Here is a 57,671-nt window from a genome sequence, read left to right on the forward strand (position 1 = left end):
GCGACGGACCTGCTAGGCGGATCCGTTGACTATGTGGTGCGCTACCAGGGCGGCAACAACGCCGGCCACACGGTAGTCGTGGGCGATCAGAAGTACGCCCTCCACCTGCTCCCTTCCGGAATCCTGTCCCCGGGGTGCACCCCGGTCATCGGCAACGGTGTCGTCGTCGACCCGTCGGTCCTGTTCTCCGAGCTGAACGGGCTGAACGAGCGTGGCGTCGACACGTCCAAGCTCCTGATCAGCGGTAACGCTCACATCATCACGCCCTACAACGTGACGGTGGACAAGGTGACGGAACGCTTCCTCGGGAAGCGGAAGATCGGGACCACCGGCCGCGGAATCGGCCCGACCTACGCGGACAAGATCAACCGCGTCGGCATCCGGGTCCAGGACCTCTACGACGAGTCGATCCTCACCCAGAAGGTCGAGGCGGCCCTCGACATCAAGAACCAGGTCCTCACCAAGCTCTACAACCGGCGCGCGATCGCGATCGAGCAGGTGGTCGAGGAGCTGCTGACCTACGCCGACCGGCTCGCGCCGTACGTCGCCGACACGGTCCTGGTCCTCAACCAGGCCCTGGAGGACGACAAGGTGGTGCTGTTCGAGGGCGGCCAGGGCACGCTCCTGGACATCGACCACGGCACGTATCCGTTCGTGACGTCGTCGAACCCCACCGCGGGCGGCGCCTGCACGGGCGCAGGTGTCGGCCCGACGAAGATCAGCCGGGTCATCGGCATCCTCAAGGCCTACACGACCCGGGTCGGCTCGGGGCCCTTCCCGACCGAGCTGTTCGACGCGGACGGCGACGCGCTGCGCCGTATCGGCGGCGAGCGGGGTGTGACGACGGGCCGGGACCGGCGCTGCGGCTGGTTCGACGCCGTGATCGCCCGGTACGCGACCCGGGTCAACGGCCTGACGGACTTCTTCCTCACCAAGCTCGACGTCCTCACCGGCTGGGAGCAGATCCCGGTCTGCGTGGCGTACGAGATCGACGGCAGGCGCGTCGAGGAGCTCCCGTACTCGCAGTCGGACTTCCACCACGCGAAGCCGGTCTACGAGAACCTGCCGGGCTGGTCCGAGGACATCACCGGGGCGAAGTCCTTCTCCGACCTGCCGAAGAACGCCCAGAACTACGTGAAGGCGCTGGAGGAGATGTCGGGCGCCCCGATCTCCGCGATCGGCGTGGGCCCGGGCCGGGACGAGACGATCGAGATCAACTCGTTCCTGTAAATCCCATTCGTTCTGCGGGTGTTGGGCCGGTCATGGACTTCCTTGACCGGCCCATGGCTTGCTCCTGGTTCCGTGCGGAAGTGGTGGGGCGCAACTATCTACGCGGGTAGCCGCCGTCCCGCGTCCTTCTTCACTCTTCTCCAGCACCAGGAGTCCCGTATGCCCGTCAGTCCGATGAACCGCCGGGAGTTCGTGCAGAAGTCGGCCGTCACCGGTGCCGCAGTCGCCGCCGCGGGAGCGGTCGGCACCGGCAGCGCCGAGGCCGCCGACCGCAGCATGCCCGGCAAGCCCGGGAAGAAGGCGCCCAAGACCTGGTCGTTCTCCATCCTGGGCACCACCGACCTGCACAGCCACGTCTTCGACTGGGACTACTACCTGGACAAGGCCTACAGCGACAAGGCCGGCAACTCCGTCGGCGTCGCGCGCGTCGCCACCCTCATCAAGCAGCAGCGCGCGGCCAAGGGCGAGGAGCACGTCCTGCTCGTCGACGCCGGCGACATCATCCAGGGCACCTCGCTCGCCTACTACTTCGCCCGCGTCGACCCGATCACGGGCAAGGACGGCAAGAAGGGGCCGCGGCACCCCATGGCCGTCGCCATGAACCACATGCGCTACGACGCCGCCGCGCTCGGCAACCACGAGTTCAACTACGGCATCGAGGTGCTGCGGAAGTTCGAGCAGCAGTGTCACTTCCCGCTGCTGGGCGCGAACGCGCTGGACGCAAAGACCCTGCGCCCCGCCTTCGCCCCGTACACCGTGAAGCGGATCTGCGTGCCGGGCGCGCCCGACATCAAGGTCGGCATCCTCGGGCTCACCAACCCCGGCATCGCGCTGTGGGACAAGGACAACGTCGCCGGCAAGATGGTGTTCCCCGGCCTGGTCGAGCAGGCGAAGAAGTACGTGCCGAGGCTGCGCGCGCTCGGCTGTGACGTCGTCTTCCTGACGGACCACTCCGGGCTCGACGGATCGACCTCGTACGGTGACGCGCTCCCGTACGTGGAGAACGCCTCCAACCTCGTCGCCGAGCAGGTGCCCGGCATCGACGCGATCCTGGTCGGCCACACGCACGTCGAGGTGCCCTCGTACACCGTGAAGAACGAGGAGACCGGCGCGGACGTCCTGCTCTCCGAGCCGTACTGCTGGGGCTACCGGCTCAGCGTCTTCGACTTCGAGCTCGAACTGCACCACGGGCAGTGGAAGGTGACGAAGAAGACGGCCCAGACCCTCAACCCGAACACCGTGGACGAGGACCCGGAGGTCAAGAAGCTCCTCCAGGCCGACCACGAGCTGGTCGTGAAGTACGTCAACACGGCCGTCGGCACCTGCACCCAGGACCTCTCGGGGGCGGAGGCCTGCTGGAAGGACGTGCCGATCATGGACTTCATCCACCAGGTCCAGATGGACACGGTGAAGGCGGGCCTGTCGACGAGCGATGCCGCGCTGCCGCTGATCTCCGTCGCCGCGCCCTTCAGCCGGACCGCCGACATCCCGGCGGGCAGCGTCACGATCAAGGACATCGCCGGCCTCTACATCTACGACAACACCCTGTACGGCAAGAAGCTCACCGGCGCCCAGCTCAAGGACTACCTGGAGTTCGCGGCGAAGTACTACCACCAGGTGCCGGTCGGCACGAAGGTCGACACCGCCACGGTGACGAACGCCAACAGCTTCTGGGACTACATGTACGACACGGCCGCCGGCGTCTCGTACGACATCGACATCGCGCAGGCGGAGGGTTCGCGGATCAAGAACCTGACGTACAAGGGCGCGGCCGTCGCCGACGACCAGGTCTTCGTCGTGGCGGTCAACAACTACCGGGCGAACGGCGGATCCGGCTACCCGCACATCGCGACGGCCGACATCGCGTACAGCTCGACCAACGAGATCCGCCAGCTGATGATCGACTACGTCACCGCCAAGGGCGCCCTGGACCCGGCGGACTTCGCGTCCACCAACTGGAAGCTGACGCAGGACGGGACGGCGGTGTTCTAGGGCGAAAACCTCGGCGGCGGTGCGGCAGTTGGCGAGCCGGGCCCGCCGCCGGGGCATGGTGTCCCGGCGGCTGCGCAGTCGGAGCAGGCGGGCGGCAGGCCGAGGCAGGCGTGCACGACCTGGCTCAACCTCCGGTCGATGGCCGCTCGTTCAACGGCGGGATCCGGCGAACTCTGCGACGGGATGAGCGCATACGGCATCGCTGCCGTCAGCACGGAGAGCGTGACCGTGTCCTGCTCGCTGCCCCGCGGCAGATGGCCGGTCACATGCTCACCCAGCCAGTGCCAGGCTTTTTGGTGCCACACGGTGGTCAGACAAAGGATGGCGGCGTACGTCAGCGCCGGCTCGGTCCGCGCCATGGCTCCTACGACCGGGTGCTCCCGCAGCAGCCGGGCCGCTCGCACCACGACGCGAACCGCGCAACACCGTGGTGGCGGCAGCGGGCCCGGCACCTCCCGGGCCGTGTCCAGCAGGCGTGTCAGCTCGTGCAGCGTGGCATCCCGAAGCAGAACCCGGGGACTGGCCCAGTTCCGGTAGAGGAACGGGCGGTTGGTGCCGGCCAGCCGGGCGATGTGCGTCACGCCGACGCGCCGGGGGCCGTACACGGCCAGCGCGTCCAGAGTCGCGCGGTACACGGTGGCCATCCCGGGCGGCGCCTGGAGGTGTGGGGATCCGCTCATACCGGTCAGCGTGGCGCGGAGGAGGGATGCGTGTCCCGAGGAAAGTGTGTCGGTTTCCCCGAAAGTGTCACGATTTCTTGGCGGAGGGGGCAGCTGGAGCCGCGGGGAAGGTGGACATGGGTTGCTCTACGCTCGATGCACGATGTCCGTCGAGCGAATCGCGGAGGGTGTCCGTGGAACCGATAGCACCTGAACTGCTCATGGCGCTCGCGGGAGGCACCGCGGGCGCGGCGGGACAACAGATCTGGACATCCCTGCGTGATCTGGTCCGGCGTAGACCAGCTGCTGGAGAGCCGCATGGGGAGAGCGAGTTGGCGGCCCTCGCCGAAGCGGCGGACAGCGCGGAACGCGCCAGGCTGCTGGCCGCGGCGTTGGTCCTGCGCGCCGAGCAGGACACCGCCTTCGCCCAGGCCCTGGCGGAATGGCGGCGGAAGGCCGAGCCCCTGGTCGGCCCGTGGACCGGCGCCGGCGACGTGCACAACGAGATATCGGGGGGAACGCAGGAGACCGTCATCATGACGCGGGACATCCACGGTTCCATCAACCTTGGCGGCTAAGCGTTCCGTGGCGGAACACGGGGAAGCCGAGGAGCGACCGGGGACGCACAATGAGGTCTCCGGCGGAACGCACAGGAACGTCATCCAGGCGCGCGACATCTACGGCGGCGTGCGCATCGTGGCGATGGGCCTGCGAGGCCTGGTCGCGGTACTCGGCCTCGTACTCCTCGCCGCACACCCCGAGTTGCCGCTGCCGCGGCGTTACGACGTCGGTCCGGTGTGGGCGGGCTGGGCGCTGCTGGGCATGGCCCTCGGGTCCGAGCTCTGCGTACGTCTGCTCGCCTGGGTGGAACGGCGACGCAGGCGGGCCTGGCAGGCGGAGCGGAACGTCCGGCGCGTCGCCGACACGCTCGCGGAGGCTCTGTATCAACGGTATGCCCGGGATGAGCGGCTGGCGAAGATCGAGCCCCATCCCATCGAGGTGACGTGGCTTCCCCTCGGTGAGGACGCGCGGGAGGGCCGACTCCCCTCCATATCCGAGTACTTCGAAAGGACGGAGGGGCAGCGGCTCGTCGTCCTGGGCGGTGCGGGCGCGGGCAAGACCGTGCTGGCCCTGCGCCTTGCGCATGAGCTGCTGCAAAGGCGTGTGCGCGGATCCAACGAGCCTCTGCCCCTGGTCGTCTCGCTGGCCTCATGGGATCCGGATCAGGGGCTGTACCAGTGGCTGGCACGGCAGTTGGCGGCCGAGTACCGCGAACAGTGCACCCCCGCCGCGGGCGTGTTCGCCTACGACGTCGCCCTTCACCTCCTGTGGTACACCGGGTGGGTCCTGCCCGTGCTCGACGGTTTCGACGAACTGGCCCCGAACGTCCGGAAGAAGGCCTTCGAAGAGCTCGCCAAGAGTACGAGGGCGAGGGACCGCAAGTTCGTGTTCACCAGCCGCAAGGACGAGTACGACGAGCACGTGCCTGACCCCAGCGTCTTCCAGCGGACCGAGATCGTCCTGCAGGACCTGACGGACAGCGCCGTGGAGGCGTATCTCAGTCCGGAGGGGGCGCCCAGTCCCCGCTGGGGACCCGTCCTCGCGGCGCTGCGCAAGCGCCGCAAGCCGTCGGCGGAGGTCGCGCAGTTGCGCCGGGTGCTGCGGGTGCCCTTGATGGTGGGCCTCGCACGTGTCGCGTACGGCTGGGGGGACAAGGATCCGCGGGAACTGCTGAGCCCCGGCGCATTCCGGGATGACCACGCCCTGGAACGGCACTTGTACGACGCCTTCCTGGACGTCGCGTACGGAGACTCCCCGGACGTACGGGCGGAACACGGAGGATGGGACCCGGGGGAGGCCCGAGACTGGGCGGGCTACCTGGCCGGGCGGATGAGGGACGCGGACCAGCAGGACTTCGCCTGGTGGCGGCTGGAGCAGGAGGTGCCGTGGCCGGTCAGGGTGGCCGGCCTGCTACCGGCGTACGGGGTGGCCGGTCTGCTGGTTGTCCGGGTGGGGTTCGGGGAGATGTGGTGGGGAGGGTGGCTGCCGCTCTGGGGCGCGTTCGTGGCGCTCGGTCTGTTGATGCTGCTGGCATTCCCGATATGGCGGGACGACGAGACGTGGTCCGTCCCGTGGCGATTGACCCCGCCGTCACGGCGGCAGTTGGGGCGGGTGCTGCGGCGCTGGAAGGTCCTTTTGAGTGTCGGTGTCTCCGTACTCGGCCTCGGGGCTGCCCTGGTGGCCGGGCTGGGCCACTGGTCAGGTCACTGGAGGTGGTATCTGGTGGTGGGCGGCGCCGCCACCCTCCTGACCTGGGTCCCTGACACGGTACGAGCCGTGTGGCGGCCGGCGGATCCGGCGTTCGCCCGGACACCGGCGGCACTTCTGGCAGCCGACCGGCGCGCTGCGCTGGTCGTTGGCTGGGTGGTCCCGCTCAGACAGCGGGAGGAGTGGCCGCTGTTCCCTCTCCTGATGCCTCCGGCACTGCTCGGCGCCTGGCAGCTCTGGGGCGGCGGCAGGTACGTCGTCGGCGTCGGAGACTGGTTGATCACCGGGGTCGGCACGCTGCTCGTCTGCGCGCTGTACTCGGTTGGATTCTCCGCCTGGGGCCGGTACACCGTGGCACGTGTCTGGCTGGCCGCCGCCGGTCGGCTGCCCTGGAGACTCACGGCGTTCCTGGAGGACGCGCACGCCCGCGGAGTGCTTCGCCAGTCCGGAGGTGAGTACCGGTTCCGGCACATCGAGTTGAGGAACCGCCTCGCCGACGCCGCAGTCACCGATGACGGAGCCCGGACACGCAAAGGTGGTGCGCGAGCCGGGGGCCTTGCGGACGGCTGGGCGTTGCTGGCCGGGGCGGCGGCGCTGGTGCTGATGGTCATGATGGGTCTCGGTTCGCTCGGCGCCCGGCCGCCTGCGGACCCCGTCCGTTCCCTACCCCCGGCTTGCTCGCTGCTGGACGCCCGGGACATCTCGCAGCTCATGTCCGACGGTGCGAAGCTGCATGACGACTTCGCGCCGGGCGTCCTGCTCCTGGGTACGAAGGCCGACGAGTGCACCGTTTCCGAACAGTCGCCCTTCGCCCGTGAAGCGCGGATCGGGATCGGCGCATTCGTGCAGCAGGCGGATGACAGGTCGAGTGGTACCCGGAACGCCGCGCAAAAGTTCCGCACGGACAGGTCGAGCACCTTTGCCCGGGGACACGTGATGGTGGACGCGCTCGGTGACGAGGCCTATGTGAACGTGGGACGTTACCTGTGGGCCTCCGACTCCTCGGAGCCGGGTTCCTATCCGTGGGGCGCGCGTGTGCAGGTGAGGGCCGGCAATGTGCTGCTCAACGTGACCTACGCCGAGGAGTTCGCCGGCCGCGAGCGGACCGTGGAGGTCGCCGAGATCCTGACGCGGCACGTGCTGCGGAGTGTGGGCCTGGGCTCCTCCGGCGGACGGGAACTCGCCGACGTGCCGCGTCCCCGCGTCCCGGTCAAGGACAACCGGCTTGCGGACTACTCCCGAGGTCGCGCGCAGTCCGTGCACGGGGCGACCTGGCAGGGTGACGAGCCCTCACACCTGTGGAAGTCCGCGCGACTGCCCTTCGCCTTCCGCGCGCCGAACCACCTCTCCTGCGAGACCGGCGACGAGAGGGACCTCTTGGACTTCTCGTGCGAGGACGAGGGAGTGGCACAGCTTGAGGGCCTCGTCCCGGACATGAAGGTGCGGATCGCATTCCACCTCGGTTGCGGCACGTCATGCCACGAGGGTGAGCTCAGCGCCTTCGAACGCGGGCTTCTCAAGTACGGGAAGCCGCGGTGGAAGAAGGCCGACACCGATCCCCGGGACCAGGGCCTGACCTATTACGCCGAACAGCCCGGAAAGGGGAAGCGCTACGAGATGTTCCTGCGTCGGCAGCTCGGTTGGAACGACAAGGGCAAGCCGCTGACCTGGCGGATCTGGGTGCAGGTCGATGTCCCGGAGAGCGACAGGGCACTGGCTCAGAAGATCGTGAACGACATCTTCACGCAGACCGCCGGGTTGGGGCGCGTCAAACGGTGATGCCGCCGACGGCATGCGCAAGGGGCTTGCCTCGCCCGCGTCAATCCGCGAACGCCCCCGCGTGCTCCCGCGCCCACTGCGCGAACGTCCGTGGCCGGCGGCCCAGTGCCTTCTCCACCGTCGGAAGCACTTCTGCGCCCCGGTCGCTCTCCAACGTGCGCTGCATGATCGCGTCCACGACCTCCGGAGGGAAGCCGTAGTGGGCCATGCCCGTGCGGGCCGCGTCGTCCGGGACCGGGCGCAGGCGCGGGTCGCGGCCCAACGCCTCGCCCAGGATGGCCAGTTCGTCCGCCGGAGTCAGGGACTGCGGGCCGCTCAGTTCGTACGTCGCGCCCGCGTGGTCGTCGGTCGTCAGGGCCAGTGCCGCCACCTCCGCCAGGTCCGCCGGGTCGATGCTCGCCGCCGGGCGGTCCGCGAAGGGCGTGGAGACCTCGTCGCCCGCGCGGAGTTGGCCCGCCCACTGGAGTGCGTTCGACATGAAGCGGCCGGGGCGCAGCAGCGTCCAGGCGAAGCCCGGGGACGGGTCCGTCACCGCCGCGTCCGCCTGTGCGTGCCAGCGGGCGATCACGTCGGCTCCCGCGCCGCCGTCCAGCACCGACAGCTTCACCAGGCGCCGTAGGCCTGCCCGGGCCGCCGCCTCGGCGAGGGCGAGGTCGTGCGTCGGGCCGGGGGCCGTGCCGACGCCCTGGGCCGACATCAGGAAGGCGCCCTCGGTGCACGCGAACGCCGCGTCGAGGCTCGCCGGGTCGTCCGCGTCGCCGTACACCGCCTCCACACCCTCGGGCAGCCGTGCCTCGGCCGGGCGGCGGGTCATCGCCCGTACCGGCTCGCCCGCGGCCACCAGCCGCCGTACCAGCTCGCCGCCCACATGGCCCGTCGCCCCGGTCACCAGGATCATCGCCGTCTCCTCTCGTCGATGCCTCCAGGCTGCGCGTCCCCACCTCCCCTGTGCATCGCGCGTGCGGAGGTACCGGCCCTGCTCCCGGGGGAGTACCCGCCGCCACAGAACAAGGCGCCCATTTCGGGCATACGCTGAGGGTGTACCTGTGGATGCGACAAGCGCGGGATGCAGAGGAAGGTGAGTGCCATGCGCATGCTGCTCAAGGCGTCCTTCGACACGGAGAAGGCGAACGAGGCCATCAGGAACGGCACGCTGTCGAAGCTGGTCGAGGAGGCGGTGGAGCACATCAAGCCCGAGGCGGCCTACTTCACCGCCGACGAGGGCCGGCGCACCGCCTTCATGGTCTTCGACATGCAGGAAAGCTCCCAGATGCCGGCATTCAGCGAGCCGTTCTTCCTGAACCTCGACGCCAAGATCTCCTACACGCCGGTGATGAACCTGGAGGACGTACAGAAGGGCCTGTCGCAGCTCGGGCGCTGACCCTCAGCTGAAGACGATCATCGACCCCTGCGCCAGACTCCGCGTCGCCGCCGCGTGCAGTCCGAGCCAGACGTGGCGTTCGCGGGCGAAGGGGCTCGGGTCGTACGGTGCCGGGACGGCCGGCTCCTCCAATTCCGTGGGAGCGCGCGGCGGTTCCGGCGCGGCCGGCGGGTTGGCCGGGTCGATGCCGATCGCCGGGGCCACGTATTCGAGTTCGCGCAGGAGGGCCTGCGCGGAGCCCAGCGGACCGCCGCCCGCGAGGAGTTCGTCGTTGGACAGGGGCTGGGGGAAGTCGACCGGGACGTACGCACCCGCGTGGTCGTAGTGCCAGACGAGATGCGACTGCTGGGCCGTCGACTCGAACATCTCCAGCAGCTGCTCGTAGTCGCCGCCCAGTTCGTCGACCGGAGTCACCGGCAGACCGCACACCTGCAGCAGATACACGCGGCGCAGGAAGTGCAGCGCGTCGTAGTCGAAGCCGGCCACCGGGGCGACCTCGCCGGACAGACCCGGCATGTACTGGTACACGGGCACCGGCGGAAGGCCGGCCGCGTTCAGCACGCTGTTGTACTGCGCGAGTTCCTCGGCGAACGGATTGTCGGGGGTGTGGCACAACACGTCGACGAGCGGTACCAGCCACAGGTCACAGGCCAAAGAGGGCTCCTCAGACAGGGTGGTCAAGGCCGGGCAGAAGGCAGGGTAGTCGGTACGGCTTCGGGTGACCTCCTCCAGGACAGGTCAGCTGCCCTTGTGCAGATCCCATACCCACACGCCGTGCACCCACTTCCCGTCACGGCCCACCAGTTCGGTCACCGCCTTGCGCAGGGCGTCGTCGTGCGGCTGCGGCGCCACCACCAGCGCTCCTGCCTTCCAGTACGCGAAATCCCGCTTCGCCTGCGCCTGCCAGTTCTTGCCGATCCTGGGAATCACGCCGGTGTAGCGGACATCACGCAGCATCTGCGAGGTGTAGCGGGGGGAGGCGCCGTAGATGCCGATGCGGTCCTCGCCGTAGGGGCCGTTGAAGTAGCCGCCGGGGACGCTGAAGCCGAGGCCGGCCTCCTGCTGCCAGTGCAGGGCCTCCGCGTCGCCGGGATCGGGCAGCGGCACGGGGACGAGGGACTCGCCCTCGCGGACGTACGGCTTCCACGCCCCGTCGGTGAAGAAGGCCGGCGTCGGCGGGCGGTGGACCGTCTTCAGCGGGGCCGGGATCAGCGGGAGCAGCGCGAGACAGAGCCCGAGCAGGCCGATGTACTGCGTGCCCAGGTTGCGGTTCGCCGGCAGCCGCTCCAGCGACAGGGCGAGCAGCATGCCCAGCGCCGGGGCGCAGACCATCGCGATCCGGCCCTCGATGACCGACTCGAACAGCGGCAGCTTCGCGGCGAGCGCCCAGGGGCCCGGGTAGACGTCGTCCGTCATCGGGATACGGAACTTCGGGCCCAGGGACAGCAGCGCGGCGCCGACCGCGGTGAACGCCAGCGCCTTCACCAGGGCCTGCTCCCACAGCCGTACGACGATCGCGAAGGCGACGAGGACCAGCGGCCAGCCGTAGAAGGCGTTCTGCTCGGTCGGGTTGAGGGAGAGCGAGTTGGCCCGCTCCGCGTTGCCCGCCAGCAGCGAGCGCTCCGCGAAGGAGAGCAGGGCGAGCGGGCTGTTGCCCGCGTTGTCGCCGTGCAGCACGCTCTTGTAGCTCTGCGGCCCGGCGAACTGCCAGGCCAGTGCCCACACCACGAGCGGCAGGCAGACGGCGGCGGCGATCGCCAGGCCGTTGAGCAGCGGCCGCCAGGACTGCCGGGCCACATCCCTGCGTACGACGGAGTAGGCGCCCGCGAACAGCGCCATGCCGATCGTCGCGAGCAGCAGCGGCTCCTCGCCGAGGAAGACCTGGTAGGCCGCCATCAGCCCGAGCACGATCCCGTTCCGCACGACCCGGGCGCCCGCGCACAGGCGCAGCGCGCGGTCGATGATCAGCGGGATCATGAACAGGATCACGAAATTGGGGTGCGCGTTGGCGTGGCTGACCATGGGTGGTGCGAAGGCGGCCAGCGAGGCGCCGACGAAGGCCGCGGAACGCCGCCGTACGACGTGCTTCACGATCAGCCAGTACCAGGCGCCCGCGGTGGCGGCGATGCCCAGCGTCATCACCACGCTGAGGGAGACGGCCGGTCCCGCGAGCAGGGTCAGGGGCGCGAAGGGGACGGAGAGGCCGAGCATGACCGTGTTGGCCATGAGGTTCACGCCGTCGGGAAAGCCCTGCAGACCGGAGAAGAGCGGGTTGCGCAGGTGGGCGACGTTGTCGGCCGTGACCGCGAAGAACCACTCCCACTGGTTCTGGTCCTGGAGGGAGTCCGGGAGGTAGCGGTGGTCCGGGTCGGCCAGCCGGCCCGAGTAGAGGGCCACCGCCATCAGCAGGAAGAGGGCGACGGCGAAGACGTCGGCCGGGCGCAGGGAGCGGGCGCGCAGGCGGGTGAGGTCGGCGAGGACCCGGACGTAGTCGAGGGACCGTATCTTCGAGCCGGGCCGGTGGGACCAGCGGACCGGCACCTCGGTCATCTGCCACTCGGCTCGGTGGAAGTGCCACAGCACCTCGACGTCGATGCCGTAGCCGTCGAGCCTGGAGGCGGCGAAGGCCTCGCGGCCCCGGTCGCCGTCGAAGAGCTTGAAGCCGCACTGGGTGTCCCGTATGCCGGGTACGGCCATGCGCCTGATCAGTAAGTTTCCAGCGCGGCCCAGCAGTTCGCGCAGCGGGTGCTGACGGTCCTCGATGGTCGCGCCGGGTATGGCCCGGGAGCCGATCGCCGCCGTGTTCCCCTCGCTCAGCGCCTTGTCGAGCTGCTCCAGATCCTCGATCGGGGACGCCAGATCGGCGTCCGTGACCAGTACGCGCCGGCCGCCGCAGGCGGCGACGCCGATCCGCAGGGCGTTGCCCTTGCCGCGGTTGCGGGGGCTGGTGACGAGCTGGACGCGGGGATCCTCGCGGGCCGTGACCAGCTCACGGGTGCCGTCCGTCGACCCGTCGTCGGCGACCACGACCTCCCACTCGCCCCAGCGGCCCTCGTTGTCGCGCAGATAGCCGGTGACCGCGTCCAGGGTGGGCCCCAGACGCTGCTCCTCGTTGAACGCGGGGATGACGACGGAGAGGTCCACGACCCTGGCCAGGGTGCTCATTCGTCCGCAGGCCCCTCGATGAGGCTCAGCGAGTGCGCGTTGTACTCGGCGACGAGCGCACGCGCCGTCGTGGTGTCGCGATGCGCCAGGGCATCGACCAGATCGGTGTGGGCGCACCACAGGGCGCCGCGCAGCTCGGTCAGCCGCCGCAGATGCTGCACCGCGCACACCCAGGACTGCACGCCCAGCCGGTGCAGGAAGTCGGCGAGGTACGGGTTGCCGTAGAGGGCGCCCAGCTCGCGCCAGAAACGCAGGTCGTAGCCGATCAGCACGGTGAGGTCGCCGGCGGCCGCGGCGCGCTGCGCCTCCTCGCCGCGGCGGCGCACCCCGGCGAGGGCGGCGACCGCGCGGGGCTCGTCGAACCGCCGGTTCCGCTCGGGCCTGATGTCGAGCTCGTGGAACATGCCGTCGGTGACCAGGGTGCGGGCCTCGACGATGCCGCGGTAGTCGCCGGCCGAGTACTCGTGGACATGGAAGCCACGGTGCTGGTCGGCGTCGAGGAGCCCCTGCGCGGACAGGTCGACGAGCGCCTCGCGCACGGGCGTCGCGGAGACCCCGTACTGCTCGGCGATCTCCTTGACCGTGAACTCCTGGCCCGGCTGCAGCCGCCCCGCCAGCACCTCGTCGCGCAGCGCGTCCGCGATCTGCTGGCGCAGGGTGCTGCGGGTGACGGGGCCGTTTCCGCTGCTGCTGGGCATGGGTCGGGCGTCTCCTCGTCGCGATCGGCTGGCGTGCACGTCCATATGTACGAGCACGCCACCTTACGCGTTCGGGTTCCGCGTGTTGACCCGCGTAGCTACCGGCGGGTGGTAGGGCGGCCGGGCGGCCGCGGACGGCTAGCGCGTGTACTCGTCCGCCACCGAGAGCGCCGCGTCCAGCGCCGCGAGCCCCTCCTTCAGCTCGGCCTCACTCACGTTGCACGGGGGCACGACATGGGTGCGGTTCATGTTGATGAAGGGCCAGATGCCGTGCTTCTTCGCGGCGGCACCGAAGGCGGCCATCGGGGCGTTCGCCTCACCGGCCGCGTTGTACGGCACCAGCGGCTCGCGCGTCTCCTTGTCCTTCACCAGGTCCAGCGCCCAGAACATGCCGACACCGCGCACCTCGCCGACGCTCGGGTGCCGCTCGGCGAGCTCGCGCAGGGCCGGCCCGACGACCGTGGCGCCGAGCTGCCCCGCGTTGTCGACGACGCCCTCCTCCGCCATGACGTTGATCGTCGCGACGGCGGCGGCACAGGCCAGCGGGTGCCCGGAGTAGGTGAGACCACCGGGGTAGGGCCGCTTGCCGAAGGTCTCGGCGATCGCACCCGAGATCGCGACCCCGCCCAGCGGCACATAACCGCTGTTCACGCCCTTGGCGAAGGTCATGAGGTCGGGTACGACGTCGAAGAGATCGGCCGCGAACCACTCACCGGTCCGCCCGAACCCGGCCATCACCTCGTCCAGGACGAAGACGATTCCGTACTTGTCGCATATCTCACGTATGCCGGCGAGGTAACCGGGCGGCGGCACCATGATCCCGGCGGTTCCCGGGATGGTCTCCAGGATGATCGCGGCGACGGTGGCCGGCCCCTCGAAGGCGATCGTCGTCTCAAGGTGCTCCAGCGCCCGCGCGCACTCCTGCTCCTCGGTCTCGGCGTAGAAGCGGGAGCGGTAGAGGTACGGCGCCCAGAAGTGCACGACACCGGCCGCGGCGCCGTCGGAGGCCCAGCGGCGCGGGTCGCCGGTGATGTTGATCGCCTGCTGGGTGCCGCCGTGGTACGAGCGGTACGCCGACAGCACCTTCGGGCGCCCGGTGTGCAGCCGCGCCATCCGCACGGCGTGCTCCACGGCGTCGGCCCCGCCGTTGGTGAAGAAGATCTTGTCCAGGTCGCCGGGTGTCCGCTCGGCGATCAGCCGGGCCGCCTCGGAACGGGCCTCGATCGCGAAGGCGGGCGCGAACGTCGTCAGGTGTGCGGCCTGCTCCTGTATCGCGGCGACGACCTTCGGGTGCTGGTAGCCGATGTTGGTGTAGACGAGCCCGCTGGTGAAGTCCAGGTACCGCTTGCCGTCGTAGTCCCAGAAGTACGACCCCTCCGCACCGGCGACGGCGAGCGGGTCGATGAGCTCCTGCGCGGACCAGGAGTGGAACACATGAGCACGGTCCATGGCCTTCACGGCGGCGCCGGCCTCGGGGTTTGGCTGAGGGGTCATGGCGCGAGCGTAGATGTCCGAGGTGCCCGCTCGGTATCGGCTTCCTGTCTGTGAAGTGGGGGTTTCCGCGACAGGTTGTCCACGGAGGGGCAGGTGGCCACTATTGACAGCAGGCTGTCGAATTGGCAGCCTGCTGTCATACTGCTTTTCGCCGGAGGAGGAATCATGAGCCGCAAGCCTGTGCACCTCGCCGTCTACGACACCCTCGCCGACTGGGAGACGGGGCACACGACGGCCTATCTCGCCCGCGCCGGGTACGAGATCCGCACCGTGGGGCCGACCCGGGAGCCGGTGCGCTCCATCGGAGGCCTCCGCGTCCAGCCCGACCTGGCCCTGGACGACGTACGGCCCGAGGACAGCTCCTTGCTGATCCTCCCGGGCGCCGACCTCTGGGACGCCGGCGACGAGCTCGCCCCCTTCGCCCGCAGGGCCCGCGCCTTCCTCGATGCGGGCGTCCCGGTCGCCGCCATCTGCGGAGCCACCGCCGGGCTCGCGCGAGAGGGACTGCTCGACGGCCGCGACCACACCAGTGCGATCTCCTTCTACCTCGCCGCGACCGGGTACCAGGGCGGCGAGCGGTACGTCGACGCCGACGCCGTCACCGACGGGAACCTGATCACCGCAGGGCCCACCGAGCCCGTCGCCTTCGCGCGGGAGGTCTTCCGGCTGCTCGGGGTGTACGAGGGCGAGGTGCTGGACGCCTGGTACCGGCTGTTCCACGACTCGGACGCGCAGGCCTACGCCGTCCTGGAGAAGGCCGGCCGGTGACCCGCGAACGCCAGGACCTGCTCAGCCGCAGTGCCCTCGGGGTCTTCCGGCTCAACGGCCAGTTCCTCGCCGTCGCAGAGGAGTTGGCGAAGCCCGCCGGACTCACCGCCGCCTGGTGGCAGGTGCTCGGCGCGATTCTGGGCGAGCCGCTGTCCGTCGCCGGGATCGCCCGCGCCATGGGCATCACGCGGCAGAGCGTCCAGCGGATCGCCGACCTGCTCGTGCAGCGCGGCCTCGCCGAGTACCGGCCCAACCCCGCCCACCGCCGCGCCAAGCTCCTCGCGCCGACGGCCCAGGGGCGCGCGGCGAACGCGCGTATCGGCCCGGGTCACGCGGCCTTCGCCGACCGGCTCGCGCAGGAGTTCGGGGAGGCCGAACTCGCCGAGGCCGTCCGCGTACTGGAACGGCTGTCCAAGGTGCTGGACCAGCTGGGGCCGCCCGTTACGGAACCGTAGACACCGCTCCGTCCACCTCCCCGTACGCCCGCACTATCGTTGGGATGTTGCACAGCGCGTATCGGGGGATTTCGGGGGACCTGCGATGGAGAAGCTCGGGGCTGGGGATCCGCTGGGGGTCCCCCCAGGTTTCAAGCTCAGGGGGCGGATCGGGACGTACCGGCTGCTGGCGCGGCTCGGGGCCGGCGGGATGGGGCATGTGTATCTCGCCCGGTCGGACCGCGGCCGTACCGTCGCCGTGAAGCTGGTGCGGGAGGAGCTGGCCGCGCAGGAGGAGTTCCGGGCGCGGTTCCGGCAGGAGGTGCAGGCCGCGCGGCAGGTCGGCGGGCACTGGACGGCACCCGTGCTCGACGCCGACACCGAGGCCGCCGTGCCCTGGGTCGCCACCGGGTACGTCGCCGGGCCGAGCCTGCAGCAGGTCGTCGGGCGCGACCACGGGGCGCTGCCCGAGCGTTCGGTGCGCATCCTCGCGGCCGGGCTCGCGCACGCGCTGCAGGACATCCATGCCGCCGGGATCATCCACCGCGACCTCAAGCCGTCCAACGTGCTGGTGACCATCGACGGTCCGCGGGTCATCGACTTCGGGATCGCGCGGGCGATGGAGACCGTGACGGACGGCGGGCTGACGCGGACCGGCGCGCTCGTCGGGTCGCCCGGGTTCATGGCGCCCGAGCAGGTGCGCGGCGACCGGATCACGCCCGCCTGCGACGTCTTCTGCCTGGGCTCGGTGCTGGCGTACGCCGCCACCGGCCACCTTCCCTTCGGCGGCGCCAACAGCGGTGTGCACGCCCTGATGTTCCGTATCGCCCAGGAGGAGCCCGACCTGGAGGGGGTGCCGGAGGGCGTCGCCGACCTCGTACGGGACTGTCTGAAGAAGGACCCCGGCGCCCGGCCGGCGCTGGACGACGTGCTGGAGCGGACCGGGGCCGAGGACACCGTGCTCGGCGGTCGCTCGCGGGACCCGTGGCTGCCGAGCGCGCTGGTCGCCCAACTCGGGCGGCACGCCGTGCAGTTGCTGGACTCCGAGGACCCGGAGGAGGCGACCGGGCCCGAGGGTTCGCGGGGCGCGGGAGGGCCCTCGCTGGAGAAGGCGGCACCCGAGGCCTCGCCCGAGCACGCCTCCGCCGCCGACTCCGCACCGGAGCCGGCTGCCCCCGCCGCGCCGCCCCCGCCGGGGCAGCCGGGGACCGGGGCGCCGCTGAACCACCTCCCGACGATGGTCGGGGGACAGGGCACCCAGACACCCCAGCCCGGCCATCCGGCCCACCCGGCCTACGGCTATCCGCAGCAGCACCCCCAGCAGCAGCCCGGCTACGGCTACCCGCAGCAGCCGCCGCCCGGTGCCTACGGCTACCCCCAACAGCCGGGAGCCCACGGAGGCCTGGGCTCCACCCCGCCGTACGGCCCGCCCTACGCCGGCCCGATCCCGCCCGCCCCGCAGGAACCGCCGAGGAGGAGCGGCCGCTCCACCGCGGCGCTGATCGCCGTCGCCCTGGTCGTCGCGCTGGGCGCCGGCGGCTCGGTGTACGCCCTCATGAGCGGCGGCGGCGACAAGTCTGACGACAAGTCCGGCCCGGCCCCGACCACCGGCGCACCCCGGACGTCCGGCCCGACGACGTCCCGGCCGGACCCGACGAGCCCGCACCCCGCCACCTCCGCCCCGGCCGACGGCGTGATCCCGACCGGCTACCTGGGCGCCTGGACGACCACCATCACCAACGCCGACGGTGAGAACACTCGTGAACTCACCATCCAGCAGGGCGAGGTGGGCGACACCGTCCTCTCCCTCGTCGCCGACGGACCCACGAGCAACGGCACCTACCACTGTGTCTTCCAGGCCGACCTGACCTCGGCGCCGGGCAGCGGCGGCATGCTCCAGATCGGCCCGTCCACCGTGACGTCCGGCGACTCGGGCTACTGCAAGCCGGGCGACGCCACCGTGATCAGCCTGCTGCCGGACGGCAGTCTGAGCCGCGAGAACAGCAGCAACGGCGAGAAGCTGACGTACACCAAGGAGTAACCGCAAGTCCCTTTCTCCGCAAGACCGTTGAGATCACCCAGCCGCACGTGGCCCCGGTGGAGTGGCTGAGCGCAGAGAACGTCGTGGCCGTCGGCACCGCGGCGCCGGGGGCACCTCCCACGCCCTTGAGGCAGTGGGGGAGGATCGGCTACCGGGTCCAGATGGACAACCCGACAGGCGATGACGTCCGGATGGGCAGAGCCAACGTACGGCTGGGGCTGTTCGACGAGGCCCCCGAGATGTCCGACGCCGCCCTCGTCCTGCTCCGCTTCGAGAACGACGGCCCGCGCGGACTGGAACCGCTGTCGCTGCGGCAGCCGCGCTCACCTCGGCTCGGGCGGCCGCTGGCGTGGCATGTTGGGGCGTGCGCCCGCCCCCGGCGGCAGCGGGAAACGGCCCTGCGCGCTGCCGATCTCCTGGCGCCCGGCGCCGGTCCCGGCGGACTGGATACTCATCGGCGCGGTCCCCGTCCGGAACTCCACCATCCAGTCGGCTGTCTCCGTGCGCACCAGCTCGGTCACGTCCTCCGAGAACCGCCGCAGCACCCCGAGACACCGCTCCGCGGCCTCGCTCGCCGTCCCCTCCGCGGGTCCCAGCACCTCCCGCACACTCTCCGAGGCCCAGTCGAACTGCAGCACCTGCAGCCGCCGTTGCACGGCCTGCGCGGTCGCGACGTCCCTTATCCATCCCGACGTCACACCGAAGAACCGGTCCACGGCCACGCACGCCACCGCGAGCAGCAGCGCCAGGTACCCCCACGCGGCCAGCCCCGCGACCATCCCGGTCAGATCCAGCAGGGGCAGCGCGGCCCCGGTGACGGCCCCCGCCGCGGCCCCCGTGCGCAGCGCCCGCGCGCCCCGCCGTTTCCACGCCCGGTCCGCGAGATACCAGGCCGCCGTCTCAAGCGCCCCCTGCTCCACCCACCGGTACAGCTCGTGCAGGCGCTCGGCCGGCTCGCCCCAGTCCCCCAGGGGGAACGCGCGCCCGGTCAGATCGCCCGGCCGCAGTCCGGCCGCACCCTCTCCCCACCCGTCCTGGGGCGGACCCTCGGGCTGCATCTCCGGCTGACCCACCCGCACTCCCTACTGATCACGAGACTGATCACGAACGAACACGTTGCGTGACACCCGATGCTGATGTGCCGGACCCTTCCTACCGCCCAATGGGTGGCGAAGCCCCGGGATTCACCTCTTTTCCGCTCGGAAGTGGGTCTTGATCAGGTATAGGACTCGGCAAAGGCTCACTCGAAAGAGTGCTGGGGCGATGGCTGCCGGGACCACGTAGGCTCGTGCCAGGCGGGAAAAACTCGCCCAGACAGCCGTACGAAACCAGGAGCTGATCGTGATTCCCGGTGGTGGCCAGCCCAATATGCAGCAGCTGCTCCAGCAGGCCCAGAAGATGCAGGAGGACCTGCAGCGTGCGCAGGAGGAACTGGCGCAGACCGAGGTCGACGGGCAGGCGGGCGGCGGCCTGGTGAAGGCCACCGTCACCGGCTCCGGCGAGCTGCGTGCGCTGAAGATCGACCCGAAGGCGGTGGACCCCGAGGACACTGAGACCCTCGCGGACCTCGTCGTCGCGGCGGTCCAGGCGGCCAACGAGAACGCCCAGAACCTCCAGCAGCAGAAGCTCGGCCCGCTCGCGCAGGGCCTGGGCGGCGGCAGCGGTATTCCCGGCCTGCCTTTCTAAGACGGGTGTCCGCCAACTACCGTACGTACTGAAGGAACCCCAGGAAGGACGGCAGTCCGTTGTACGAAGGCGTGGTGCAGGACCTGATCGACGAACTGGGGCGGCTGCCCGGCGTCGGTCCCAAGAGCGCCCAGCGGATCGCCTTCCACATCCTGCAGGCGGAACCGACGGACGTACGGCGCCTCGCGCAGGCCCTCATGGAGGTCAAGGCGAAGGTCCGCTTCTGTGCGACCTGCGGCAACATCGCGCAGGAAGAGCTGTGCAACATCTGCCGCGACACGCGCCGCGACGCCTCCGTCATCTGCGTGGTGGAGGAGCCGAAGGACGTGGTCGCCATCGAGCGCACACGTGAGTTCCGGGGCCGCTACCACGTCCTGGGCGGAGCGATCAGCCCCATCGAGGGTGTGGGTCCCGACGACCTGCGTATACGAGAACTTCTCGCGCGGTTGGCCGACGGGACGGTCACGGAACTGATCCTGGCCACGGACCCGAACCTGGAGGGCGAGGCCACAGCCACCTACCTCGCCCGCATGATCAAGCCCATGGGCCTCAAGGTCACCCGCCTGGCCAGCGGCCTCCCGGTGGGTGGCGACCTGGAATACGCGGACGAGGTGACCCTCGGCCGCGCCTTCGAGGGGAGACGACTCCTAGATGTCTGACGCCACGCTGCATGCCACGACGCATGACCCGGACGACTTCGCGGTCCAGATCGCGGACCAGGTGGAGAGCTTCCTGGTGGCCGTCACCGAGGTGGCCAAGGGCGACGAGCCGGACTCGGCGGTCCCCTTCCTCCTCCTGGAGGTCTCCCAGCTGATGCTGGCCGGCGGCCGCCTCGGCGCGCACGAGGACATCGTCCCCGACGAGCGCTACGAACCCGACACGGGCCCGGACGCCGACGTGGACGAACTCCGCGAGAACCTGGCCCGGTTGCTGGAGCCGATCGACGTCTACTCCGAGGTCTTCGACCCGTACGAGCCCCGTACCGCACCGGTCCCGGCCCGTATCTCCGACGACCTGACCGACGTCATCACCGACCTCCGCCACGGCATGGCCCACTACCGCGCGGGCCGCACCTCGGAGGCCCTGTGGTGGTGGCAGTTCTCCTACTTCTCCAACTGGGGCTCCACGGCGTCGGCCACGCTGCGCGCCCTCCAGTCGATCGTCGCCCACGTGCGCCTGAACCAGCCCCTGGAGGAGCTGGACGGCCTGGACACGGACCAGAGCATGGGCGACGAGACGCTGGAGTTCGAGGCCGGCAAGGTGATGCAGGAGGAGATCGCGGCGCCGTTGGGGATGCGAGAGGTCAAGTAGCCGTCGGGTCAGGACGTGGCCGCGCGAAGCAGTGCTTCCGGGGCCACGTACGGCACGGCCGACATCACAGCCCCCACAATCCCTTTCCCAACGCCGTGACCCCGCCCGCCAGGGCCAGCACCAGCACGAGCAGGCGGGCCCGCTGCTCGGGTATGTGTGAGGCGAGCCCTCTGCCGATCAGCCCGCCCACGAGCATGGCCGTGACCGCCGAGGTCCACCTCGTCCCGCTCAGCTGCGGCACCCCGTTCGCCGCCACCGAGAACGCGTTGACCACCACCCCGTAGAACTGCGCGTTCGGCACGAACTCCCGTACCGTCCAACCCGCGTTGAGTGCGTACAACGACACCGGTGGCCCGCCCACCCCCGCCGCCGAGTTCATGAACCCGCCCACCGCGCCCGCGGCGACCGCGCCCTTTGTGCCGCGCAGTGCGGGCACCCGGGCGCCGCGCATGACCAGCAGCACGGCTGCCGTCACCAGGCCGCCCATCACCAACAGCAGGACGGGCTCGGGGAGTTGACGGGTCATCCACGCTCCAGCCGGCACCGTGCACGCCGCCGCCACGCACAGCGGCACCATCGCGCCGGGGCGCACCCGCCGCCAGCCGCCGGCCAGCCCCACGATGCTGATGGCCCCGGCCGCGCAGTTGGCGAGGACGACCCCGTCCACCGGCCCCAGCAACAGCACCAGCGCGGGCACGGCGACCAGCGCGAACCCCATGCCGGTGAGCCATTGGACCGAGGAGCCGAGCAGCACGATGCCCGCCAGAAGTACGTCGCCCGGCCAGCCGTTCGTCGTCATGACTCGGCATCCTGCGGTCCGTGGGGTGTAGTCCGCTACACCCCCGGTTCGGGAGGGCACTCCCTCGTTGCAGTCCCCGGGAGACGGGATCGTTGATCTCACCAGGTCAACAGCACCGTTCCGAAGGAATACGCCATGAAGTCGCTGCTCGCCTCCAAGCCCGCCCTCTGGTTCCTGTTCCTCTTCAACGCCGTCGTCGCCGTGGTCGCCCCATTCGTGGTCGACGGCGCGCAGGGCGTCATGACCGCGGTGGGAATGGGCGTTGTCACGGCCGGAGCGGGCGTCGGTCTCATACGCGGCCGAACGTGAGTGAGTAGTCACTCCGCGTGAGTTGGGTGCGTCTTGGATGTGCGCTGCACGACGCCTGCACGGGCCCTAACCAGTGAAGAGCGAGTCTGGAGTCACTTCCTCAGCAGGAACCGCAGACACAGATACCGCGGAGAACGTGAAGGGAGCCCACCGCCCAGATCCGTACCGCACTGGAGACAGCGATGACCCGTCGTTCCATAAGCAAGCGCGCAGCCATCGTCACCGCCACCGCCACCGCCGTCGTCGCCCTCGGCGCCGTGGGTACCGTCGTCGCCACCGCCGGCCCCTCGGCCGAGGCCATGCCCGCCAAGTCGCAGATCGCCGGCCTGTTCGACACCTGGAACAAGGCCCTGCAGACCGGTGACTCGGACAAGGTGGCGGACCTGTACGCGAACAACGCGGTCCTGCTGCCCACCGTCTCCAACAAGGTCCGCACCGACCGTGCCGCGATCGTCGACTACTTCGACCACTTCCTGCAGAACAAGCCGGTCGGCACGAAGGTCAAGACGATCGTCAACGTCCTCGACAGCAACTCCGCGATCGACACGGGCGTCTACAAGTTCACGCTCACCGACCACGACACCGGCAAGAAGAAGGTCGTCGAGGCCCGCTACACGTACACGTACGAGAAGATCGACGGCAAGTGGCTGATCGTCAACCACCACTCCTCGGCGATGCCCGAGAAGTGACCGTCAGCCGCCGGTGCGCTGTGCGGCCGCCCGCAGGCGGATCTCCACGCACAGCCCGCCGCCGGGAGCGTCCCGCAGCGCCACGGTTCCGCCGTCGTCCGTCACCAGCTGTTTGACGACGGCGAGGCCGAGGCCCGAGCCGGAGCGCCCGGTCAGGCCCTGGCCGCGCCAGAAGCGGTCGAAGGCGCGGGACTTCTCCGCGTCGGACATGCCGGGGCCCTCGTCCAGGACGGAGAGGATCACCTCGTCGCCCGCGGTCTCGAACCGGGCGGTGATCGTGCCGCCGTCCGGCGAGACCTCCAAAGCATTCGAGAGCACGTTGTCCAGCACCTGGTCCAGATGACCGGGGCTGGCCAGCACAGACGGCCGGCCGTCGGCACTCCCCCAGAGCGTGATGGTGACTCCGCGCTCGTCGGCGGCCGGCCTCCACACCGACAGGCGTTCCTCGACGATGTCCCGCAGGGCGAGCGGCTCCGCGGCCGTGACCTTCGCCTCCGCGCGCGCCAGCACCAGCAGGCCGTTGACCAGGCGGCTCATCCGGACCACCTCGGCCGTCGCCTGCTCGACGTCCTCCCGTACGAACTCGTCGTCCACCCCGTCCGCGATGTTGTCCAGCGACAGCCGCAACGCCGTGAGGGGCGTACGGAGTTGGTGGGAGGCGTCGGCCACGAAGATCCGCTGGGATGCCACCAGGGTGTCCAGGCGTTCCGCGCCCTGGTTGAGGGTGCGCGCCAGCGTCTGCGTCTCCGGCGGACCCGTCACCGGCGAGCGCGCGGTCAGGTCGCCGTCGCTGAACTTGCTCGCCATGGAGTTGAGTTCGCGCAGCGGCGCGGTGATCCGGCGGGCCGCGAACGCGCCGATCAGCGCCGCCACACCGAGCACGGTGACCGCGAGCCCCGCCCTGAAGCCCCAGATCGTCCACAGCCTGTGGGCGAGATGGGACGTCGAGTACACGATCCGGACGGCGCCGACGACCTGTCGTCCGTCGTCTCTGGCGGGGACCGTGATCACCAGGTCGCGGCCCCAGATGAAGTCCGAGCCCCAGTCGGTGGTCGAGTCGCCCTTCTCCAGGGCCCTCGTCAGGGCCGCGTCCCCCTCGGGACGGGGCACGTCCGCCGTGCACCGGTCGGTGGTCGTGACCTGGACCTCGTCGTCGGTCTCCGCGGCGTACGCCTTGGCCATCGTCGTCAGCGCCCGGCACGACGGCTCGTCGCCGGTGCCCAGCAGCAGTGCCATGGTGGTCGCCTCGCGCTTGAGGGACAGCTCGGTGTCGTCCCGCAGCTGCTTGGTGAGCGTGAAGGCCACGGGCACCGTGAAGAGCAGGATGGCGACCGCGACGAGCAGGATGTAGCTGCGGATGAGCTGACGGTTCATCAGGCGCCGCTGCCGCCGGCGTCCCGCGCGATCTCCAGCCGGAAGCCGACGCCCCTGACGGCCTCGATGGTGATTGCCCCGGCGAGCTTGCGCCGCAGCGCCGCCACGTGCACGTCCAGCGTCTTCGTCGGCCCGAACCAGTTCGCGTCCCAGACCGCCTCCATGATCTGCTCGCGCGACATCAGCGCGCCGGGCTCCTCGGTGAGGAAGGCCAGCAGGTCGTACTCCTTGGGGGTCAGCGACACCTCCTCGCCGGCCAGGCGCACGCGGGCCGCCTTGCGGTCGATGGTGAGCCGGGTGCCGTACCGGTCCGGGGCGCTTTCCGGAGCAGAGGCGGTACGGGGCTGCACGCGCCGCATGACCGCTCGTATCCGTGCGATGACCTCCCGCACCCCGAACGGCTTGGACACGTAGTCGTCCGCGCCGAGCTCCAGGCCGACCACCCGGTCCGTCTCGTCGCTGCGCGCGCTGATCACGATGATCGGCACGTCACCGCGCTCGCGCAGTGCCTTGCAGACGTCGAGCCCGTCGGTGTCGGGCAGCCCGAGGTCGAGGAGTACGACGTCGTAGGGGTCCGCGTGGCTCAGCGCAGCGCCGCCCGTGGTGACCCATGCCACCTCGAAGCCGTAACGCAGCAGTCCTCGCCGTAGTGACTCGGCGACCGATTCGTCGTCTTCCACCAGCAGTACGCGCACACGCGAACCATAGTGGTTGAACTTTAAAGACGGCCGGTCGCCGAGCAGCGGCAGCGTCAGCAGGTGACCTGGCCCACTTTGCGGAGTGTTCACGTGCCGGGCGGGCAGGGACCGTGCTGGAGCGCCGGATCTCACCATGTGGTTTCACGAAGGTCTATTTCGGGCGCTCGATAGAATGAGCCGACCGCAGTGCATGCGTATCTGCGGTAAGAGACGGACGAGCGAGGAGCGCACGTGGGCCTTGTCGTGCAGAAGTACGGAGGCTCCTCCGTAGCCGATGCCGAGGGCATCAAGCGCGTCGCCAAGCGAATCGTGGAAGCGAAGAAGAACGGCCACCAGGTGGTCGTCGTCGTTTCCGCGATGGGCGACACGACGGACGAGCTGATCGATCTCGCCGAGCAGGTATCCCCGATGCCGGCCGGGCGTGAGTTCGACATGCTGCTGACCGCCGGAGAGCGTATCTCCATGGCACTGCTGGCCATGGCGATCAAAAACCTGGGCCACGAGGCCCAGAGCTTCACCGGCAGCCAGGCAGGCGTCATCACCGACTCGGTCCACAACAAAGCCCGGATCATCGACGTCACGCCCGGCCGGATCCGTGATTCGGTGGACGAGGGCAACATCGCCATCGTCGCCGGCTTCCAGGGCGTCAGCCAGGACAAGAAGGACATCACGACCCTCGGTCGCGGTGGTTCCGACACGACCGCCGTCGCGCTGGCCGCGGCCCTCGACGCCGAGGTGTGCGAGATCTACACCGACGTCGACGGCGTGTTCACCGCCGACCCGCGTGTGGTGAAGAAGGCGCAGAAGATCGACTGGATCGCCTTCGAGGACATGCTGGAGCTGGCCGCGTCCGGCTCCAAGGTGCTGCTCCACCGCTGTGTGGAGTACGCCCGCCGCTACAACATCCCGATCCACGTCCGCTCGTCCTTCAGTGGACTGCAGGGCACGTGGGTCAGCAGTGAGCCGATCGAGCAAGGGGACAAGAAGGTGGAGCAGGCCATCATCTCGGGTGTCGCGCACGACACCTCCGAGGCCAAGGTCACGGTCGTCGGGGTCCCGGACAAGCCGGGCGAGGCGGCGTCGATCTTCCGCGCCATCGCCGACGCCCAGATCAACCTCGACATGGTCGTACAGAACGTGTCCGCCGCCTCCACCGGGCTGACGGACATCTCCTTCACGCTCCCCAAGACCGAGGGCCGCAAGGCCATCGACGCGCTGGAGCGGGCGAAGACGGCCATCGGGTTCGACTCGCTGCGCTACGACGACCAGATCGGCAAGATCTCGCTCGTCGGCGCCGGCATGAAGACCAACCCGGGTGTCACGGCGACCTTCTTCGAGGCGCTCAGCGACGCCGGGGTCAACATCGAGCTGATCTCGACCTCCGAGATCCGTATCTCGGTCGTCACCCGCGCCGACGACGTGACGGAGGCCGTGCGCGCCGTCCACTCCGCCTTCGGCCTCGACTCCGACACCGCCGAAGCGGTCGTCTACGGGGGCACAGGCCGCTGATGGCCGGGACAGGGTCGGTCCGGCCGACGCTCGCGGTCGTGGGTGCGACCGGAGCCGTCGGCACGGTCATGCTCCAGATCCTGTCCCAGCACGCGGACATCTGGGGCGAGATCCGGCTGATCGCCTCGCCGCGCTCGGCCGGCCGCAAGCTGGCCGTGCGCGGCCAGCAGGTCGAGGTGGTGGCCCTGACGGAGGAGGCCTTCGACGGGGTCGACGTCGCCATGTTCGACGTACCCGACGAGGTGTCCGAGCACTGGGCGCCGATCGCCGCGGCCAAGGGCGCGGTCGTGGTGGACAACTCGGGCGCCTTCCGGATGGATCCCGAGGTGCCCCTCGTGGTGCCCGAGGTCAACCCGCACAAGGCGCGCCTGAGGCCCCGCGGGATCATCGCCAACCCGAACTGCACGACGCTGTCCATGATCGTCGCCCTGGGCGCGCTGCACGCCGAGTTCGGGCTGCGCGAGCTGGTCGTCTCCTCGTACCAGGCCGTGAGCGGGGCGGGACGCGCCGGTGTCGAAACGCTGCGTCAGCAGCTGGCGCTCGTCGCCGGTACGGAACTGGGGACCAGCCCCGGTGACGTGCGGCGGGCCGTGGGCGACAACACCGGCCCGTTCCCGGAGCCGGTCGCCCTGAACGTCGTGCCGTGGGCCGGGTCGCTGCGTGAGGACGGCTGGTCCTCGGAGGAGATGAAGGTGCGGGACGAGACCCGCAAGATCCTCGGCCTTTCCACCCTGCCCGTGGCCGTGACCTGTGTACGGGTGCCGGTGGTCACCACGCACTCCCTCACCGTCCACGCCCGCTTCCAGGGCGAGGTCACCGTCGACGGGGCCCGCGAGATCCTCGCCACCGCCCCCGGCGTCGTCCTCTTCGACGACCCGGGCGCCGGGGAGTTCCCCACACCCGCCGACGTCGTGGGCACCGACCCGACCTGGGTGGGCCGGGTGCGGCGGGCGCTGGACGACCCGACGGCCCTCGAACTCTTTGTCTGCGGCGACAACCTGCGCAAGGGCGCGGCCCTGAACACCGCACAGATCGCGGAGCTGGTGGCGGCGGAATTCCTGGGGTCGTGACGGAGCGTGACGATGTTCGCGCTCCCATGACGTGCCGTGTCGTGCGCAACACATCCACAAGTAAGGGGTTGCCGCCGGAAAAGCCCTGGCTGTAGCCGGTTTGATTTGTAGGATCTGTGGGCTGGGTGTGGTTAGGGCAATGGTCCGTACCACTTGCCCCGGACCCCCTCGGCATCCGAAGATTTTCTCCCCGCCCTCCGCAACCGCGCGGAGGGCGGGGAGCGTCTTTGCGAACGCCCTTCGGGGTGTGGGGATGCGCTGCGAGGCGTGGGGACGCCTCGGACATTCAGGACACAGGGGAAGAGCGGGTAAGCATGAGGGCGTTCGACGCACGGTCGGTTGTGCTGCCTGACACCAGACAGCCGGCTGCGGCACATGACGCAAAAGTGACGCTCGGCACGTACAACCCTGACGGGGGGAAGCGTGTCCAACTGGCGTGGCAGAGGTTCTCGACTTCAGTGCGGCGACCCGCGGTACGGCCCTACGGCCTCCCCGGGCGTCCCTCCGACCCCGCTTGTCCGGCGCGCCCGGCGGCGGCATGCCGGTGATCGCGCCCATGCCTGCAGCGCGGCCCGCCCGCATACCGAATCAGCGCGACGGCGCCGAACTCGCCGATGACTCCGCGGCGGCCGGCACCACCGTCGACCACCTCACCGAGACCTATCGGGCGCACTACCGCTCCCTGCTGGGTCTCGCGGCCCTCCTGCTCGACGACACCGCCTCCTGCGAGGACGTCGTCCAGGAGGCCTTCATCCGCGTGCACTCGGCACGCAAACGAGTCCGCGACCCGGAGAAGACGCTCGCGTACCTGCGTCAGACGGTCGTCAATCTTTCCCGCTCCGCCTTGCGCCGCCGCATCCTGGGCCTCAAGCTCCTCTCCAAGCCGATGCCGGACATGGCGAGCGCCGAGGAGGGTGCGTACGACCTGCTGGAGCGCGACTCCCTGATCAACGCGATGAAGGGACTGCAGCGCCGCCAGCGGGAGGTGCTGGTCCTGCGGTACTTCGCGGACATGACCGAGGCGCAGGTGGCCGAGACGCTCGGGATATCGCTGGGCTCGGTCAAGGCGTACGGCTCCCGCGGCATCGCGGCCCTCCGTCTCGCGATGGAGGCATCGGCATGAACAAGGACGGCGCGGGACGTGACTCCCACGAGCGTCATGAGCCCTTCGCATGGCATGAACCGACGCGAGGGCACGAGCAAGACCACAGGACAACGCACGCTGGGAACGGAACTGTGAACCACGGCCCCGACGACCAGAGCCCCGACGACGGGCTCGACTCGGACGAGCTGGCTCTGCGCAGGATGCTGCACCAGGCGGTGCAGACGGTCGAGCCGCGCGACGGCACGCTCGACCACCTGCGGCGGGCCGTACCCGCACGGCGCGCCCGGAAGCGGCAGGCCGTCGTCGGCATGGCGGCCGCCGCCCTGTTCATCGGCACCGCCGTCCCGGCCCTGCTGCACGTCTCGAACGCCATCGGCTCCGACGTCAACCCGTCCGTCGCCGGCCAGGCCTCACAGGCGCAGGGCGGCGCAGGGCAGGGAAAAGACGCGGACGGCAATGAGAGCACCGCCGGGGGCAACTCCGGCAAGGCCGAGGACCACGGCAAGGGCAGCCCGAAGGGCGACGGCAAGGGCAAGGGCACCGGTACCGGCCCGGGCAGCAGCGCGGGCACCGGCCCCGCTGCCACCAGCGCGGCGGGCGTCCCCGTCTGCACGGCCGAACAGCTCGGCTCGCCCACCCAGTCCGTCGACGCCCCCGATTCCGCGAACACGGTCTACGGCACCTTCCGCGTCGTCAACATCTCCACCACCGTCTGCGCCGTGGGCGGCCCCGGGTCGGTGAGCACCCTGGCGCAGGGCGCCGCGGACGCCACCAAGATCGTCACGCAGCGCCATGTGTCCGGAGACGCCGCGGCAGGTCTGCCCGACCCCTCCACCGAGGTCACGGGACTGCAGCTGCAGCCGGGCGCGGCGTACGAGGTGAAGTTCGCCTGGGTGCCCTCGGCGACCTGTCCCACCACGGGCAGCGGTGACGGCGGCGGCGACGGCGGGCCCACCGCGAGCCCGAGCCCGACCGAGGAGACCGGCACCACGTCCGGCACCACCGGCACCGACAGCGGTGTGACGACTCAGATGCTGGCGGCGGACGGCACGGCGGACGGCAGCGTGACCGTGTCCCACACGAGCGAGGCGGGGTCGCCCACGGTGTCGGCGACGGTGCCCAACGCGTGCTCGGGGACGGTGTACTACACCGGGCTGCTGGCCGGGGCGTGACCTTCCGGCCGTAGGGGCACCGCGCAGGGGCGTGCTGGAGGCCCGATGATGCCGAGCGGCGTCAGAGGTGTCCCGTTCTGATGCCGGCAGGCGTCAGACGGTGACCCGTTCCTCCTCCGTCACGAGCCCCATTTCCGCGTCCCGGGCGAACTCGACCTCGCGGCGCAGCAACCGGAACCACATGAACACCACGAACCCGGCGAAGACGAACCACTCGCCGGTGTAGCCGAGGTTCTGGAAGGCCTTCAGGTCGAGGCCGGAGTCCGCGGGCGCCGTCGCAGGCACGGCCGTCATCCCGGCGTCGGCCTTGTCCAGTGTGACCCACGCGTCGTACACGTCGTACGGCACGAGGTTCACCAGGGACGCCGAGCTGATCGCCGCGGTCTGACCGGCCGGCAGCCCGCCCTGGGCACTCACCCCGTTGTCCCCCGGCGTCTCGGAGGCCTGCAGCGCACCCGTGACGGTGACCTCACCGGTGGGTGCGGCGGGCGCCTTGGCGGTGTCGGCGGAACCCGGCAGCCAACCCCGCACCACCGGCAGCGCCTTGCCGCCGTCGGTGCGCAGCAGTGTCAGGACGTAATAGCCGCGCCTGTCGTCGAGTTCGCGGCCGGGGACGAGCAACTGCTTGCCGTAGCGTCCGGTCGCGGTGATCTGCCTGCCGGACGTCGCCTTGTCCACGGGCAGCAGCTCCCCGAGGGGACGGGCCGTCTCGTGCCGGTCGGTCGTGACCTGCTCGGTCGCGTCACGGTGGTCCTGCACACGGTCCTCGAACCGGCTCAGCTGCCACGACCCCATGAAGATGCAGAAGGGGATGGCGAGCAGCACGAAGACGTTGATCCCCCACCAGCGGCGCGTCAGCAGAAACCGGTACACGCCATCCAAGGTACGGGGCTGCCGCGCAGGGCCTGGCCGCGGGGTCAGAACCGCTCGGTGAGGTGGTCCCGGCCGGCCGGGGGCTCGTAGGGCTCGGGCCAGAAGTCGGTTATGGACGTGATCCGCCCGTCCCCGGAGAAGAACGAGATCCCGTACATCTCCTCCAGTCCGACCGTGAAGTGGACCCAGGTGACCACCTGTCCGGGCTCGGCGACGATGCGCTCGACCCGCAGATGCCAGTCGCCCGGGTACTCCCGGTTGAACTGCACGTACCTCTGCCTGCCGGTGATTTTCTCGCGTGTCTGCGGCAGGGTGTAGACGACGTCCTCGGCCAGGGTGTCGGCGAACGCGGTCCAGTCCCGGGACTCGGCGGCCGCCCAGAACCTCTCGACTGTCTTGCGCAGATCGGTCATGCCGGGAAGTCTGCACCCCGCCACTGACAACCGGCCCCGGGCCGGTACGGGTAAGGGACCGGTAGAAGTTGTCCACAGGCTGAGGATCCCGTCGGCGCATTGTCACCGCGAGCAGGCACTATGGGGCCATGACTGAGAGCAACGGGTCCGCTGCGCCGGAGCGGAACGAGGAGATGCCGGACTGGGAGAAGCGCTTCCGAGCACCACGGGTGTCGCTGCCGGACTGGGCGGAGGACGCGCCCGAGCGTTCCCTGTTCGTGTCGAACGCGACGGGGACGTACGAGCTGTACGCCTGGGACCGGGCGACGGGCGGCCAGCGCCAGGTGACGGACCGGCCCAACGGGACGACGGACGGCGTGCTCACCCCGGACGGCGCGTGGATCTGGTGGTTCGACGACAAGGACGGCGACGAGTTCGGCGTCTGGCGCAGACAGCCCTTCGACGGTGGCCCGGACGAGCCCGCGGTGCCCGGTCTGGAAGCCTCGTACCCGTCGGGCCTGGCCCTCGGCAGGGACGGCCGTACGGCGATCGTCGGCCGCTCCACGGACGAGGAGGGCACGACGATCCACCTCGCTCGCGGGGGCGAGGACCCGGTGGAGATCTACCGCCACCGCGAGTCGGCGGGCGTCGGCGACCTCTCGCGCGACGGTTCGCTGATCGCGATCGAGCACACGGAGCACGGCGACGCGATGCACTCCGCGCTGCGCGTCCTGCGGGCCGACGGCACGGCGGTCGCCGAGCTGGACGACACCGAGGGAGGCAAGGAGGAACTGGGCCTGGAGGTCCTGGGCTTCGCCCCCGTCGACGGCGACACCCGCCTGCTCATCGGCCACCAGCGCCGCGGCCGCTGGGAGCCCCTGGTGTGGGACGTGGCCACGGGCGAGGAGACCGACCTGGCGCTCGACCTGCCCGGCGACGTGAGCGCCGAGTGGTACCCGGACGGCACGGGCCTGCTCATCGCGCACGGCTTCGAGGCCCGCAGCGAGCTGTTCCGGTACGACCTGGCGAGCCGCACCCTGGACAGGATCCCCACCCCGCCCGGCTCGGTCTCCGGCGCCACACCCCGCCCCGACGGCAGCGTGGAGTACCTCTGGTCCTCGGCGGCCGAGCCGTCGGCGGTCCGCTCGACGACGGGCGAGGTCGTCCTCGACCCGCCCGGCTTGAAGTCCCCGGGCTCGGTGCCGGTTCAGGACGTGTGGGTGGACGGCCCCGGCGGCCGCATCCACGCCCTGGTCCACAAGCCTGCCGACGCGACGGGCCCGTTGCCGACGGTCTTCGACATCCACGGCGGCCCCACCTGGCACGACAGCGACGCGTTCGCGGCGGGCCCGGCGGCCTGGGTCGACCACGGGTACGCGGTGGTCCGCGTCAACTACCGCGGCTCCACGGGCTACGGCCGCGCCTGGACCGACGCACTGAAGCACCGGGTGGGCCTGATCGAGCTGGAGGACATCGCGGCGGTCCGTGAATGGGCGGTCAGCTCCGGCCTGGCGGATCCCGACCGGCTCGTCCTGACCGGCGGTTCCTGGGGCGGCTACCTCACCCTCCTCGGCCTCGGCGTCCAGCCGGACGCGTGGACCCTGGGCATCGCGGCGGTCCCGGTCGCCGACTACGTCACGGCGTACCACGACGAGATGGAAGCCCTGAAGGCCATGGACCGCACCCTGCTCGGCGGCACCCCAGAGGAGGTCCCGGAGCGCTTCGAGGCCTCGTCCCCCCTCACCTACGTCGACCAGGTCAAGGTGCCGGTCTACATCTCGGCCGGAGTCAACGACCCCCGCTGCCCCATCCGCCAGATCGAGAACTACGTCGAACGCCTCCAGGCACGCGACGCGGCCCACGAGGTGTACCGGTACGACGCGGGACACGGTTCGCTGGTGGTGGACGAGCGGATCAAGCAGGTGCGGCTGGAACTGGACTTCGCGGAACGGTACTTGGGGGGTGGGGCCGCATAAGAGGCCGGGTCTTCGGCGCCGGGTGGCTATTTTCAGCCCGTCCGGCGTTTGAGGACGAGGCCGTTCAGGCCAAAAGCGGGGTCTGGGGGCGGCAGCCCCCAGCAACGCCCGCCCCTGCACAGGGCACCGTCAAGCCCCTGCACAGGGCACCGTCACGCTCCGGCCCGCTCCCTCGGGCGCCTCCCCAGCAGCTCCGCCAACCCCCGCCGCGTAGCCGCCAGTACCACCCGATCCGACCCCCGCAGCACATACGTATCCGGTAGATCCCACACCAGCCCGGCCCCGGCCACCGACCGAACATCCTCGTACGCCTCCTCCGCGGCAGGTTCCTCCCGCCGCCCGCCGGAGGCCTTCGTGTCGAGCGCCAACACCCGCCACGCTCCCGCCCGGAACGCCTCAGCGACCGTCTTCCCCTCCAGCTGCGGATGCCCACCCACGTCCACGGCGGCGAACAGCAGCACCCGCCGCTCCACCGGAATCGCCCCCAGGATCTGCCGCCCCATCATCGCCCCGGCGAAGGCGGGCGCCGCCAGGTGGGACACGCTGCGGCTCCGGGTGGACGCCCGTGGATGGGCGGCCCGCAGCGTCCGGTAGACGGCGGTCGCGAAGTCGTCGTCGTACAGCCGCAGCACGACCCGTAGATCCGGCCGCACGGACCGTGCGTACAGCGCGGCCTCCAGGTTGGTGGTGTCCGCGCTGGTCACCGCGAGCAGCGCGTGCGCGCGGTGGATCTTGGCGGCCTCCAGGACGCCCTCCTGGGTGACGTCCCCGAGCACCACAGGCACCCGCAGCCGCCGCGCCGTGGCCAGCCCGCGCGCGTCGGGGTCGGACTCGACGCACACCACGGGGATGTTCAGCTCCCGCAGCCGGGTCAGCACCCGCGTACCGATCTTGCCGAGCCCGAGGAGGACCACATGACCGCCCAGCCCCCGGGGCGGCTTCCGCAGCGCGGACGCGGTCCGGAAGGTGCCGAGCGCCTCCAGCACCGCGGCCAGCAGCACCGGCAGCAGCAGCAATCCGGTGAGCCCGGAGAGGAGTTGCAGGATCTGCCGCCCGACGGACGCACCGATGGCGGGATCGTCGATGGCGAAGAGGTCGAGCAGCGTCAGATAGAAGGCGCTCAGCGGATGTATCCCCGTCACCAGCCACAACGCCACCGCGAGCGCGAGCACACACGCGATCATGCCGGCCAGCGACCAGCGCAGCCGCCGCGAGAACAGCGACGCGAAGACAACGCCCCCGCGCGCGGACGGCAGTTCGGGCCCGGTGTACGACACCTGTTCCAGTACGACGGTCCCGCGGCCGGTCGCGGCCCGGGCCGCCGCCGCGTCGGGCAGCAGCTCCGGTCCGTGCTCCTCGCCGTGCTCGGCCCCTTCCGCGGACAGCAGTGCCAGCGTGGCCAGGCCCGGTTCGGCCACCTGCCCGGCCCGTGGCGTCCGTTCCACCGCCCGCAGCAGCAGCCCGTCGGTCTGTACGACCTTGCTGGTGCCGGCGACGGCGGTGGCGGCCAGCGCGGGCGCGGCCGTGTCGGCGTCGGACAGTACGGTGGTGGAGGCGTCGCCGCCGGAGGACTCGCCGTCGCCCGTCGCCAACGCGGCCGCCTGGTCGAGGAGTTCCTCGATGTGCTGGCCGAGCCGCCGGTTGTACAGCCGCAGGACCAGCCGCAGCCGGGGGTTGAGCCGGCGGGCGGTGAGGGCGGCGCGGATGTTGGTCTCGTCGTCGTCGTACACGAGCGCCAGCGCGGTCGCCCGCTCCACTCCTGCCGCGCCGAGTGCCTCCTCGGTCGCCTCGGCGGCCTCCACGAGCTGGGCGTTTCCCACGGGTTCGGCGGCGGCGCCGTTCGCCCGGTTGACGGTCGCGTTCACCACGCGGTCGAGCAGCGCAGCCGTCGTAGCCCGCGCGCGTCCGACCACCGGCGGTCGTACACCGCGGTCGGCGGGCGGTACGACGAGCGTGACCTGTTCGCCGTAGACACCTCGGAGTTCGGCGGCCAATCGATGCGCCAGTCCGTCGTCGCCGCACACCACCATGTGCGCGGACCCGTCGCCGCCCGGCTGACTTTGATTCGGAACGCTCGCCACGAGGGAGAAGACTGCCTCACCGGGAGGATAGGTTCCACAAACAGCCGAAGGGAGTCACTGAACGATCGCCCCTTCTCCACCGTATTGAGGGGGAGGGAGCCAGCGCCCCGCCGCACCACCGGAGGTACCTCGCCCGTGGCCATCACCAAAGCAGCCCCTACGGGGGCGGACAGCCATGAGCCGCTGGGCCACGAACCGGAGCCCGGGAAACCGGGGCAGAAGAACACGGCGGAGAAGCCAGAGAAGCCCGAAAGGTCCGAGAAGTCGGAGGAGCCCGAGAAGCCGGGAAAGCCGGATGAGCAGGCGGCCGACGGGGGGCGTGAATCGAAGTCGCCGCTCGTCCTGACCATGCTGCTGCTCGTGCTGGTGCTGCTGCAGGGCCCGATCCGCAGCGCGCTGTCCGCACCCGTCATGCAGAGCTGGATGACGGTGTTCGTGGCCGTGCTCGTGCAGGCGCTGCCCTTCCTCGTCCTCGGTGTGCTGCTCTCGGCGGCGATCGCCGTGTTCGTCCCGGCGTCGTTCTTCGCCCGCGCCCTGCCGAAGCGGCCCGCGCTGGCGGTTCCGGTCGCCGGGCTGGCGGGCGCGGTGCTGCCGGGCTGCGAGTGCGCGTCGGTGCCGGTGGCGGGCGCGCTCGTGCGCCGGGGTGTCACCCCGGCCGCCGCCCTCGCCTTCCTCCTCTCCGCCCCGGCGATCAACCCGATCGTGCTGACGGCGACCGCGGTCGCCTTCCCGCGCAACCCGGAGATGGTCCTCGCCCGGTTCGTCGGCAGCCTGCTGGTGGCGTGCGTGATGGGCTGGCTGTGGCAACGCCTCGGCCGCACCGACTGGCTGCGCCCGCCGGAGCGCCCGCACTACGAGGGCCGGAGCAAGGGCGCCGCCTTCTGGGGCTCGGTCCGGCACGACGTGATGCACGCGGGCGGCTTCCTGGTCATCGGCGCGATGGCCGCCGCGACGCTCAAGGCCGTCGCCCCGGCGAGCTGGCTGCGCACGGCGGCGGACAACCCGCTGGTGGCGATCCTGGCGCTGGCCGTCCTCGCCGTACTCCTGTCCATCTGTTCGGAGGCGGACGCGTTCGTGGCGGCGTCACTCACCCAGTTCTCGCTCACGGCCAAGCTGGCGTTCCTGGTCGTCGGCCCGATGATCGACCTGAAGCTGTTCGCGATGCAGGCGGGCACGTTCGGCCGCGGCTTCGCCCTGCGCTTCGCCCCCGCCACCTTCGCCCTCGCGATCGCGGGCGCCGTCCTGACCGGGGCGGTGCTCCTGTGAACCGCCAGGCACAGGCCGCGGTCCTGTTCCTCATCGGTGCGGCCCTGCTGCACGCGGGCTTCACCAACCTGTACCTGCGCTACGTCAAGGCGGGCCTGCAGCCGCTGTTGCTGCTGTCGGGCGGGGTGCTGATCGCGGCGGCGCTGGCGACGGTCTGGTACGAGTGGCGGGAGCGGAAGGGGACGGGGGAGGGGAACAGAGGCGTCGATCCGGAGGACGGGCACGGTCACGGTCACGGTCACGTCCACCGTGAACCCCGCGTCTCCTGGCTCCTCGTCCTCCCTCTCCTCGCCCTCATCCTGGTCGCCCCGCCGGCCCTCGGCTCGTACAGCGCGATGCGCACCGGTACGGCGCTGCAGCAGCCGTACGGCTACAACAAGCTGCCCGCCACCGGCCCGCTCCGCCTCAACGTGGTCGACTACGCGACCCGCGCGGTCTACGACCACGGCCGCCTGATAGCGGGCCGCCCGATCGAGATCACGGGCTTCGTCGCCTTGGACAAGGCCGGCCACCCCTACCTGGTCCGCATGGCTCTCAACTGCTGTGCGGCGGACGCCCAGCCGGTGAAGATCGCCCTGACCGGCAAGATCCCCCCGGTGCTGCAACCGGACAAGTGGCTGGAAGTGACCGGGACGTACACCGCCAGGCGGACCAAGGACCCCGTCAACAACGGGCCGATCCCCTATCTCCAGGTCACGGCGGCGACACCGGTGGCGACGCCGAAGGATCCGTACGACGAGTCGTGGAACAACTGACGACCGTCCACCCGGCCTCGCGCGCCGCGGCGACGGCCGGCTCCTCGGCGTCGTCGGCGGCGGAGTTCAGGGACGGGTCCCTGCCCGGCGCCGGTCCGCCGGCCGCGACCGCGGCGGCCTGAGAATCGGCGAGGGCGGCTCGCAACGCCCGGAGTGCGGCCTCGCTGCCGTCGGCCGAGTGAGCGACCTGTGCGGCAAGTGCGGCCGCGGCGGCGGCGTTACGCGCACAGCGGGCGTCGGCCGCGGGGTCGGGTGCGGCGTCGGGTGCGCTCGCGGAGAGCGCGTCGAGGGGACGGGCGGATAGGCGCAGGGCGCCCGCTGTCCGCCCGGCGGGAGTCTTCGCATGCATCCCTGGATATCTGACTGACCGTCAGTTATCGTCCCCCTGCCGCGCAGCTTCCGGAAGGGTCATGAAGGGGTGAACGCAGTGGAGACGACGACACGTCCCCGGAGTCCGCAGCCGACCGGGACGCCACGCTGGGTCGCGCAGTTCTACCAGCCCTCCTCGGCGTCCTGGCAGGTGTGCGCCGAGTCGCCCCACCGCGCGCCCGTGCAGTACGCGCTCGGCGAGATGGCCCACACCGTGCGAGCACGCGGCGGCGACCTCGCGGTCAGCCTCTGGGGTCCGGAGGACGGTGCGTGGCAGCGCTACGACGTGTCGACCGCGGCCCCCGCCGATACGGCACCGCAGGCGCCGTCCGTCGCTCCTGGGGAACCGAGCAGACTCACGGAACGCATGAACAGCCGCCGGCAGCAGGTGCTCCTGGCCGGGCTGAGCAAGGCCGGTGTCTACGACCTCGCGCCGGACGACCTGACCGCCGTACAGGAGATCGTCGACCACCTCGACGAGACCACCGTACGCAGGATCGCTCACTGGCTCGCCGCCGCCGGCGGCAGCCGCTAGCCGCGCCTTCTCGACCGGTGCCTGCCGCGGCACTGGCATCCGCCGCCCGCCCGCCCAGCCCTGCCGGAACATGTTCGCGATCACTTCGTAAGCTTTCGCCATGAGTCCCGGAGAGGCCCGCAAGAACAAGATCGTCTCGGTTGTCACGCCGGTGCACGGAGAGGGCGTGAGGTTCCTCCCGGAGGCGTACACATCTCTTCGCTCCCAGGACCTTCCTGACGGATGGTCATGGGAGTGGTGTGTGCAGGAGGACGGAGACGACGTGCAGAGCTCCGCGCATCTTCCGGCGGACGATCCGCGCATCCGGATCTCGGCATCCCGGCGCGGCGGCCCACACGTGGCGCGGACCTTGGCGTTCGCCCGGTCGACGGGGGTCTACGTGCGGAACCTGGACGCCGACGACCAGCTCACCGCCAAAGCTCTCGCGCGCGACATCGCCGTGCTGGAGGAGCACCCCGCGGTGGGCTGGACCACGTCCCGGGTGCTCGACCTCCTCGATGACGGCAGCACCGTCTCCTTCGACGGCGATCCGGAACCCGGCCGGCTCCCGAGAGGGAGCGCGTACGCGTTCTGGGCCGAGCATCGCCGGCCCGGGATCCACCCCGCCACGCTGTGTGTGCGGCGCCCTCTGCTGGCGCTGCTGGGCGGGTGGATGGCCCTGCCGGCCTCCGGTGACACGGGACTTCTGCTCGGACTCGACGCTCTGGCGGACGGATGGTTCACCGGCGACACCGGCCTCATGTACCGCAAGCACCCGGGGCAGATCACCACGCACCCGAACCACCGGGCCGGGGCGGAATGGGAAGCCCGGATGTCGTTGATCGAGGAGCACACCAAGGCCCTGCACGCCTGGGCCGGCCTCGCGATCGAGCCGGAGGCCGAGGCGCTCGTCACCGCCCTCCGCGAACTCCGCGGCGGCCGGTGATCCACCGGAGAGACGGGCGCTGCGGGGCGTACGAAGGCCCGACCGCTGGCGACGGGGGATGCACCAGCGATCGGGCTGCGGCCCAGCCTAACAAGGCCGCGGCCGCCGCGGGAGCCGATGGCCCGGCCGCGGCTCGTGGTCGTGGCTGAGATCATGTGGTCCATAACGGTCAACGCGCAGGTGGCGCACCGCAGTTGGTGATTCCGGCCATCCTCGAACACCGTGCGTTCTACTGGCCGCACGGAGGTTTGTACGAGAGCCGCGGCAGATATTCGTGCCACTTCTCCGGTGTCAGGACGTCCCGCGTGGTCGAGCAGATGTGCCGGATGGCGTCGTCGGGGTCCAGGTTCCACAGCCGGACGGTGTCGGCGCCGCTGGAGACTCCCAGCATGTTGCTCGTGGGACTGAACGACAGGAAGTTGCCGGTCTTGGCGTTGGGGCTCATCGACTGCCCGATCGGGGCGGCCTCGGAGGAGTCGGCGACGTTCCACAGCCGGACCGTGTTGTCGTTGCCGCCGCTGGCCAGGATGTGGCCGTCCTGGTTGAAGGTGAGCGACGCGACCGCTTCGGTGTGGCCGGTCAGCGGCCTGCTCAGCCCGGTCGCCCTGACCGGGTCGGCGACGTTCCACAGCCGGACCGTGTCGTCGTCGCTGCCGCTGGCCAGGGTGTGGCCGTCCCGGCTGTAGGCGAGCGAGTTGACCGGACCGGAGTGACCCGTGAGGGGAGTGCCGAGCGGGGTGGTGCGGCGTGGGTCGGTGATATCCCAGAGCCGGATGGTGCCGTCCGCGCTGCCGCTGGCGAGGGTGTGCCCGTCCGGGCTGAACGCGAGGGCGTTGATGTAGCCCTTGTGGCCGGCGAGCGGCGCGCCGTACGGCACGACGTGCGAGGGGTCGCCGACGTTCCACAGCTGGAGCGCGCGGTCGGTGTACGCGGTGGCGAGCGTCCGCCCGTCCTGGCTGAACGCCAGCGCGTCCGGCCCCATGAACCGGGTCTGAAGGACGATGGGCGGGCCGTAGGGGACCGGCTTCGCCGGGTCGCCGACATTCCACAGATACACCGTGCGGCTCGCCGTCAGCACCGCGAGGGTGTGGCCGTCGGGGGAGAACGCCAGCGCACCGTCACCGCCGCTCCCGGGCTTGAACGGCTTGTTCAGCGCCCTGGGCCGGCCGGGATGCCGTACGTCCCACAGCCGGATCCGTCCGTCGCTCGCGGTCGTGGCGAGCACCCGCCCGTCCGGGCGGAACGCTCCGCTGCGGCCGACCATGTCGGCCGTCGGCACCGACCACAGACGGACCTTGCTGTCGCCGCTGCCGGTGGCCAGGGTGCGGCCGTCGGGGCTGAAGCCGACCGCGTACATCTCGCCGCTGCTTCCCGCGAGCGGCTCGCCGACCTGCGAGGGATAGGCGGGATCGCTGACGTTCCACAGACTCGCCGTACTGTCCGCGCTGCCCGCGGCGAGCATGCTGCCGCCGGGGCTGAAGGCCACGGACCACACGGGACCGGTGTGGCCGGTGAGCGGCGCGCCGAGCTGCCCTGCGCGCCGCGGATCGGTGACGTCCCAGAGCCGGATGGTGTCGTCCGCGCTGCCACTGGCGAGGGTGTGCCCGTCCGGGCTGAAGGCCACCGAGTGCACCGTGTCCGTGTGACCCTTCAGCACGGCGTCGATCGGCTTCGCACGGTGTGGATCGGCCGTGTTCCACAGCCGGATCGTGTCGTCGTCGCTCCCGGCCGCGAGCAGGCGCCCGTCGGAGCTGAAGGCCACCGAGCGCACGGCGGCCGTGTGACCGGTGAGGGCGCCGAGCGATGTGGGACGGCTCGTGCTCATGTCCCACAGACGTACGGTGTGGTCCTCGCCGGCGGAGGCCAGGGTCCGTCCGTCCGGGCTGAAGGCGAGCAGGTAGATCGTGCCGGTGTGGCCGGTCAGGGGCGTACCGAGCGGCCTCGGGTGGCCGGGATCCCGTACGTCCCACAGCCGGATGGTGCCGTCGTCGCCGGCGCTGGCGAGGGTGCGGCCGTCCGGGCTGAAGACGGCGGTGCTCACCCAGCTCGTGTGGCCGGTGAGCGGCGTGCCCAGCGGTTTCGGGCGCGAGCGGTCGCTGACGTCCCACAGGCGGACCGTCCGGTCGTAGCTGGCGGTGGCCAGGACCTTGCCGTTGGGACTGAACGAGGTGAGGTAGACGGCGCCGGTGTGGCCGAGCAGCGGTGTGGCCAGCGGCGCGTTCACGATCGAGATCAGCCGGTTGTTCGTGGCCGCGTCACCCGGCCGCAGGTCATGGGCCACCAGGTCGAGTTGGGCGGAGAGCGAGGGGTCGGTGTACTGGACGCGGTCGGCCTCGGCGACCACCTGTTCGAACACCGCGTCGTTGCGCTGCTGCCACGCGAGCACCGCCGCGCCGACGGCCAGCATCGACAGCACCACCAGCGCTGACACCGCACCGCGCCGCATCACGAGCGTGCGCCTCCGCAGCCGTACCGCTGCGGCCAGGAACTCCACCGCGCTGCGGGTCAGGAAGGTGTCACCGGCCGACTTCGCCCAACTGCGGGCCTGCTCCAGACGGGAACCCCGGTACAGCATCGACGAGTCACGGGCCGAGCCCTCCCAGGCCCGGCCGTCCTCCTCCAGCTGCTGGCGCAGCAGATGGTCGTTGCGGTCCTCGTCGATCCAGTCGCGCAGGCGCGGCCAGGCATGCAGCAGCGCCTCATGGGTGATCTCCACGGTCTCCGCGTCGAGCGTCACCAGCCGGGCGCGGACCAGCGCCTCCAGCGACTCCTCCGTCTTGCCGGGATCCGTCGACTCCTCCGCCAGCTGACGCCGTGTGCCTCGCCGACGGGTGGCCTGGGTGTCCTCGCCCAGCCGGACCAGCCGCAGCAGCAGCAGCCTGGCGGCCGTACGGGCCGGCGGATCGAGACTCGACCAGGCCCGCTCGGCGGTCGCGGCCACCGCGCCCTGGATCCCGCCCGCGGCCCGGTAGCCGGCCAGCGTCAGCCGCCCCGCCTTCCGCCGCTGCCAGGTGGCGAGGAGCGCGTGGGAGAGCAGCGGCAGCACACCGGCGTCGTGCGTCCCACGGGGCCCGTCGGTGCTGACCTCCCGGACGATCAGTTCCGCGAGGCCCGGTTCGAGCTCCAGCCCCACGGCCTTGGCCGGCCCGGTCACCGCCTCGCGCAGCTCCGCCGTGCTCAACGGCCCCAGCACCATGTGCCGGTGCTGCAGCGCGTCGGCCAGCTCGGGATACCTCAGGCACTGCTCGTAGAAGTCGGCGCGGATGCCGAGGACCACAAGCACGGGCGCCGCCTCGTCCGGTCCCGCGGGCGAGCACGCGGCGTGCAGGATCTGCACGAACGCACGCCGGCTCGCCTCGTCGGCACAGAGGGTGAAGGCCTCCTCGAACTGGTCCACGATGACGACGGGCCGCTCGGCGGAGGGCGCCTCGCGCCGCGCCCACGTGGCGACGGCCCCCCGGACGGCACGCGCGAACTGCGGAGTACCGGGCTCTCCTTCCCCCGCGTGCTTTGCTTCCGCGTGCTTTGCTCCCGAGCCCGCCGGCACCCTGTCCCCGGCCGCGGGCACGACAGGGGCGAGGGGTACGAGTTCGGGGATCCGCCGGGTCAGCTCCCCGACGGGATCGGCCCCCGGCACGAGCTGCACCACACCCCTCGGCCGGCTGTCGTCGTCGCTGAGCGCGCCGTTGTGCAGGGCGGTCACCAGACCGGCGTTCAGCAGGGAGGACTTCCCCGCGCCCGAGGCGCCGACGAGCATGACCAGCCCGCCCGTCCTCTCCGCCGCCCGGAGCTGGTCGACGAGGGCGCCCGTGCTGCGCTCCCGGCCGAAGAACCAGCGGGCGTCCTCCTGCCGATAGGAGGCCAGCCCCCGGTACGGGCACACGCCGGGCGCGGTCGGCGCCTCGTCCGAGGATCGTTCCTCCACGTCGGCGGTCGCCGCCGGACGGTCACCGGCGGGGTCGGCCACGGCGCGCTCCCACAGGCGCTGCCACTGGCCCATGTCATACAGCCCGGCCGACACCGGCGCCGGACGCGAACGCCGGGCCTGGGGTATCAGCACGTGCAGCACCGCGGCGAGTGCGGCGAACTGCGCGGGCACGTTCTTGGCCCGCCGCCAGTCACTGATCCGCTGGGCGGACACCCGTACGGGCCGCCCCCGCTCGTCCACCCGCTGAAGCTGCACGACCGCCTCGGCCACGCGCGCGAGGGGAGGGTTGCCGGCCTCCTTGTACAGCAGCGCGAGCCGCTCCGCGAAGGCGTTACGCGCCCCTGAAGGGGAACTCAAGGCCCCCACCCCTTACTTCCCCCGCGCTTGGACCTCCGGATGGACATCCGGACCGGAAAACTCACTTTATATGGCTGACCTGGGAATTAAGTCTCCGGACCGGACCCGGAATCTCCTCACGGGGAGCCACGGCTGGCAGGATCACGGCGCAGGGCGAACCACCCCGCACCGTCAGTGCGGGCCGTCAGCGCAGGCCGTCAGCTCAGCGCACGTGGAAACAGTCCATGACGCCGAACGTTCTCGGTCAGCTTCCACAGGATCCACGAGACGGCGGCGCCGGTCTCATGGCCTGAGGCCGACAGCCCGCCCCGCAACGTTCGGCACCGGTCCCCACGAGGGGAGGGACCGGAGCCGAACCACGCGGGGCGCGGGGCGGGAGCGCGCCGGGAACTGGCAGGAGCGCTGGGGCGGGGGCACGGGGCAGGAGGACGGGGCAGGATCAGGCGCCGGTGCCCGCCCGGGAGCCGTTCGCCGTCGGGGAACCTTCTCGTCCGGCTCGGGCGCACCTGCCCGGTGACGGCGTGATCTTCACAGGACTTCCCGATACGAGTTCGGGACCCGGGCGTGGCTTCTGCCTGCCGGAGCCGCCCACGACGAGGGCCCCGCCACCGGGCGCACCCGGGTCGCCCCGCCCAGTGTGCTCGGCTGTGTTTGCCAATCGAAACGTTCTACCCGAGTCGCCGTCGGGCCAGCCGTCTCCGGGACGTGCGCCTGCAGAACTTGCAGAACCTGCAGAACCCGTGTGCCGACCGGTCCGCGTTCCTGGCGACCCTCCCCACCAACAAGCAAGACGCTCGTGCCGATAGGGGCCCCACGCGCCAGGCCGCACCCCGCATGAGCCAGGTGGCCACTCGGAGGATAGATTCCCCCATCCAGCCTTGGGCAGGCTTCCGGCCTCGTCGCGGTGCGCGCGCAGGGACGGTCCGGTGCCCGCCCACCCTCCCGTGTCCCCGTCACGGGAGAAAACGCCGGCCGCACTCAGGCCGGCGCTTCCCGCTGCCCCCCAAACCGCAGACGTGTTCACAGATGAGGAAGCCGTGCAACTACCCACCCGTGGTGACACGTTCGGTATATGTGCCGCGATAGCGGCCTCCACGCTCGTCCTTGCGACGGCGTCTCCCGCCTCCGCGCACACCCCGCGTTCCTACGCCACCACCCGTACGGTGCCGACCGTGTCCAGCCCCGTCAGCGCGTCCCCCGCCCGCACCACGACCGCGCACGACGCGAGCCCGGCAGAAGCATGGACGAGTGCGGCGGCCGAGAAGTTCTGGACCCCCCAGCGGATGGCCCAGGCCACCCCGGACAGCCCCCGCGGCGGGGCCCCGGCCGGCTGGAGACCCGCATCCACCGTCAACGGGGCGGCTGCGGCTAGGAACGGCAGCTACTTCGCGGGTGTCCCCACGGTAGGAACGTTTTTCCACTACGTGACGGACCCGGCCACCGACAAGCTCATGGGACGTTTCTGCTCCGCGAGCGTCGTCGACAGCCCGCAGGGCAACGTCATCCTGACCGCCGCGCACTGCTCCGGCGGCTCCAAGGGCATGTTCGTGCCCCGCTACGACGGCGCCGCGACGAACCCCGCGCCCTACGGCCGGTTCGCGGTCCAGCGGTGGATCCGCGACGCACGCTGGTACCAGGCCGACGGCCACCCCACCCGCGATGCCTACTCCGACTTCGACTACGCCTTCGCTCGGGTCGCCGACAACAAGCGAGGCCAGAATGTGCAGAAGGCTGTCGGCGCAGCGCTCAAGCTCGGCAAGGTGAACGGCCAGTACAAGCAGAACGTCACCGTCATCGGCTACCCCGGCAGCCACAACCCGAAGAACCGGCCCTTCATCTGCGCCGGTATCGGCACCCGCCAGTTGCCCGGCTACCACCAGATGCGCATGGACTGCGGCGGCTTCTACGGGGGCACCTCCGGAAGCCCCTGGATCACCGGCCTGAACGAGAGGACCGGCAGCGGAACCGTCATCGGCAACCTCGGCGGCTACTTCGGCGGCGGCCTGGAGAACAACAGCGACCGCATCTCGTTCGCCGCCACGTACGACCAGCGGGCCTTCGAGATCTACGATGCCGCGAAGAGGAACACCACCCCCCGCCAGTACCCGCGCGGTTACAGCATGTACCCCACCGGCGGAGGCGTGTGGCAGCACGCCATGAAGACCGCCTCCGGTGACTACACCGGCGACGGCAGGACCGACATGATCGCCATCTGGTCGGACGGCGAAGTCACCCTGTACATCGGAAACGGCAACGGCGGCTTCTCCGGCGAACGCCGGATCGCGAAGTCCTCGACCTGGACCCACGCCAAGACCATCGCCGGCGGAGACTTCAACGGCGACAACGTCTCCGACCTCATGGTGGTCTGGTCGGACGGCGAAGTCACCCTCTACACCGGAGACGGCAACGGCGGCTTCGCCAACGAAACCCAGATGGCAAAGCCCGGCAGCACCTGGAAGGACGCCGTCCAGATCACCGCCGGCCGCTACAGCGCCAACCAGTGGACCGACGACCTCATGGTCCGCTGGGCCGACGGCGAAACCACCCTCTACACCGATGTCGACAGCCGCGGATTCCTCCACGAGAACAAGCTGAAGTCCCCTAACGACACCTGGCGCCACGCCACCGTCCTCGCCGCGGGAAACTTCACCGGAGGCGCCAACTGGGACGTCATCGTCCGCTGGTCCGACGGCGAACTGACCCTCTACCGCGACTCCTCCGCCTCCGGCGTGGGAACGGAGATCAAGCTGAAGTCCTCTAACAAGCTGTGGACCCACGCCACCGTCATGACCGCCGGCGCCTACACACCCGGGGACCCCAACGACCTGCTCGTGCGCTGGTCCGACGGCGAGACCACCCTCTACACCGACACCACGACGACCCTCGGCCGCGAACACGTACTCGTCCCGCCGAAGGCCAGCTGATCACCGTCCAGGAAGGCGAGGCAGCACCGATGTACCTGCGCGTAGCCGGCATCGTCCTCACCGCGACCGCCCTCGGTCTGGCAACTGCCCCCGGAGCCCACGCAGCCGATGATCCGGGCCTCGCCGTCAGCCTCGCCCCCACAGACAGCGACAGCACCCCCGACGGGCCCCTCCAGCCGGGCGCGCCCGTCGAGGTCACCTCAGGCGTTGACCTGACGTCCCTGGCCGTGGGTGACAACGGCGGCTTCACAGTGACCTCTGGGGCGTTCGCGCACCCCGTCAAGGTGACCATGCAGAAGAACAGCTACGGCCAGGGCGAAGGCGCGATCCGTTGCGGCATCAAGCCGGGCAGCTATCCCGTCGACATCGCCGGACACCACGAAGGATCCGGGCTCACCGCGAAGCAGACGCATACGACCATCACCATCGCCGGGGGCGGCTCGCACTGCGATCAGGCATCCGGATCGTCCGCGAAGAGCACCACCACCCTCGCGGCCGTCGGCGGCGGCGCCGTCCTGGCGGTCGGAGCATTCGCCGTCGCCCGGCACCGGCGCAGCAAGAAACAGCGAGGCTAGCTGCTCTTGGCTTTCTGGGACTCCGGAGGTCTCCTGGCGTGGTGCTGCCGGCGACGGGAGGCTCGCTGGCGCGGAGGGCGGGTCAGCGTGATCTGACGGACCAGTTGTTGGAAGCAGGCCAGGGAGGCGACGGCCGGCAAGGCGGCCGCGGCGACACTCGTGAACGTCCTCTCGGCCTCGGCCATACAGAGGATCATCGCGAGGGAGGAAAACAGCAGAACGACGAACCAGGAGTGCACGGCACGGCGTTGGTGCAGGGCGGTCCGCAGGATGGACAGTGAGGCCACCATCCAGGGGCCATAGATCAGAAGAGGCCAGGCGTAAGTCGTGGCGCCCCGTGCACCCGGCGCGACGTGCTGCAGAGGTGAGTAGGCCACCATTCCGCCGAAGACGCTCACCATCGACACGATGGCGGCCGCCAAGGCGGCGATCACGAAGCTGACAGTCTGCAGCCACGTGAAGCGCAGTTTGCGAGAACGTACCTTCCGATGCCCGGCAGAGAAGCGCCGGATGGGTGGCAACTCAGCAGTGAGTTGTACCAGGTTGTCCATCGCATCGTCGGCGTCGGCGCCAGAGGACGGCTTGCTACGAGGGGGCCGGGCGGCAGCCCCCTGCTCTGCCGTCGCGACATCCTGCAAAAGGTGGGTGAGTTCCTCGACCGGGTCCCAGTTCTCCTGCGGGGGTGACATCGAACGCAGCGTGTCGGAAGCGCCCCTATGCCAATCGGTCGACTGTTCGTCGGTGTACGTACCGGGATACCGACTTTGCGGGGCGAACCAATGATCCGGATAATCGTGATTCACGAAATCCACCCCTCGTTACGCGCGGGATGCGTGGCAATCGGAACGCCCCTGACTGTTCCAACGCCGGCTGAGTTCCTCCTGGGTCGTATCCAGCAGGGTCAGGAGGTCACTGAGCAGCGGCTCAGTGACCCGCAGTTCGACCTTCGCACCGTCTACATGCAGGGTGCCGCGGGCATCGGGCGATGAGTACGCCGCGGCGGGCGTGAAGATGTATCGCCCTACCACCACAGCACGGGTCGCGGGAAGATTCTCTGCCGTCGCTCCCGAGTGGGGCGAGGGAAAGAGCCTTGCTTTCGTCATAGTCCGCTAACGCATGCCGCGCTTCTCCAGATGCGCGGCAAACGAGTGAGGCAATTTGGTGAAATTTTTAGAGAGGGAATTAATAATTAGAGCCAACCGGGCTGCGTTCAATGGCTAAAGAGTCGAAAGGTTTGTCCTTTGAGCTTTTTTCGGAAAGAAGGAACAGCTCGCCGCTCACGGATGGGGCCCGGCGGCATCTTCAGGGGACTTCGGGCTCGGCCGTCGCGGCATCGCTCAGTCGATCACGATCGGCGACCGCGAGCGCCACATCGAGAAGGATCCTTCCGGGATCGTGCAGCGCACAGACCCCGGCGCCACAGCGAGGGCTTCGGTCGGTCCCTGTTTGGCCCCCGAGCACGACAGAGGGCCAATCGCGATCACGCGATTGGCCCTCTGACTGGCGTCGGGGTGGCGGGATTTGAACCCACGACCTCTTCGTCCCGAACGCGATAGGGCTCTCTGTGGCCTTGGCTTGGTGGTGCTGACCTGTTGGTTTGGCTCCGGGATAGTCCACCATCGTCCAGGACCGTCTTGACTCGGTCGCTTCGTTTGGCCCCCTGTTTGGCCCCCGGACATCCGCTCTCGGGGCAGTTCGTGGCTAGGAGCTGGCTCCAGTGGACTTCTCACGCTGTGGCCGATTGCCCCTGCATCTCGACGGCATGTTCAGGCGCCGTAGCCACGACCCAGCGGCTGGTTGGCATGAGTGCAAGGTCTAAACCTCGACGACAGACTCCCGTCTACAAGCGCAAGGGGTTATAGTATGGCCTTCGTCACGTCTGGGGGGACTGTATGGCGTCAAGTGGTGCGCGCGGAACCAACTTCAGCATCGGCGGAGAACAGGCCGAGGCCGATCCGCTTTTGATGGAAGCCTTCTATGAATCCGATGATTACAGGACAGTGTCATCGCGGGAAGATCCTCGTTGTTTCGTCATTGCACGCACCGGTGGAGGCAAATCCGCCCTTCTGCAGCGACTAGAAGAAGAACATCCCGACCACGTCGTAAGGGTGGCCCCTGAGGACCTTTCACTGGGCTACATTACGAGTCTTGGCGTGATGCGGTATTTGGATGAGTTGGATGTCAGCCTTGACCCCCTTTTCATTGCGCTTTGGAAGCATGTTCTGCTCGTCGAACTGATACGTCATAGGTACAAGGTCGATTCCTATGCAGCCAAAATGAACTTCCTTACGACGCTGCGAGAGAAGATCAAAAGAGATCCCGGAAAACGCGTTGCGCTCGACTACTTGGAGGACTTCCAAGATCGATTCTGGGTGGAAGCGGATGAGCGTGTTCGGGAGATCACAGAAAAATTCGAAGAAAAAATAAATAGCGAGACTAAAGGAACCTTCGGCCTAGCCAGCAATCAGGTGGCAAATGCGTCAGCCACCGTAGGGTCGGGGACTGCGGACACTTTCGCCACCGAAACCCGTCGGGAACTCACGGAGCGATTTCAGCGCATCGTCAATGAAACTCAGATGGCGCGCCTAAACAAAATGATAAAGGTTCTCGACGAGGACATCCTCGACAGTCGTCAGAACTTCACCTACGTGGTCATTGACGACCTGGACCGTGACTGGGTGGATGAGAAAATATCGAATGCTCTAATCCGGTGCCTCTTCCGGGCCGTGCTTGACCTGCACCGCGTGAAGAACCTCAAAGTCATCGTCGCGCTCCGCACGAACATCTTCGAGAACCTAGACTTCGGGCACAGAACAGGTGGACAGGAAGAGAAATTCCGCTCCCTATCTCTCCATATGCGATGGGGCCCGGCAGAATTGCGCGACCTCGTCAGCAGCAGACTTCGCGTTGCGACAAAGAAGCACGGCGTACCAGTTAACTCCATATCCGACGTGCTTCCACGCGTCAACACCGCACGCGGTGACGCTTTTGATTACATGCTCGCCCGAACCCTGATGCGGCCGCGCGACATCATCGCCTTCGTGAATGAGACATTCGCGATATCTGCGGGCAGCGGCAGGACATCCTGGGAAGACATCAAAAACGCCGAGGACTCTTACTCGTACAAAAGACTCCTGGCGCTACGCGACGAATGGAAGATGACTTACCCTGACATTGACAGGGTCTTCGCGATATTTGCGGGAGCAGTAGTTCCAATGTCCAAGGAGGAATTCACGCGGCGCATTGACGACGCTGCTCTACTACTAGCTGATCCGTACTTTCGCGGCACAGAGTGGCTAGACTACATGACTTCAAACATGTGGAATAACCCGGCAGCAAGTTGGGTCGGCTGGTACGGTCCTCTACTCGCGCTCCTCTACAATATTGGATTCGTGGGGTGTACGACGGGTAGACAAAGCACCGTTCGCTATGTTCGCATGTTTCCCGACTTTGCGGAAAGAGTCAGTAACCTAGAAGCTGCAGACGGTTTCACAATCCACCCCGCATTCCAGGCTGCATTGGATGTAAGAGTGGATAGTCTCCGTCAGAGCGGCTGAGCACGGTGTGACTCTCTACGCTGCTATTGCCGTGCGGCATGGGCAATAAGCGACGCTGAATTTCGTGTTTTCTTTGATTTACCGAGGCATGAATCCGGGCTTCTGCTCAGCGAGCGAGTGAAGTCGTCCGAGGTAGTCCTGTGCCGCCGGTTCGGAGCTGTACCGGCGCCGCATCTCGGCAGCGAGTTCGCGGCTGGTCATGATGAGCGACGGCACCGACTGCCGGTCACCTTCGAGGGCCCGCTCGCCCATGATGAGTGCCTGCTCCAAGTCGCCTTCACGCGCCGCTGTGACGCCTAGCGTGACGCGGGCTTCAGCGTTGCGCATGGGCGAGCGCTCGATGCCGTCAAAGTCCGTTCCTGCCCTCAGCACCTCTTCGGCGAGTGTGCGCGCGAGCTTGTCCTCACCGACCAGGCGATAGCAGTCCATCGCGTAGAAGTCGAACTTGGCCGGGTCCACCACGAAGTGGTTGTCCAGGTTCTCGGGATACGGCATCCCTTCGAGCAACCGCCGCCCCTTGTCCAACGCCACTTCGACCTGCCGGCGGTCCCCGATCCGCGCCCACGCCTTGGCCTCCTGGGCTGCGAGCTGCACGGCCACGCCGTGGTGCTGCGCTGTCTCGGCTCCGGCCCGCGCCGCCGCGATGACGCCGCGGTAGTCGCCAGTCGTGAGAGCGAACCAGGCCCGCATCTCGTGTGCCCACCCGGCGACCTCCGCGTGGTCAGCCTCGGTCGCGAGCGAGAGCGCGGCCTGTCGCGTCGACTCGGCTGCGTGGCGGGCGCCTGTGTCGTACTCGACACAGCCGACCAGAAGCGCAAGCCAACCGGACAGTGCGAGAACTTCGCGGTGCTGCGCGAGCGTGAGGCTCTTCGTGTGTAGTTCTACGACACGACGAAGCCACTGCCGCCCCTCGATAAGGAGCTGTTCGCTCGGCATGAACGGGTATTCCGAGGCGAGCCGGTCCGCCGTGATCCGCAGTGCATCAAGCGTGGCGTTGTCGACGTCAGACCGGTTGAGGCGACTCACGATCTCCAGCGTCTCCATGCCGGACGCTGCCAGAATCTCCGTGTCTCCGTCCCGCCGGGAAGGCGCCGGGAAGAGTGCGTGCGTCACGGTGCCGAAAACGGCTGCGATGATCGGTTGATAGAAGTCGTTCGGCATCTGGCCTGACTCCCAGCGCTTCCACTGGCGAATCATGCTGTCTTCCGCGGGCAGCTCTGTAGGAGCGTGCCCCCGCAGCGCCCTTACGGCGTCACGCTGCGACCAGTCGCGGGCCGCCCGTTCGGCAGCGATGCGCCGCGCCCATGCGGGCCTGTCGTCGTTCATGCGCCCTCCTCCGAGTGCCTGCTCCGAGTCTCGCGCGCGAGCCGGGGGGACAGGGAAGGTGACAGGCGGGTGTCACCGGACATGTCCCCTCCTCCGATCTTCCGTCCCCTGGCTGTCACTTACCTCTCAACTCCCGTTCCCCGCATGCTGGTTGCAGATCACGTACCACCCGGCGCGGAGCGGCTTTCGAGCGCTTCGAGCCTGCCGCGAAGTTCCGAGACTTGGGAGGTGAGATGTTCGAGGCGACGCAGGACTTCGGGAAAGTCGATACCAGCGTCACCTTCGCTGGCTTCGGCGGCTTGCTGCGGATCGCGGGCGTAGCTGCCGCGCGACGTGGTCAGAATGAGCCCGTCCTCACGCAGGAGCGCAAGGGCTCGCTGCACCGTCATCCCCGAGATCTTGAACCGTGTGGCCAAGTCTCGCACGGAGCCCACGTGGGCCCCCGGCTTGATGTCGCCACACAAGATCTCTTGCCGCAGGATGTCGGCCGCCTGCTCGGACTCCGGTCTCGGGTCATCTTTCGAGATTTCAGCGCTCATCACGCCATCGAGCGTACCCACCACTAGTACGACCTAGCACGAATCTGTGGCGTCCACTTGCGCCGTGGTGCGTGCTAGTACATGCTGTTACATGGCAGCACGGTGAGCCCGGAAGGGCTTCACCGGCTGTGCCTCGCAAGTGCTTGACCTGCATGAACTGGTTCGGGATTGCCCGTATGACTGCCGCTCGCGGCGGTCGGAAGGCGACTTCGGTCGCACGCCGCGGGCCCCTTGCTGATCGTCCCTTGAGAACTGCATAGGTGGGCCCCGTCTCCCCGAGTCGAAAAGACGGCCGCGCGGCTGTGACCGCGCATGTCTCTCCGTTCCGCAACGCCCGTGTGGCGCTGCGGCTGGCTGCCTCCCTCGCCCGTCCGGCCGCTTGCGCGCCGTACGGGCGAGGGCGTGGGGAGCCGGAACACCCCTTCGTCTCTTGGGAGTTCGCGTGATTGCAACGCTCATTGCCGTGCTGGGCACGCTCGCCGGGACCGCGGTCGTCGCGTTCGTGCAGCACCTGACCACTATCCGCACCGCCCGCGCCGACGAGTCGGCATCCGGCCGCGTCACCGACCGCACCGGTGCGACATGCGCACTGATCTGGTGGCACCTCGGCCGCTGATCGGTTACCCGATCTTCCGTACTTCCGCCTCGATGGTCGCAGGCCGGGTTCGACTCCCGGTCGGGGCGCTTTCCCCTGCCGCACTGCGGTGTGGGGCTTCCGGAGTAGCTGTCGTCTCACCACGCGCCTACGGCTGCCCGGCTCGTATCCCTCCGACTGAGGAGCAGTAGTGAACCAGAACGACCTCAACGACATCGGTCGCCGCATCGGGTCGGCCGCGCTGGAGTTCGCCCCGAGCCACCGCCCGACCCCTGCTCAGATGGCCGACGCCGCCTCGGTCCTGCGCGACATGATCCAGGCGACCGAGATCCACGGCGTGACGTTCGCGGACTTCGACGCCGTTGCCCACTTCGCTCGGCTGGCCATTCAGCTCGTTCAGGCCCGCGACGAGAGCCGGTGACCGCCGTGGACGCTGCCACCTTCGCCGCTGTGTTCATCGCCCTGTACGTCGCCCACAGCGTGGGCGACCACTGGGTGCAGACCTCTCACCAGTCCGCACACAAGGGCCGCCCTGGCTGGGTCGGCCGCCTCGCCGACGCCCGGCACGTCGCCACCCTCACCGCCACCAAGGCCGTCGTCCTGCTGCCGGTCGTCTGGCTGCTGGACCTGCGCCTGTCCGTGCTCGGCATCGTCGCCGGGCTCGGCATCGACGCGGTCACACACTGGTGGGCTGACCGGCGCACCACGCTCGCGTGGCTGGCCAAGGTGACCGGCAAGGGCGAGTTCTACCGGCTCGGCACCCCGCGCACCGGCCACGACGACAACCCGCACATCGGCACCGGCGCGTACGCGCTTGACCAGTCCTTCCACCATCTTTGGCTTCTGGTCGCCGCGCTCATCATCGCCACCGTCTGACCCGCATCACCGCCCCGGCATCCCGCCGTGAGGGCGCCGGATCGAATCCGGCCCGGGGCACTTTCCCTCGCCGCGCTGCGGCTCGGGATCTTCCGGAGCAACCGCCGTCTCACCAACACGCCTGCGGCTGCTCCGGCTCTCAGTCCCTCCCACTTCAGGAGCTTTCATGCGTACGTACATTGGCCGCCAACAGGCCATCTCTGCCCAGGACTTCGCGGAACTCGCGCTCGGCACCCCGGTTGAGCTGTGGCTCGGGGTCGCGGGCGAGACGGACGAAGAGCGCGCGGCTCGCGAGGACGCGGCGCGCGACATCCTCGCCGACAACCCCGAGCTTCCCGACGACCTGGTCCGCATCGCCGCGCAGGTCATTGAGGAGAACCCGGACCTGTTCGACGTCGTCCCCCTGGTCCGTCCCGCCCGGCGTCGCACGGCGCGCAAGGGGGTTGCGGCATGACCACCGTCCCCGCCCCCGAGGCGCCCGCGCCCGGTGTGCCGCCGCTGACCCGCCCGGAGCTGGGACTTGCCGGAGTCGGCGCGTTCGCTGCTGCCGCGGTCGGCGCGCTGGGTCTGATTTCCTCCTTCGACGCGGTGTCCGCCGCCGCGGTGAGCTGGGGCTTCCACTCGCCGTGGATGCTGCCGGTCGGTATCGACGTGGCCATCCCGGTGTTCACCGTCGCCAACCTGCTGCTGATCCGCATGGATATGGCGCTCGCGTGGGTGCGGTTCGTGCCATGGCTGCTGACGCTGATCACGTGCGGGCTGAATATCGCGGCCGGACACTCCCTGTCCGCCAAGGTCGCACACGGCACCATGCCGCTGCTGTGGGTCGTGTTCTCCGAGATCGGCGCGCACGTCTACGCGGTCCGCATCGGCGCGGCGACCGGTCGCCGGATGGAGAAGATCCGGTTCTCCCGCTGGCTGCTTGCCTTTCCCTCCACCTTCGCGCTGTGGCGTCGCATGACGCTGTGGGAGGTCACCTCCTACAGCGAGGCACTGGCGCGGGAGAAGGAACGGCAGTTGGCCCGCGCGGACCTGCGCGAGCAGTACGGCCGCAAGTGGCGGTCCAAGACCCCGCGCCGCGAGCGCGTGATGCTGCGCATGGGCGACCTCGCCCCCGCCACCGAAGAGACCACCCCCGCCCCGGCAAAGCCGCCAGCGCCCGCGGCCGACCCCAAGCCGCGCCCGCGCCGGCAGCCCGCCACCAAGGCCAAGGCGAAGGCACAGCGCACCTTCGAGGAACTGCTGACCGAGGCGCGCACGGTCACCGCGGAATGGACGGAGACGGTGCTGACCGCGGACCGCATCCGCAACGCAGTGCACTGCTCGGCAACCAACGCCCGTGCGCTGCGCGAATCGTTGAAGGCAGAGCGCGCCGACAGCCGCGCCGTGCACTCCGTAGAGGCCCCCGACGCCGCATTGACCGGCGAAGGGGTGGCCGCCTGATGGCCGCGTACGGCAAGTGCTTCGACCCGTCCGGCGTCCAGTTCGGAGTGCCCACGTTCCCTTGGCGGTTCGCCCCGGACGGTTATGCCACCCGTCGGCAATTGCGGGCGCGCGGGTTACGGCCCGGCGGTCAGCCGGTCGCCGCTCAGGTGATGCGCCGCCACCGGGGCCGCAAGGCGGGAGTGCAGGTCGCCTACCTCTACCTCATCGACCTGGCCAAGCCCGTGCGGCCGATGACTTCCCGCAGATGCGGTGCGCTCGCGCTGGCGATGCTCGCTCGCCGCACCTGCCCCGAGTGTCAGGTCATCTACGACTACTGCCTGCCGACCTCGCTCGGCATGTGCGTGCTGTGCGCCTACCCCGACACCACCACCCCCGCCACCACGAACGCCAACCACGCGTCCATGAGGAGGGATTGACCATGGCCAAGCCCAACACGAACCGCCTGGACCGCGAGATCCGGATCACCACCCGCAAACTCGAAGCGGTCCGCAAGGAGGAGATGTGGCCGCTGACCGGACAGGAGAGGCGGGCGGTGTTGAGGGCGCTCGCTGGAGGCTCGTACAAGGTCGCCCGAGGCAAGAGCACCGGCCGCGCGGAACGGAAGCTGGAGACGCTGTGGCAGTCGGTGCTGACCCGGCTCACCGCGGAACTGACCGCGTTGCAGACGGAGCGGCAGCGGATCGTGGGCGAGGCAGCCGCCGCCAAGGCCGCCAAGAAGTCCTCGGGGTGGTGGTGACCATGGCCGCACAGCAGACGCCTCCGGGTGAGTGCCCGCAGTGCTGGCAGCACGCCCACGACCGGCGCATCCATCGCAAGCTCCGTCCCCGCGAGGACTGCCAGCCGTGCCTGGACCACATGCACAACGGCTGCCCCTACCTCGTGCCCAAGAAGAAGTCGAGCTGGTGGTGACCCGGCACGAGCGTGCCGCTGAACGCCGCCTCACCTCTGGGCTAGGACGTAACCCACTACTTGGCCCCGGTTACTCGTCACCGAGTAATGGGCTTTGTCCCTGGTGCCGAGTTGTGCCACGCGAAACGCTCACCTTGCACCCAAGCACAGGGCCCGGCCTTGCCCGCCAAGACAGCGGCCGGGCCCCTGCTCATCCCCTCCCGAGGAAGGAACGTCTCAAGTGAACCAGCCCGACGACAACGAACTGTTCAACCGGCTCGAAGCCGAGATGTCGGCCGACTCCGGCGCCGAGGTAGTCGACCTCGGCAAGGCCCGATCCGCCCGCACCGGGTCGCCCGCCCCGACTCCCGACCCGGTGCCCGACTCCCGCCCGATCGAGTCGGCCGACTTCGACGATGAGGAGTCGGCCGACTCGGTCGCCCGACCGGTCGACCGGCCCAACCTTCCGGCGCCGGGTATCACCACCTACAAGCGTCGGCCGATCCTGCCGAGTTGGCTCACCTCCAAGCCGGGGTTCGTGGCCACCACGCAGTGGGCGACCGCCAACGCCTTCTACGCCACCGCCTTCCACGGCATCCGCACCCCCTGGTACGCCCTCCAGCTCACCCTCAACTCGCCGCGCGGTGCGGCCCGTTTCGTGCGGGACACCAACCGGTGGGTGTGGGACGCGGAGGGTGCTCCGCTGCGCGAGTACGAGGTGCGCCGGGAGAACACCGCCGAGTACCTGAAGCTGTCGCGGCAGCGGGACGGGCGGGTGCGGCTGCGCGTGCTGGTCACCACGGTGGCGCTCGTCTTCGGCGCCGCCTTCGCGCTGACCCTGTACGTCATGGCCCCCGGTTGGCTCGCGGTCCTAGCTTCCGCCGCGGTGCTGGTGGCCGGATTCTGGGGCGCCCCGCAGGACCATCCCGTGATCGGGCCCGCGGTCCTGAAGACCGAGATCCAGAAGCTCACCGGACCGATCGTGCTGCGCGCCCTGGACAACATCGGCAACCCGAAACTGACCGCCGCCATCAAAAAGGGCGGCGACATGAACGGGATGCGCTTCACCTCCGAGATCACCCGCGATGGCCCCGGCTACCGCGCCGACCTTGACCTTCCCTGGGGTGTGACCCCGGAGGACATCATGGAGGCCCGCAAGCCGCTGGCGTCCGGGCTGCGCCGCAAGGTCGGCTGCGTGTGGCCCTCAGCCGACCCGACCGAGCACGAGGGACGGCTGATCCTATGGGTGGGCGACAAGCCCATGAACGAGACCACCAAGCCCGCCTGGCCGCTGCTGAAGTCCGGCAGCGTGGACCTGTTCAAGCCGGTCGTGTTCGGCAACGACCAGCGCATGGGCGACGTGGCCGTGACCCTCATGTTCGCGAGCGTGGTGGTCGGCTCCATCCCGCGCATGGGCAAGACGTTCCTGATGCGGCTGTTCCTGCTCATCGCTGCATTGGACCCGCGCGCCGCGCTGTACGCGTTCGACTTCAAGGGCACCGGCGACTTCGGCGCCCTGGAGCCGGTCTGCCACCGCTACCGGGCCGGAGACGAGGACGAAGACATCCTCTACGTCCTGGAATCGCTGCGGGAGCTGCGGGCGGAGCTGCGCCGCAGGGCGAAGGTCATCAAGTCCCTGCCGCGCTCGCGCTGCCCGGAATCCAAGGTGACCCCGGAGCTGGCGAACGACAAGTCCCTCGGTCTGCACCCGATCGTCGCCGGATTCGATGAGTGCCAGGTCCCCTTCGAGCACGAGAAGTACGGCGCGGAAATCGAAGAGATCGCCACCGACCTGGGCAAACGCGGCCCGGCCCTGGGCATGGTGACCCTGTTCGGCACCCAGCGCCCGGACGCCAA

Annotated in this window: 52 protein-coding genes and 1 pseudogene (2 of these 53 running past the window's edge); 35 read left to right on the forward strand and 18 right to left on the reverse strand. The window is 69.7% G+C overall.

The genetic code is table 11. The features are described 5' to 3' along the window. On the forward strand, window positions 1–1,230 hold the 3' portion of the coding sequence (locus OG870_RS25340) for an adenylosuccinate synthase (RefSeq protein WP_266588878.1). The gene continues 54 nt to the left of window position 1, outside the view; 1,230 of the gene's 1,284 nt are visible here — the last part of the coding sequence; the start codon falls outside the window, past its left edge; its stop codon occupies window positions 1,228–1,230. 159 nt (window positions 1,231–1,389) lie between these two features. Further along, window positions 1,390–3,222, forward strand: a complete 1,833-nt coding sequence (locus OG870_RS25345; RefSeq protein ID WP_266518660.1) for a bifunctional metallophosphatase/5'-nucleotidase — start codon at window positions 1,390–1,392, stop codon at window positions 3,220–3,222. On the opposite strand, the gene OG870_RS25350 is transcribed toward OG870_RS25345, so the two are convergent. Continuing rightward, window positions 3,219–3,902, reverse strand: a complete 684-nt coding sequence (locus tag OG870_RS25350) for a TetR/AcrR family transcriptional regulator (RefSeq protein ID WP_266518662.1) — start codon at window positions 3,900–3,902, stop codon at window positions 3,219–3,221. The genes OG870_RS25345 and OG870_RS25350 overlap by 4 nt on opposite strands. A 173-nt stretch (window positions 3,903–4,075) precedes the next feature. Between OG870_RS25350 and OG870_RS25355 the strand changes: the two genes are divergently transcribed. Both OG870_RS25355 and OG870_RS25360 read left to right on the forward strand, forming a co-directional pair. Next, window positions 4,076–4,459, forward strand: a complete 384-nt coding sequence (locus OG870_RS25355; RefSeq protein WP_266518664.1) for a hypothetical protein — start codon at window positions 4,076–4,078, stop codon at window positions 4,457–4,459. Next, window positions 4,449–7,928, forward strand: coding sequence for an NACHT domain-containing protein (locus tag OG870_RS25360; protein ID WP_327691479.1), 3,480 nt, complete (start codon window positions 4,449–4,451; stop codon window positions 7,926–7,928). Before OG870_RS25355 ends, OG870_RS25360 begins: the two co-directional genes overlap by 11 nt. A gap of 40 nt (window positions 7,929–7,968) precedes the next feature. On the opposite strand, the gene OG870_RS25365 is transcribed toward OG870_RS25360, so the two are convergent. Further along, window positions 7,969–8,826, reverse strand: a complete 858-nt coding sequence (locus OG870_RS25365) for an NAD(P)H-binding protein (protein WP_327691480.1) — start codon at window positions 8,824–8,826, stop codon at window positions 7,969–7,971. Window positions 8,827–9,015: 189 nt separating this feature from the next. Between OG870_RS25365 and OG870_RS25370 the strand changes: the two genes are divergently transcribed. Beyond that, window positions 9,016–9,309 (forward strand): DUF3303 family protein, encoded by a 294-nt coding sequence (locus OG870_RS25370; RefSeq protein WP_266518670.1) that lies wholly within the window; start codon window positions 9,016–9,018, stop codon window positions 9,307–9,309. Between the two features lie 3 nt (window positions 9,310–9,312). Here OG870_RS25370 and OG870_RS25375 read toward each other — a convergent pair whose 3' ends face one another. The 4 genes from OG870_RS25375 to OG870_RS25390 all read right to left on the reverse strand — a co-directional run bounded on the left by OG870_RS25375 (window position 9,313) and on the right by OG870_RS25390 (window position 14,666). Beyond that, window positions 9,313–9,963: a hypothetical protein gene (locus OG870_RS25375; RefSeq protein WP_266592414.1), complete on the reverse strand. Its 651-nt coding sequence runs from the start codon at window positions 9,961–9,963 to the stop codon at window positions 9,313–9,315. An 84-nt stretch (window positions 9,964–10,047) separates the two neighbouring features. Then, complete coding sequence (locus tag OG870_RS25380) at window positions 10,048–12,474, reverse strand: glycosyltransferase (protein WP_327691482.1); 2,427 nt, start codon at window positions 12,472–12,474, stop codon at window positions 10,048–10,050. Further along, window positions 12,471–13,172, reverse strand: a complete 702-nt coding sequence (locus tag OG870_RS25385; protein ID WP_266518675.1) for a GntR family transcriptional regulator — start codon at window positions 13,170–13,172, stop codon at window positions 12,471–12,473. Before OG870_RS25385 ends, OG870_RS25380 begins: the two co-directional genes overlap by 4 nt. Window positions 13,173–13,310: 138 nt before the next feature. Continuing rightward, entirely contained in the window at window positions 13,311–14,666 is a 1,356-nt protein-coding gene (locus OG870_RS25390) for an aspartate aminotransferase family protein (protein WP_327691483.1), read from the reverse strand. 165 nt (window positions 14,667–14,831) lie between these two features. Here OG870_RS25390 and OG870_RS25395 point away from each other — a divergent pair, with 165 nt between their 5' ends. From OG870_RS25395 to OG870_RS25410, 4 genes and pseudogenes are all read left to right on the forward strand, one after another. After that, window positions 14,832–15,434, forward strand: coding sequence for a type 1 glutamine amidotransferase family protein (locus OG870_RS25395; protein ID WP_266518679.1), 603 nt, complete (start codon window positions 14,832–14,834; stop codon window positions 15,432–15,434). Then, the gene (locus tag OG870_RS25400; protein WP_266588886.1) at window positions 15,431–15,889 is read left to right on the forward strand and encodes a MarR family winged helix-turn-helix transcriptional regulator; all 459 of its coding nucleotides are present in this window, start codon (window positions 15,431–15,433) and stop codon (window positions 15,887–15,889) included. Before OG870_RS25395 ends, OG870_RS25400 begins: the two co-directional genes overlap by 4 nt. A gap of 85 nt (window positions 15,890–15,974) precedes the next feature. Then, window positions 15,975–17,909 carry a serine/threonine-protein kinase gene (locus tag OG870_RS25405; RefSeq protein WP_327691485.1) on the forward strand — a complete coding sequence of 645 codons (1,935 nt, stop codon included), beginning with the start codon at window positions 15,975–15,977 and terminating at the stop codon, window positions 17,907–17,909. A 56-nt stretch (window positions 17,910–17,965) separates the two neighbouring features. Further along, window positions 17,966–18,205: pseudogene (locus OG870_RS25410) on the forward strand (phosphate ABC transporter substrate-binding protein); the annotation flags it as partial. A gap of 27 nt (window positions 18,206–18,232) precedes the next feature. On the opposite strand, the gene OG870_RS25415 reads toward OG870_RS25410, so the two are convergent. Beyond that, a complete protein-coding gene (locus OG870_RS25415) occupies window positions 18,233–18,982 on the reverse strand; it encodes an SLATT domain-containing protein (protein ID WP_266588890.1) in 750 nt (249 codons plus the stop codon). Window positions 18,983–19,250: 268 nt separating this feature from the next. On the opposite strand from OG870_RS25415, the gene OG870_RS25420 reads away from it, so the two are divergent. From OG870_RS25420 to OG870_RS25430, 3 genes are read left to right on the forward strand one after another with little or no spacing between them, the layout of a single operon-like run. Further along, window positions 19,251–19,595: a YbaB/EbfC family nucleoid-associated protein gene (locus tag OG870_RS25420; RefSeq protein ID WP_266518687.1), complete on the forward strand. Its 345-nt coding sequence runs from the start codon at window positions 19,251–19,253 to the stop codon at window positions 19,593–19,595. A 59-nt stretch (window positions 19,596–19,654) separates the two neighbouring features. Then, window positions 19,655–20,254 (forward strand): recombination mediator RecR, encoded by a 600-nt coding sequence (gene recR, locus OG870_RS25425; RefSeq protein ID WP_266518689.1) that lies wholly within the window; start codon window positions 19,655–19,657, stop codon window positions 20,252–20,254. Continuing rightward, window positions 20,247–20,906, forward strand: a complete 660-nt coding sequence (locus OG870_RS25430) for a DUF5063 domain-containing protein (RefSeq protein ID WP_266518691.1) — start codon at window positions 20,247–20,249, stop codon at window positions 20,904–20,906. The genes recR and OG870_RS25430 overlap by 8 nt, the downstream gene beginning before the upstream one ends. 64 nt (window positions 20,907–20,970) lie before the next feature. Here OG870_RS25430 and OG870_RS25435 read toward each other — a convergent pair whose 3' ends face one another. Beyond that, the gene (locus OG870_RS25435; protein ID WP_266518693.1) at window positions 20,971–21,705 is read right to left on the reverse strand and encodes a sulfite exporter TauE/SafE family protein; all 735 of its coding nucleotides are present in this window, start codon (window positions 21,703–21,705) and stop codon (window positions 20,971–20,973) included. A gap of 135 nt (window positions 21,706–21,840) precedes the next feature. Between OG870_RS25435 and OG870_RS25440 the strand changes: the two genes are divergently transcribed. Beyond that, a complete protein-coding gene (locus OG870_RS25440; protein WP_327691486.1) occupies window positions 21,841–22,014 on the forward strand; it encodes a hypothetical protein in 174 nt (57 codons plus the stop codon). A 182-nt stretch (window positions 22,015–22,196) separates the two neighbouring features. Continuing rightward, window positions 22,197–22,703 carry an SgcJ/EcaC family oxidoreductase gene (locus OG870_RS25445; RefSeq protein WP_327691487.1) on the forward strand — a complete coding sequence of 169 codons (507 nt, stop codon included), beginning with the start codon at window positions 22,197–22,199 and terminating at the stop codon, window positions 22,701–22,703. A 3-nt stretch (window positions 22,704–22,706) separates the two neighbouring features. Here OG870_RS25445 and OG870_RS25450 read toward each other — a convergent pair whose 3' ends face one another. Continuing rightward, window positions 22,707–24,077, reverse strand: coding sequence for a sensor histidine kinase (locus OG870_RS25450; protein WP_266518699.1), 1,371 nt, complete (start codon window positions 24,075–24,077; stop codon window positions 22,707–22,709). Continuing rightward, window positions 24,077–24,772, reverse strand: a complete 696-nt coding sequence (locus OG870_RS25455) for a response regulator transcription factor (RefSeq protein WP_266518701.1) — start codon at window positions 24,770–24,772, stop codon at window positions 24,077–24,079. Before OG870_RS25455 ends, OG870_RS25450 begins: the two co-directional genes overlap by 1 nt. 234 nt (window positions 24,773–25,006) lie before the next feature. Between OG870_RS25455 and OG870_RS25460 the strand changes: the two genes are divergently transcribed. From OG870_RS25460 to OG870_RS25475, 4 genes are all read left to right on the forward strand, one after another. Beyond that, a complete protein-coding gene (locus tag OG870_RS25460; RefSeq protein ID WP_266518703.1) occupies window positions 25,007–26,284 on the forward strand; it encodes an aspartate kinase in 1,278 nt (425 codons plus the stop codon). Further along, window positions 26,284–27,354, forward strand: a complete 1,071-nt coding sequence (locus OG870_RS25465; RefSeq protein WP_266588900.1) for an aspartate-semialdehyde dehydrogenase — start codon at window positions 26,284–26,286, stop codon at window positions 27,352–27,354. Before OG870_RS25460 ends, OG870_RS25465 begins: the two co-directional genes overlap by 1 nt. 436 nt (window positions 27,355–27,790) lie before the next feature. After that, window positions 27,791–28,477, forward strand: coding sequence for a SigE family RNA polymerase sigma factor (locus tag OG870_RS25470; RefSeq protein ID WP_266518707.1), 687 nt, complete (start codon window positions 27,791–27,793; stop codon window positions 28,475–28,477). 113 nt (window positions 28,478–28,590) lie between these two features. Further along, a complete protein-coding gene (locus OG870_RS25475) occupies window positions 28,591–29,631 on the forward strand; it encodes a hypothetical protein (protein ID WP_323178423.1) in 1,041 nt (346 codons plus the stop codon). A 93-nt stretch (window positions 29,632–29,724) separates the two neighbouring features. On the opposite strand, the gene OG870_RS25480 is transcribed toward OG870_RS25475, so the two are convergent. Together OG870_RS25480 and OG870_RS25485 are read right to left on the reverse strand one after the other, a co-directional pair. Then, a complete protein-coding gene (locus OG870_RS25480) occupies window positions 29,725–30,504 on the reverse strand; it encodes an SURF1 family protein (protein ID WP_266518711.1) in 780 nt (259 codons plus the stop codon). Window positions 30,505–30,548: 44 nt separating this feature from the next. Beyond that, window positions 30,549–30,917, reverse strand: a complete 369-nt coding sequence (locus OG870_RS25485; protein WP_266518713.1) for a nuclear transport factor 2 family protein — start codon at window positions 30,915–30,917, stop codon at window positions 30,549–30,551. Between the two features lie 128 nt (window positions 30,918–31,045). Here OG870_RS25485 and OG870_RS25490 point away from each other — a divergent pair, with 128 nt between their 5' ends. Beyond that, window positions 31,046–32,872 (forward strand): S9 family peptidase, encoded by a 1,827-nt coding sequence (locus OG870_RS25490; RefSeq protein WP_327691489.1) that lies wholly within the window; start codon window positions 31,046–31,048, stop codon window positions 32,870–32,872. A gap of 152 nt (window positions 32,873–33,024) precedes the next feature. Here the strand turns inward: OG870_RS25490 and OG870_RS25495 are convergent, their stop codons facing one another. After that, window positions 33,025–34,902, reverse strand: a complete 1,878-nt coding sequence (locus tag OG870_RS25495) for an NAD-binding protein (protein WP_266592416.1) — start codon at window positions 34,900–34,902, stop codon at window positions 33,025–33,027. 186 nt (window positions 34,903–35,088) lie between these two features. Between OG870_RS25495 and OG870_RS25500 the strand changes: the two genes are divergently transcribed. Both OG870_RS25500 and OG870_RS25505 read left to right on the forward strand, forming a co-directional pair. Further along, window positions 35,089–36,219, forward strand: coding sequence for a permease (locus OG870_RS25500; protein ID WP_405624655.1), 1,131 nt, complete (start codon window positions 35,089–35,091; stop codon window positions 36,217–36,219). After that, on the forward strand, window positions 36,216–36,974 hold the full coding sequence (locus OG870_RS25505) for a TIGR03943 family putative permease subunit (RefSeq protein WP_266838999.1): 759 nt from the start codon (window positions 36,216–36,218) through the stop codon (window positions 36,972–36,974). Before OG870_RS25500 ends, OG870_RS25505 begins: the two co-directional genes overlap by 4 nt. Here the strand turns inward: OG870_RS25505 and OG870_RS25510 are convergent. Next, window positions 36,913–37,323, reverse strand: a complete 411-nt coding sequence (locus OG870_RS25510) for a hypothetical protein (protein WP_266518719.1) — start codon at window positions 37,321–37,323, stop codon at window positions 36,913–36,915. The two genes, OG870_RS25505 and OG870_RS25510, sit on opposite strands and share 62 nt — an antisense overlap. A 78-nt stretch (window positions 37,324–37,401) precedes the next feature. Here OG870_RS25510 and OG870_RS25515 point away from each other — a divergent pair, with 78 nt between their 5' ends. Next, entirely contained in the window at window positions 37,402–37,878 is a 477-nt protein-coding gene (locus tag OG870_RS25515) for a hypothetical protein (RefSeq protein WP_266588909.1), read from the forward strand. Window positions 37,879–37,978: 100 nt separating this feature from the next. Next, window positions 37,979–38,803 carry a glycosyltransferase family 2 protein gene (locus OG870_RS25520; RefSeq protein WP_266838997.1) on the forward strand — a complete coding sequence of 275 codons (825 nt, stop codon included), beginning with the start codon at window positions 37,979–37,981 and terminating at the stop codon, window positions 38,801–38,803. A gap of 229 nt (window positions 38,804–39,032) precedes the next feature. Here OG870_RS25520 and OG870_RS25525 read toward each other — a convergent pair whose 3' ends face one another. Then, window positions 39,033–43,097: an nSTAND1 domain-containing NTPase gene (locus tag OG870_RS25525; RefSeq protein ID WP_266838995.1), complete on the reverse strand. Its 4,065-nt coding sequence runs from the start codon at window positions 43,095–43,097 to the stop codon at window positions 39,033–39,035. Window positions 43,098–44,260: 1,163 nt separating this feature from the next. Between OG870_RS25525 and OG870_RS25530 the strand changes: the two genes are divergently transcribed. After that, entirely contained in the window at window positions 44,261–46,012 is a 1,752-nt protein-coding gene (locus OG870_RS25530) for an FG-GAP repeat domain-containing protein (RefSeq protein ID WP_266838993.1), read from the forward strand. A 29-nt stretch (window positions 46,013–46,041) separates the two neighbouring features. Beyond that, on the forward strand, window positions 46,042–46,587 hold the full coding sequence (locus OG870_RS25535) for a hypothetical protein (RefSeq protein WP_266588917.1): 546 nt from the start codon (window positions 46,042–46,044) through the stop codon (window positions 46,585–46,587). Here OG870_RS25535 and OG870_RS25540 read toward each other — a convergent pair. Then, window positions 46,584–47,399 carry a DUF2637 domain-containing protein gene (locus OG870_RS25540; RefSeq protein WP_405624656.1) on the reverse strand — a complete coding sequence of 272 codons (816 nt, stop codon included), beginning with the start codon at window positions 47,397–47,399 and terminating at the stop codon, window positions 46,584–46,586. The genes OG870_RS25535 and OG870_RS25540 overlap by 4 nt on opposite strands. Window positions 47,400–48,479: 1,080 nt before the next feature. Between OG870_RS25540 and OG870_RS25545 the strand changes: the two genes are divergently transcribed. Then, window positions 48,480–50,144, forward strand: coding sequence for a P-loop ATPase, Sll1717 family (locus OG870_RS25545; RefSeq protein ID WP_327691491.1), 1,665 nt, complete (start codon window positions 48,480–48,482; stop codon window positions 50,142–50,144). A gap of 78 nt (window positions 50,145–50,222) precedes the next feature. On the opposite strand, the gene OG870_RS25550 is transcribed toward OG870_RS25545, so the two are convergent. Continuing rightward, entirely contained in the window at window positions 50,223–51,470 is a 1,248-nt protein-coding gene (locus tag OG870_RS25550; RefSeq protein ID WP_327691493.1) for an XRE family transcriptional regulator, read from the reverse strand. Window positions 51,471–51,628: 158 nt separating this feature from the next. Further along, complete coding sequence (locus OG870_RS25555) at window positions 51,629–52,009, reverse strand: GntR family transcriptional regulator (protein ID WP_327691495.1); 381 nt, start codon at window positions 52,007–52,009, stop codon at window positions 51,629–51,631. 442 nt (window positions 52,010–52,451) lie between these two features. Between OG870_RS25555 and OG870_RS25560 the strand changes: the two genes are divergently transcribed. The 9 genes from OG870_RS25560 to OG870_RS25600 form a co-directional block, all read left to right on the forward strand. Next, window positions 52,452–52,625: a hypothetical protein gene (locus tag OG870_RS25560; RefSeq protein WP_327691496.1), complete on the forward strand. Its 174-nt coding sequence runs from the start codon at window positions 52,452–52,454 to the stop codon at window positions 52,623–52,625. A 169-nt stretch (window positions 52,626–52,794) separates the two neighbouring features. Next, complete coding sequence (locus OG870_RS25565; RefSeq protein ID WP_327691497.1) at window positions 52,795–53,025, forward strand: hypothetical protein; 231 nt, start codon at window positions 52,795–52,797, stop codon at window positions 53,023–53,025. A 5-nt stretch (window positions 53,026–53,030) separates the two neighbouring features. After that, window positions 53,031–53,480, forward strand: coding sequence for a transcriptional regulator (locus OG870_RS25570; RefSeq protein WP_327692332.1), 450 nt, complete (start codon window positions 53,031–53,033; stop codon window positions 53,478–53,480). A gap of 166 nt (window positions 53,481–53,646) precedes the next feature. Next, on the forward strand, window positions 53,647–53,934 hold the full coding sequence (locus OG870_RS25575) for a hypothetical protein (protein WP_327691498.1): 288 nt from the start codon (window positions 53,647–53,649) through the stop codon (window positions 53,932–53,934). After that, window positions 53,931–54,923, forward strand: coding sequence for a DUF2637 domain-containing protein (locus OG870_RS25580; protein ID WP_327691499.1), 993 nt, complete (start codon window positions 53,931–53,933; stop codon window positions 54,921–54,923). Before OG870_RS25575 ends, OG870_RS25580 begins: the two co-directional genes overlap by 4 nt. Beyond that, window positions 54,923–55,342, forward strand: coding sequence for an RRQRL motif-containing zinc-binding protein (locus OG870_RS25585; RefSeq protein ID WP_327691501.1), 420 nt, complete (start codon window positions 54,923–54,925; stop codon window positions 55,340–55,342). The genes OG870_RS25580 and OG870_RS25585 overlap by 1 nt, the downstream gene beginning before the upstream one ends. 2 nt (window positions 55,343–55,344) lie before the next feature. Next, on the forward strand, window positions 55,345–55,662 hold the full coding sequence (locus OG870_RS25590) for a hypothetical protein (protein ID WP_327691502.1): 318 nt from the start codon (window positions 55,345–55,347) through the stop codon (window positions 55,660–55,662). A 2-nt stretch (window positions 55,663–55,664) separates the two neighbouring features. Next, the gene (locus OG870_RS25595) at window positions 55,665–55,835 is read left to right on the forward strand and encodes a pRL2-8 (RefSeq protein ID WP_327691503.1); all 171 of its coding nucleotides are present in this window, start codon (window positions 55,665–55,667) and stop codon (window positions 55,833–55,835) included. Window positions 55,836–56,103: 268 nt separating this feature from the next. Continuing rightward, window positions 56,104–57,671 carry the 5' portion of a cell division protein FtsK gene (locus OG870_RS25600; protein ID WP_443063467.1) on the forward strand. Its footprint extends 589 nt past the window's final position, so 1,568 of the gene's 2,157 nt are visible here — the first part of the coding sequence; it begins with the start codon at window positions 56,104–56,106; the stop codon falls past the right edge of the window.

This window comes from Streptomyces sp. NBC_00461 (genome assembly GCF_036013935.1).
GTDB lineage: Bacteria > Actinomycetota > Actinomycetes > Streptomycetales > Streptomycetaceae > Streptomyces.

Coding starts and splice junctions, on each gene's coding strand:
- OG870_RS25345 (WP_266518660.1), top strand. CDS start 1,390: ATGCCCGTCAGTCCGATGAACCGCCGGGAGTTCGTGCAGAAGTCGGCC.
- OG870_RS25350 (WP_266518662.1), bottom strand. CDS start 3,902: ATGAGCGGATCCCCACACCTCCAGGCGCCGCCCGGGATGGCCACCGTG.
- OG870_RS25365 (WP_327691480.1), bottom strand. CDS start 8,826: ATGATCCTGGTGACCGGGGCGACGGGCCATGTGGGCGGCGAGCTGGTA.
- OG870_RS25370 (WP_266518670.1), top strand. CDS start 9,016: ATGCGCATGCTGCTCAAGGCGTCCTTCGACACGGAGAAGGCGAACGAG.
- OG870_RS25380 (WP_327691482.1), bottom strand. CDS start 12,474: ATGAGCACCCTGGCCAGGGTCGTGGACCTCTCCGTCGTCATCCCCGCG.
- OG870_RS25385 (WP_266518675.1), bottom strand. CDS start 13,172: ATGCCCAGCAGCAGCGGAAACGGCCCCGTCACCCGCAGCACCCTGCGC.
- OG870_RS25390 (WP_327691483.1), bottom strand. CDS start 14,666: ATGACCCCTCAGCCAAACCCCGAGGCCGGCGCCGCCGTGAAGGCCATG.
- OG870_RS25395 (WP_266518679.1), top strand. CDS start 14,832: ATGAGCCGCAAGCCTGTGCACCTCGCCGTCTACGACACCCTCGCCGAC.
- OG870_RS25405 (WP_327691485.1), top strand. CDS start 15,975: ATGGAGAAGCTCGGGGCTGGGGATCCGCTGGGGGTCCCCCCAGGTTTC.
- OG870_RS25430 (WP_266518691.1), top strand. CDS start 20,247: ATGTCTGACGCCACGCTGCATGCCACGACGCATGACCCGGACGACTTC.
- OG870_RS25435 (WP_266518693.1), bottom strand. CDS start 21,705: ATGACGACGAACGGCTGGCCGGGCGACGTACTTCTGGCGGGCATCGTG.
- OG870_RS25440 (WP_327691486.1), top strand. CDS start 21,841: ATGAAGTCGCTGCTCGCCTCCAAGCCCGCCCTCTGGTTCCTGTTCCTC.
- OG870_RS25445 (WP_327691487.1), top strand. CDS start 22,197: ATGACCCGTCGTTCCATAAGCAAGCGCGCAGCCATCGTCACCGCCACC.
- OG870_RS25450 (WP_266518699.1), bottom strand. CDS start 24,077: ATGAACCGTCAGCTCATCCGCAGCTACATCCTGCTCGTCGCGGTCGCC.
- OG870_RS25465 (WP_266588900.1), top strand. CDS start 26,284: ATGGCCGGGACAGGGTCGGTCCGGCCGACGCTCGCGGTCGTGGGTGCG.
- OG870_RS25485 (WP_266518713.1), bottom strand. CDS start 30,917: ATGACCGATCTGCGCAAGACAGTCGAGAGGTTCTGGGCGGCCGCCGAG.
- OG870_RS25490 (WP_327691489.1), top strand. CDS start 31,046: ATGACTGAGAGCAACGGGTCCGCTGCGCCGGAGCGGAACGAGGAGATG.
- OG870_RS25495 (WP_266592416.1), bottom strand. CDS start 34,902: ATGGTGGTGTGCGGCGACGACGGACTGGCGCATCGATTGGCCGCCGAA.
- OG870_RS25510 (WP_266518719.1), bottom strand. CDS start 37,323: ATGCATGCGAAGACTCCCGCCGGGCGGACAGCGGGCGCCCTGCGCCTA.
- OG870_RS25520 (WP_266838997.1), top strand. CDS start 37,979: ATGAGTCCCGGAGAGGCCCGCAAGAACAAGATCGTCTCGGTTGTCACG.
- OG870_RS25535 (WP_266588917.1), top strand. CDS start 46,042: ATGTACCTGCGCGTAGCCGGCATCGTCCTCACCGCGACCGCCCTCGGT.
- OG870_RS25545 (WP_327691491.1), top strand. CDS start 48,480: ATGGCGTCAAGTGGTGCGCGCGGAACCAACTTCAGCATCGGCGGAGAA.
- OG870_RS25550 (WP_327691493.1), bottom strand. CDS start 51,470: ATGAACGACGACAGGCCCGCATGGGCGCGGCGCATCGCTGCCGAACGG.
- OG870_RS25555 (WP_327691495.1), bottom strand. CDS start 52,009: ATGAGCGCTGAAATCTCGAAAGATGACCCGAGACCGGAGTCCGAGCAG.
- OG870_RS25575 (WP_327691498.1), top strand. CDS start 53,647: ATGCGTACGTACATTGGCCGCCAACAGGCCATCTCTGCCCAGGACTTC.
- OG870_RS25580 (WP_327691499.1), top strand. CDS start 53,931: ATGACCACCGTCCCCGCCCCCGAGGCGCCCGCGCCCGGTGTGCCGCCG.
- OG870_RS25585 (WP_327691501.1), top strand. CDS start 54,923: ATGGCCGCGTACGGCAAGTGCTTCGACCCGTCCGGCGTCCAGTTCGGA.
- OG870_RS25590 (WP_327691502.1), top strand. CDS start 55,345: ATGGCCAAGCCCAACACGAACCGCCTGGACCGCGAGATCCGGATCACC.
- OG870_RS25595 (WP_327691503.1), top strand. CDS start 55,665: ATGGCCGCACAGCAGACGCCTCCGGGTGAGTGCCCGCAGTGCTGGCAG.